Annotated in this window: 51 protein-coding genes (2 of these 51 only partly in view); 37 read left to right on the top strand and 14 right to left on the bottom strand. The window is 63.4% G+C overall.

Going from position 1 to position 57,183, the window contains the following annotated elements; all coding sequences use genetic code 11:
- The 5 genes from A7X77_RS20520 to A7X77_RS20500 all read left to right on the top strand — a co-directional run.
- Window positions 1–99: the end of an ABC transporter ATP-binding protein gene (locus tag A7X77_RS20520; protein WP_064684721.1), read on the top strand. 1,710 nt of this gene lie to the left of the window's left edge; the window shows 99 of its 1,809 coding nt (coding positions 1,711–1,809); its start codon lies beyond the left edge, outside the window; the stop codon is at window positions 97–99.
- Between the two features lie 256 nt (window positions 100–355).
- On the top strand, window positions 356–2,254 hold the full coding sequence (locus tag A7X77_RS20515) for an ABC transporter ATP-binding protein (RefSeq protein WP_064684678.1): 1,899 nt from the start codon (window positions 356–358) through the stop codon (window positions 2,252–2,254).
- 94 nt (window positions 2,255–2,348) lie between these two features.
- Complete coding sequence (locus A7X77_RS20510) at window positions 2,349–2,663, top strand: hypothetical protein (protein WP_064684677.1); 315 nt, start codon at window positions 2,349–2,351, stop codon at window positions 2,661–2,663.
- Between the two features lie 334 nt (window positions 2,664–2,997).
- A complete protein-coding gene (locus tag A7X77_RS20505; RefSeq protein ID WP_064684676.1) occupies window positions 2,998–4,038 on the top strand; it encodes a LacI family DNA-binding transcriptional regulator in 1,041 nt (346 codons plus the stop codon).
- Window positions 4,039–4,126: 88 nt separating this feature from the next.
- Window positions 4,127–5,164, top strand: coding sequence for a LacI family DNA-binding transcriptional regulator (locus A7X77_RS20500; RefSeq protein ID WP_064684675.1), 1,038 nt, complete (start codon window positions 4,127–4,129; stop codon window positions 5,162–5,164).
- 5 nt (window positions 5,165–5,169) lie between these two features.
- Here A7X77_RS20500 and A7X77_RS20495 read toward each other — a convergent pair whose 3' ends face one another.
- Both A7X77_RS20495 and A7X77_RS20490 read right to left on the bottom strand, forming a co-directional pair.
- Window positions 5,170–6,462: an MFS transporter gene (locus tag A7X77_RS20495; RefSeq protein ID WP_064684674.1), complete on the bottom strand. Its 1,293-nt coding sequence runs from the start codon at window positions 6,460–6,462 to the stop codon at window positions 5,170–5,172.
- A gap of 141 nt (window positions 6,463–6,603) precedes the next feature.
- Window positions 6,604–7,803, bottom strand: a complete 1,200-nt coding sequence (locus A7X77_RS20490; protein ID WP_064684673.1) for a multidrug effflux MFS transporter — start codon at window positions 7,801–7,803, stop codon at window positions 6,604–6,606.
- Between the two features lie 172 nt (window positions 7,804–7,975).
- On the opposite strand from A7X77_RS20490, the gene A7X77_RS20485 reads away from it, so the two are divergent.
- Window positions 7,976–8,716: a TetR/AcrR family transcriptional regulator gene (locus tag A7X77_RS20485; protein ID WP_064684672.1), complete on the top strand. Its 741-nt coding sequence runs from the start codon at window positions 7,976–7,978 to the stop codon at window positions 8,714–8,716.
- 14 nt (window positions 8,717–8,730) lie between these two features.
- Here the strand turns inward: A7X77_RS20485 and A7X77_RS20480 are convergent, their stop codons facing one another.
- The gene (locus tag A7X77_RS20480; protein WP_064684671.1) at window positions 8,731–9,171 is read right to left on the bottom strand and encodes a response regulator; all 441 of its coding nucleotides are present in this window, start codon (window positions 9,169–9,171) and stop codon (window positions 8,731–8,733) included.
- Window positions 9,172–9,433: 262 nt separating this feature from the next.
- Here A7X77_RS20480 and A7X77_RS20475 point away from each other — a divergent pair, with 262 nt between their 5' ends.
- The gene (locus A7X77_RS20475; protein ID WP_432431345.1) at window positions 9,434–9,979 is read left to right on the top strand and encodes a L,D-transpeptidase family protein; all 546 of its coding nucleotides are present in this window, start codon (window positions 9,434–9,436) and stop codon (window positions 9,977–9,979) included.
- 8 nt (window positions 9,980–9,987) lie between these two features.
- On the opposite strand, the gene msrA is transcribed toward A7X77_RS20475, so the two are convergent.
- Window positions 9,988–10,692 carry a peptide-methionine (S)-S-oxide reductase MsrA gene (msrA, locus tag A7X77_RS20470; RefSeq protein ID WP_064684669.1) on the bottom strand — a complete coding sequence of 235 codons (705 nt, stop codon included), beginning with the start codon at window positions 10,690–10,692 and terminating at the stop codon, window positions 9,988–9,990.
- Between the two features lie 209 nt (window positions 10,693–10,901).
- Between msrA and A7X77_RS20465 the strand changes: the two genes are divergently transcribed.
- From A7X77_RS20465 to cueR, 6 genes are all read left to right on the top strand, one after another.
- A complete protein-coding gene (locus A7X77_RS20465; RefSeq protein ID WP_064684668.1) occupies window positions 10,902–16,373 on the top strand; it encodes an alpha-2-macroglobulin family protein in 5,472 nt (1,823 codons plus the stop codon).
- The gene (gene pbpC / locus A7X77_RS20460) at window positions 16,370–18,451 is read left to right on the top strand and encodes a penicillin-binding protein 1C (protein WP_064684667.1); all 2,082 of its coding nucleotides are present in this window, start codon (window positions 16,370–16,372) and stop codon (window positions 18,449–18,451) included. Before A7X77_RS20465 ends, pbpC begins: the two co-directional genes overlap by 4 nt.
- A 190-nt stretch (window positions 18,452–18,641) precedes the next feature.
- Window positions 18,642–21,248, top strand: a complete 2,607-nt coding sequence (treY, locus tag A7X77_RS20455; RefSeq protein ID WP_064684666.1) for a malto-oligosyltrehalose synthase — start codon at window positions 18,642–18,644, stop codon at window positions 21,246–21,248.
- A 315-nt stretch (window positions 21,249–21,563) separates the two neighbouring features.
- Window positions 21,564–22,070, top strand: coding sequence for a hypothetical protein (locus A7X77_RS20450; protein ID WP_156668136.1), 507 nt, complete (start codon window positions 21,564–21,566; stop codon window positions 22,068–22,070).
- Between the two features lie 349 nt (window positions 22,071–22,419).
- The gene (locus A7X77_RS20445) at window positions 22,420–24,942 is read left to right on the top strand and encodes a heavy metal translocating P-type ATPase (protein ID WP_064684664.1); all 2,523 of its coding nucleotides are present in this window, start codon (window positions 22,420–22,422) and stop codon (window positions 24,940–24,942) included.
- A gap of 9 nt (window positions 24,943–24,951) precedes the next feature.
- Window positions 24,952–25,341, top strand: a complete 390-nt coding sequence (gene cueR, locus A7X77_RS20440) for a Cu(I)-responsive transcriptional regulator (RefSeq protein WP_064684720.1) — start codon at window positions 24,952–24,954, stop codon at window positions 25,339–25,341.
- 5 nt (window positions 25,342–25,346) lie between these two features.
- Here the strand turns inward: cueR and A7X77_RS20435 are convergent, their stop codons facing one another.
- The gene (locus A7X77_RS20435; protein WP_064684663.1) at window positions 25,347–25,655 is read right to left on the bottom strand and encodes a hypothetical protein; all 309 of its coding nucleotides are present in this window, start codon (window positions 25,653–25,655) and stop codon (window positions 25,347–25,349) included.
- A gap of 177 nt (window positions 25,656–25,832) precedes the next feature.
- Here A7X77_RS20435 and A7X77_RS20430 point away from each other — a divergent pair, with 177 nt between their 5' ends.
- The 3 genes from A7X77_RS20430 to A7X77_RS20420 are packed head-to-tail and all read left to right on the top strand — an operon-like array spanning window position 25,833 to window position 27,857.
- Entirely contained in the window at window positions 25,833–26,372 is a 540-nt protein-coding gene (locus A7X77_RS20430; protein ID WP_064684662.1) for a sigma-70 family RNA polymerase sigma factor, read from the top strand.
- Window positions 26,359–27,126: an anti-sigma factor family protein gene (locus A7X77_RS20425; protein ID WP_064684661.1), complete on the top strand. Its 768-nt coding sequence runs from the start codon at window positions 26,359–26,361 to the stop codon at window positions 27,124–27,126. Before A7X77_RS20430 ends, A7X77_RS20425 begins: the two co-directional genes overlap by 14 nt.
- A gap of 20 nt (window positions 27,127–27,146) precedes the next feature.
- Window positions 27,147–27,857: a Bax inhibitor-1/YccA family protein gene (locus tag A7X77_RS20420; RefSeq protein ID WP_064684660.1), complete on the top strand. Its 711-nt coding sequence runs from the start codon at window positions 27,147–27,149 to the stop codon at window positions 27,855–27,857.
- Window positions 27,858–27,979: 122 nt separating this feature from the next.
- Here the strand turns inward: A7X77_RS20420 and A7X77_RS20415 are convergent, their stop codons facing one another.
- The 4 genes from A7X77_RS20415 to repA form a co-directional block, all read right to left on the bottom strand.
- Window positions 27,980–29,110 carry an RHE_PE00001 family protein gene (locus tag A7X77_RS20415; RefSeq protein ID WP_064684659.1) on the bottom strand — a complete coding sequence of 377 codons (1,131 nt, stop codon included), beginning with the start codon at window positions 29,108–29,110 and terminating at the stop codon, window positions 27,980–27,982.
- A gap of 179 nt (window positions 29,111–29,289) precedes the next feature.
- On the bottom strand, window positions 29,290–30,504 hold the full coding sequence (gene repC / locus A7X77_RS20410) for a plasmid replication protein RepC (RefSeq protein WP_064684658.1): 1,215 nt from the start codon (window positions 30,502–30,504) through the stop codon (window positions 29,290–29,292).
- A gap of 155 nt (window positions 30,505–30,659) precedes the next feature.
- Complete coding sequence (repB, locus tag A7X77_RS20405; protein WP_064684657.1) at window positions 30,660–31,655, bottom strand: plasmid partitioning protein RepB; 996 nt, start codon at window positions 31,653–31,655, stop codon at window positions 30,660–30,662.
- A complete protein-coding gene (repA, locus tag A7X77_RS20400; protein WP_064684656.1) occupies window positions 31,652–32,848 on the bottom strand; it encodes a plasmid partitioning protein RepA in 1,197 nt (398 codons plus the stop codon). The genes repB and repA overlap by 4 nt, the downstream gene beginning before the upstream one ends.
- A 202-nt stretch (window positions 32,849–33,050) precedes the next feature.
- Here repA and cobF point away from each other — a divergent pair, with 202 nt between their 5' ends.
- The 5 genes from cobF (at window position 33,051) to A7X77_RS20375 (ending at window position 37,381) form a co-directional block, all read left to right on the top strand.
- Complete coding sequence (cobF, locus tag A7X77_RS20395) at window positions 33,051–33,812, top strand: precorrin-6A synthase (deacetylating) (RefSeq protein WP_064684719.1); 762 nt, start codon at window positions 33,051–33,053, stop codon at window positions 33,810–33,812.
- A gap of 71 nt (window positions 33,813–33,883) precedes the next feature.
- Complete coding sequence (gene cobG / locus A7X77_RS20390) at window positions 33,884–35,257, top strand: precorrin-3B synthase (RefSeq protein WP_064684655.1); 1,374 nt, start codon at window positions 33,884–33,886, stop codon at window positions 35,255–35,257.
- Between the two features lie 2 nt (window positions 35,258–35,259).
- The gene (locus A7X77_RS20385; protein WP_064684654.1) at window positions 35,260–35,892 is read left to right on the top strand and encodes a precorrin-8X methylmutase; all 633 of its coding nucleotides are present in this window, start codon (window positions 35,260–35,262) and stop codon (window positions 35,890–35,892) included.
- On the top strand, window positions 35,889–36,620 hold the full coding sequence (locus A7X77_RS20380; RefSeq protein WP_064684653.1) for a precorrin-2 C(20)-methyltransferase: 732 nt from the start codon (window positions 35,889–35,891) through the stop codon (window positions 36,618–36,620). The genes A7X77_RS20385 and A7X77_RS20380 overlap by 4 nt, the downstream gene beginning before the upstream one ends.
- Window positions 36,617–37,381 (top strand): precorrin-3B C(17)-methyltransferase, encoded by a 765-nt coding sequence (locus A7X77_RS20375; protein WP_064684652.1) that lies wholly within the window; start codon window positions 36,617–36,619, stop codon window positions 37,379–37,381. The genes A7X77_RS20380 and A7X77_RS20375 overlap by 4 nt, the downstream gene beginning before the upstream one ends.
- Here A7X77_RS20375 and A7X77_RS20370 read toward each other — a convergent pair.
- Complete coding sequence (locus tag A7X77_RS20370) at window positions 37,345–38,115, bottom strand: cobalt-precorrin-6A reductase (RefSeq protein WP_064684651.1); 771 nt, start codon at window positions 38,113–38,115, stop codon at window positions 37,345–37,347. The genes A7X77_RS20375 and A7X77_RS20370 overlap by 37 nt on opposite strands.
- On the opposite strand from A7X77_RS20370, the gene A7X77_RS20365 reads away from it, so the two are divergent.
- Together A7X77_RS20365 and cobM are read left to right on the top strand one after the other, a co-directional pair.
- Entirely contained in the window at window positions 38,114–39,346 is a 1,233-nt protein-coding gene (locus A7X77_RS20365; protein WP_064684650.1) for a bifunctional cobalt-precorrin-7 (C(5))-methyltransferase/cobalt-precorrin-6B (C(15))-methyltransferase, read from the top strand. The two genes, A7X77_RS20370 and A7X77_RS20365, sit on opposite strands and share 2 nt — an antisense overlap.
- Before the next feature lie 4 nt (window positions 39,347–39,350).
- The gene (cobM, locus tag A7X77_RS20360) at window positions 39,351–40,109 is read left to right on the top strand and encodes a precorrin-4 C(11)-methyltransferase (protein ID WP_064684649.1); all 759 of its coding nucleotides are present in this window, start codon (window positions 39,351–39,353) and stop codon (window positions 40,107–40,109) included.
- A gap of 73 nt (window positions 40,110–40,182) precedes the next feature.
- Here the strand turns inward: cobM and A7X77_RS20355 are convergent, their stop codons facing one another.
- Together A7X77_RS20355 and A7X77_RS20350 are read right to left on the bottom strand one after the other, a co-directional pair.
- The gene (locus A7X77_RS20355; RefSeq protein ID WP_064684648.1) at window positions 40,183–40,995 is read right to left on the bottom strand and encodes a TIM barrel protein; all 813 of its coding nucleotides are present in this window, start codon (window positions 40,993–40,995) and stop codon (window positions 40,183–40,185) included.
- 161 nt (window positions 40,996–41,156) lie between these two features.
- Entirely contained in the window at window positions 41,157–42,185 is a 1,029-nt protein-coding gene (locus A7X77_RS20350) for a LacI family DNA-binding transcriptional regulator (protein WP_064684647.1), read from the bottom strand.
- 131 nt (window positions 42,186–42,316) lie between these two features.
- On the opposite strand from A7X77_RS20350, the gene A7X77_RS20345 reads away from it, so the two are divergent.
- From A7X77_RS20345 to A7X77_RS20290, 13 genes are all read left to right on the top strand, one after another.
- A complete protein-coding gene (locus A7X77_RS20345) occupies window positions 42,317–43,405 on the top strand; it encodes a fatty acid desaturase family protein (protein ID WP_064684646.1) in 1,089 nt (362 codons plus the stop codon).
- A 22-nt stretch (window positions 43,406–43,427) separates the two neighbouring features.
- Window positions 43,428–43,742, top strand: a complete 315-nt coding sequence (locus A7X77_RS20340; RefSeq protein ID WP_010028639.1) for a MocE family 2Fe-2S type ferredoxin — start codon at window positions 43,428–43,430, stop codon at window positions 43,740–43,742.
- 10 nt (window positions 43,743–43,752) lie between these two features.
- Window positions 43,753–44,976 carry an NAD(P)/FAD-dependent oxidoreductase gene (locus A7X77_RS20335; RefSeq protein WP_064684645.1) on the top strand — a complete coding sequence of 408 codons (1,224 nt, stop codon included), beginning with the start codon at window positions 43,753–43,755 and terminating at the stop codon, window positions 44,974–44,976.
- 26 nt (window positions 44,977–45,002) lie between these two features.
- Complete coding sequence (locus A7X77_RS20330) at window positions 45,003–45,818, top strand: 3-methyl-2-oxobutanoate hydroxymethyltransferase (RefSeq protein WP_197486863.1); 816 nt, start codon at window positions 45,003–45,005, stop codon at window positions 45,816–45,818.
- A gap of 371 nt (window positions 45,819–46,189) precedes the next feature.
- The gene (locus tag A7X77_RS20325) at window positions 46,190–47,086 is read left to right on the top strand and encodes an NUDIX hydrolase (protein ID WP_064684643.1); all 897 of its coding nucleotides are present in this window, start codon (window positions 46,190–46,192) and stop codon (window positions 47,084–47,086) included.
- A 69-nt stretch (window positions 47,087–47,155) separates the two neighbouring features.
- Entirely contained in the window at window positions 47,156–48,127 is a 972-nt protein-coding gene (gene nadA, locus A7X77_RS20320; protein WP_064684642.1) for a quinolinate synthase NadA, read from the top strand.
- On the top strand, window positions 48,124–49,665 hold the full coding sequence (locus A7X77_RS20315; RefSeq protein ID WP_064684641.1) for an L-aspartate oxidase: 1,542 nt from the start codon (window positions 48,124–48,126) through the stop codon (window positions 49,663–49,665). Before nadA ends, A7X77_RS20315 begins: the two co-directional genes overlap by 4 nt.
- A complete protein-coding gene (nadC, locus tag A7X77_RS20310; RefSeq protein ID WP_197486862.1) occupies window positions 49,643–50,566 on the top strand; it encodes a carboxylating nicotinate-nucleotide diphosphorylase in 924 nt (307 codons plus the stop codon). The genes A7X77_RS20315 and nadC overlap by 23 nt, the downstream gene beginning before the upstream one ends.
- 248 nt (window positions 50,567–50,814) lie before the next feature.
- The gene (locus A7X77_RS20305) at window positions 50,815–52,767 is read left to right on the top strand and encodes a BTAD domain-containing putative transcriptional regulator (protein ID WP_064684639.1); all 1,953 of its coding nucleotides are present in this window, start codon (window positions 50,815–50,817) and stop codon (window positions 52,765–52,767) included.
- Window positions 52,768–52,870: 103 nt separating this feature from the next.
- Window positions 52,871–53,014 carry a hypothetical protein gene (locus A7X77_RS33565; protein ID WP_010029296.1) on the top strand — a complete coding sequence of 48 codons (144 nt, stop codon included), beginning with the start codon at window positions 52,871–52,873 and terminating at the stop codon, window positions 53,012–53,014.
- Between the two features lie 12 nt (window positions 53,015–53,026).
- Window positions 53,027–54,292 carry a YcaO-like family protein gene (locus tag A7X77_RS20300; RefSeq protein ID WP_064684638.1) on the top strand — a complete coding sequence of 422 codons (1,266 nt, stop codon included), beginning with the start codon at window positions 53,027–53,029 and terminating at the stop codon, window positions 54,290–54,292.
- On the top strand, window positions 54,289–55,032 hold the full coding sequence (locus A7X77_RS20295; protein WP_064684637.1) for a TfuA-like protein: 744 nt from the start codon (window positions 54,289–54,291) through the stop codon (window positions 55,030–55,032). The genes A7X77_RS20300 and A7X77_RS20295 overlap by 4 nt, the downstream gene beginning before the upstream one ends.
- 65 nt (window positions 55,033–55,097) lie before the next feature.
- Window positions 55,098–55,364: a hypothetical protein gene (locus tag A7X77_RS20290; RefSeq protein ID WP_004668299.1), complete on the top strand. Its 267-nt coding sequence runs from the start codon at window positions 55,098–55,100 to the stop codon at window positions 55,362–55,364.
- A gap of 41 nt (window positions 55,365–55,405) precedes the next feature.
- Here the strand turns inward: A7X77_RS20290 and A7X77_RS20285 are convergent, their stop codons facing one another.
- Window positions 55,406–55,810 (bottom strand): helix-turn-helix domain-containing protein, encoded by a 405-nt coding sequence (locus A7X77_RS20285; RefSeq protein WP_064684636.1) that lies wholly within the window; start codon window positions 55,808–55,810, stop codon window positions 55,406–55,408.
- Between the two features lie 537 nt (window positions 55,811–56,347).
- On the opposite strand from A7X77_RS20285, the gene A7X77_RS20280 reads away from it, so the two are divergent.
- On the top strand, window positions 56,348–56,581 hold the full coding sequence (locus A7X77_RS20280) for a hypothetical protein (protein ID WP_064684635.1): 234 nt from the start codon (window positions 56,348–56,350) through the stop codon (window positions 56,579–56,581).
- Here A7X77_RS20280 and A7X77_RS20275 read toward each other — a convergent pair.
- Window positions 56,560–57,183, bottom strand: partial view of an amidohydrolase family protein gene (locus A7X77_RS20275; protein ID WP_064684634.1) — the 3' portion only. Its footprint extends 213 nt past the window's final position; only the last 624 of its 837 coding nucleotides appear in the window; the start codon falls outside the window, past its right edge; the stop codon is at window positions 56,560–56,562. The two genes, A7X77_RS20280 and A7X77_RS20275, sit on opposite strands and share 22 nt — an antisense overlap.

The following is a 57,183-nucleotide window of genomic DNA, read 5'->3' as shown; positions in this document are numbered from 1 at the left end:
GAGCGCGGCACGCATCCGGCGCTGCTTGCGCTCGGTGGGCGCTACAAGGCGCTCTACGACCTGCAGGTGCGGCCGGGCGACGAGGTGCTGAGTGCGTGACGCTTGGGTGGCGGCGTTTCCTCTTGCGCCCTCATCCCTGTGCTCGTCACAGGGATCCAGTGCGCCAAGTCCTTGGCGCGGGAAACCGTTTTAAGAATCATTCACCGCGCAGACACGCGGTGGCTGGATTCCTGTGACGAGCACAGGAATGAGGGGAGGATAGGTTATTCCTCCACAACCACTCGCTGCGGATCGAGGCTATTCGCGGTCAGCGGCCGCCAAACCAGAATAAGGCCGTGGTGCTAGGGAGATTGTGATGGCCGAGGAACTGGAAACTGAGCGTCCCGACGTGCGCGAGGATGGGCGCCGGCCGCCGCGGGCGGTGGTCGGCTCGCATCGCGTCGAGGAGGAAATGTTCGGCAAGGCCTTCGACGGCAACATCGTCAAGCGCATCTGGGCTTTCGTCCACCCCTACCGCACCCAGGTGCTCTGGGCGATCGCTGCTGTCCTGACCTTCACGACAATGCAGTTGCTGATCCCGCTGATCATCCGTTACGCCATCGACCACGGCATGTCGCCGGGCGGCAATCCTTCGGCTCTGATTTGGGCGATCGTCGCCTTCGCCATCGCCATCCTTATCAATTATGCGGCAAGCTATGCCCAAGAGACGCTGGTCGGCAATGTCGCGGAAGAGGTGCTCTTCGACATCCGCAAGGCGATGTTCTCGCATCTCCAGCGCGTCTCGCTCTCCTTCATGGACAAGACCGAAGTGGGGCGGCTGATGTCGCGCCTGCAGGGCGACGTCAACTCGATGCAGGAATTCCTCGAAACCTCGGTGCTCTCGGTCGGCGACATCGTGCTGCTCTTCGGCATCGTTTTCGTGATGCTCTATCTCGATTTCAAGCTGGGGCTGCTGACGCTCTCGGTGCTGCCGGTGCTCTTCGTCGTCCGGCTGTTCTGGCTGCCCCTCGCCCGCAAATCCTTCATGGCCGCGCATGAGACCAATTCGGTCGCCAACGGTGCACTTGCCGAAGCGATCCATGGCGTGCGCGCCGTCCAGAGCATGGACCGGCAGGGCGTCAACTTCACGCTCTACGACGACAAGGCGCATGCCAACCTCAAAACGCATCTGACGGCAGCGCGCTATGCGCAGGTGATGGTGCCGATCGTCGACAGCCTGACCGGCGTGGCGATGGCGCTCGTCATCGTCGTCGGCGGCGCCCGCGTTCTCAACCAGGCGCTCGATGTCGGCGTGCTCGTCGCCTTCCTGTTCTACATCCAGCGCTTCTTCGACCCGATCCGGTCGCTGACCCTGCAATATTCGGTGATGCAGCGCGCCATGGCGTCCGGCCAGCGGCTGACCGAAGTGCTCGACGTGCCCGTCGACATCAAGGACGCCCCCGACGCCAAGACCCTGTCGCGCGACATGGACGGTTCGGTCGAATTCAAGGACGTCGTCTTCGGCTACAATCCGAAGCACCCGGTGCTGAAACATGTGAGCTTCAAGGTCAATCCCGGCGAGACGGTGGCGCTGGTCGGGCCGACGGGTTCCGGCAAATCAAGCTGCATGTCGCTGATCCACCGCTTCTACGACGTGCAGCAGGGGGAGGTGCTGGTCGGCGGCCACGATGTGCGTGACCTGACGCAGGATTCGCTGGGGGCGCAGATCGCCATGGTGCTGCAGGAACCCTTCCTCTTCACCGGCACCGTCTTCGAAAACATCCGCTACCACAAGCTGGAAGCGACGCGCGAGCAGGTGATCGAGGCGGCGAAGGCGGTCGGCGCCCATGATTTCATCATGCGCCTGCCCGATGGCTACGACAGCATTCTCGGCGAGCGCGGCGGCAATCTTTCGCTCGGCCAGCGCCAGCTTTTGAGCTTTGCTCGTGCGCTGGTGGCAGACGCGAAAATCCTGGTGCTCGACGAGGCGACCGCCAATATCGACAGCTATACCGAGATGCTAATCCAGAAGGCGCTGGTGAAGCTGCTCGAAAACCGTACCGGCCTGGTCATCGCCCACCGCCTGGCGACGATCCGCGAGGCCGACCGCATCATCGTGCTGCAGAACGGCGAGATCATCGAATGCGGTGATCATCGCCAGCTGATGAAGAACGGCAAGCTGTACTCCAGGCTCTATAACCTCAATTACGCCTCTTTCGACGATATACCCGAAGATGTGCTGGAGGAGACGACGGCGACGCAATCGGCGACCTGACTGCATTAACGCCTGTCGCAAAGTTTGAACGAACAAACGCCTTGCTGCCGTATTTTCCTCTTATCCGGGGCGAGTGCCCACTGAGGAGAATGTTATGAAGAGAATTATTAGCAGCCTGTTGATCGCGACGGCCCTTGTTGGATCGGCTATTCAGCCCGCTGCCGCACGCGACCGTCATCACGACAATACCGGCCGCATCATCGCCGGCGGCGTAGCCGCAGGTGTCGTCGGCGGCCTGATCGGCGGCGCAATCGCCAATGGTGGCCCACGCTACGTCGATGAAGGCCCTCGTTATGTGGAGAGCCCCCGCTATATCGAACCCCAGCCGAGATGCTGGTATGAGGACCGCGACGTCCGCAACCGCTATGACGGCGGCTACCACGTCGAAACCGTGCAGGTCTGCGAGTAGACCTGAAGTTATTTGAAGCGGCGTTGAACTGGTCAGCGCCGCTCGGCTCTCAGCCGAGGTTGCGTTCCGCAGCCTCGGCTTTTTTAGTTTAATATCAACGGCATGCCGGCAGGAGAGCAGCCCCTCATCCGGCTGCCGCCACCAACCGGGGTCGAGCCGCGGGTCTCGACCTGTCCGTCGGACCGTAAGTGTGGGGCCAAGGGAATATGCCGCGACCTCTCCGTTCCTCGCCAACGTCTCCCCGGGGCATGCTCACAACAGTATCTTCGCAAAAAATCCACCCGCCCCGCCGCCTGTCATCTGCCTGTCAGAGACACGCAATAGCTGAGGGCCGATGAATGATGGTCCCGTGAATGCCGGCAAAACGCCGAAAAAGGAGCGCATGCGCTTCGTCAGCGCCGAGCAGGTGGCGCATCTGGCGGGCGTTTCGCGCTCGGCTGTCTCGCGCACCTTCACGCCGGGCGCAAGCGTCGCCCCGGCAACGCGCGAAAAGGTGCTGCGGGCGGCTGAAGAGCTCGGCTACCATGTCAATGATCTGGCGCGCGGCGTGCTTGCCAATCAGAGCCGCCTCGTCGGCATCGTCGCAACGCGGCCGGAGGTCGGCTTTCGCGCGCATCTCGCCGCAGCCCTTGCCAAATCCCTGATCCGCCGCGGCAGCATTCCGATCCTCATCGACACCGGTCAGACGGAAGAGGAACTGCTCGCCGCCCAGAAGATGCTGATCGGCCACCGCGCCGAGGCGATCATCATTCTCTCCGGCTCGCCGCCGGCAAGTTTCCTCGAGCTCGCGCAGCGAAACGGCCAGCCGCTCGTCGTCATCGGCCGGTCGGAGCCCGACGCCGACCACGTGCGCGCCGGCAACTCCGAAGCCTCACGCAAGGCGGCGACGGCTTTTTACGACAGCGGCCGGCGTCGGCTGGCGGCCATCGGCTCCAATACGGGAACGCCTGCGATCGTCGAACGCGAAAGCGCCTTCCTTTCGGCGGCGGAGGCGCTTGGCGCATCCGTCACCCTCGCCCGCGGCGGCGATTCCGATTATGACGGCGGCGTCACCGCCGGGCGCGCGCTTCTCGCGGAAAAAACAAAGCCCGACGCCGTCTTCTGCGCCAATGACCAGATCGCCTTCGGGCTGATGGATGTCCTGCGCCTGGAAGCGCAGCTGCGCGTCCCCGAGGATGTCGCCGTCATCGGCTTCGACGACGTGCCGGAATCCGCGTGGCTGAGCTATCAGTTGACCACCTTCCGGCAGGACCCGCTGACCATGGCGCAACGCGCCGTCGCGCTGTTGGAGCGGCGGCTGGAAAACCCGGATTCGCCGCCGGCTTACGAACGCGTCATTCCCGAACTCGTCATCCGCCTGAGCTTCAGACCGTAACCTCTTCCCCCATGGCTTTTCGCAGACGCCGTCCTGTGGCAAGAAGGGCGACGACGCGCGGCGCTGCAAGGGAGGAAGATCGCCAGAGATGAAGGGAATTCGCCAGCTCGCCGAGCATCTCGACATTTCGATCGGCACCGTGTCCCGCGCGCTGAACGGCAAGCCCGACGTCAATGACGAAACGCGCCGGCGCGTACTCGCCGCCGCCGAAGAGCTTGGTTATGTCGCCAACCAGTCGGGCCGCAGCCTGCGCCAGGGCATGACCAATGTCATCGGGCTGATGCTCGAGGTCAGCCGCGAGACGGTCGAAAACAGCGACGACTTCTTCCTCGGCGTCACCGACGGGCTGCAGAGCGTCTTTTCTCGCCACAAGCTCGATCTGGTCATGCTGCCCTGCCCCGATGATGAGGATCCGCACGAATATCTGAAGCGGATGGTGGCGCGCCGCCTCGTCGATGCGCTGATCATCTCGGCAACACGGCGCACCGACCGGCGCATCGAGCTTCTGGAAAAGGCGCGCATCCCCTTTGTGGCGCTCGGCCGCAGCGCGTCGGGCGGCAGCTATACCTGGATGGACCTCGATTTCGAAGGCGTGGCGGCGCGCGGCGTCGACCGGCTCGTCGCCAAGGGCCACAGGCGGATTGCGGTGGCTGCCCCCTCCTCCGACATCAATCTCGGCTACATCTTCCTCGACAGCTACCGTCAGGCGCTGCAACGCCACGGCCTTGCCTTCGACCCGGCGCTGGTCATCCGCGTCAAGTCGAGCGAACAGGGCGGCTATCAGGCCGGCCACGAATTGCTGATGATCGAAGACCGGCCGACCGCGATCATCCTGATCCACGAGCTGATGGCGATCGGGCTTTACCGCAGGCTGGCCGAGGCCGGCATCGTGCCCGGCCGCGACCTTGCCGTCGTCGGTTTCCGCGAGGAGCCGCGCACGCATTTCCTGCAGCCGTCGCTGACCTCCTTCCGCATGTCGCTGCGCGATCTCGGCGCCCAGCTCGGCGAAACCCTGCTCGCCACCATGCCGGCCTATGCCGAGCATTATCCGCAGGGCGCCCGCAGCAGGATCTGGCCGATGGAGCTCGTTCCGGGCGAAAGCGACGCCTTCACGCTGACGCGCTGAAGCCTTCAGATCCGGCTCGGCGCCACCGCAGCTTCCCGGCTCGACAACTGACGCGTCACGAAGAAGACCAAGAGGGCGCCGGCGGCAAGGCAGGCGGCGAGGAAGAACATCGGTGCGATCGTGCTGCCGCTTTCATCCTTGATCCAGGGCACGACGTTCTGGGCGACGAAGCCGCCGAGATTGCCGACCGAATTGATGGCGGCAAGCCCGGCCGCCGCACCCGCCCCTTTCAGGAACCGCGAGGGCAGGCTCCAGAACACCGGCTGCGGCGCGAAGATGCCGGCGGCGGCGATGCAGAGGAAGGAAAATTGCAGCGTGTGGTTCGGAATCAGTGCCGATAGCAGCAGGCAGGCCGCGCCGATGAACGCCGGAATGACGATATAGGGCGTCTTCGATTGCGCCTTGTCGGCCATGGCCGGGACGGCATAGAGCGAGACCGCGACCAGCAGCCAGGGAATGACGTTGAGAAAACCGTTGACGGTGTTGCTGACGCCGAAGGCCTTGACGATGGTCGGCAGCCAATAGCTGAGACCATAGGCCGACAGCGGAAAAGCGATATAGCAGAGCGCCATCAAAAGGACGCGCGGGTCGACGAGCGCCTTGAAGCCGTCCGACGCATGTTCGCCCATGCCGGCATTTTCCGAGGCCAGCCGCCGTTCGAGCCAGGCCTTTTCCTCGCTGCTCAGGAAGCTCGCATTTTCCGGCCGGCCGGGAAGATAGAAGAAGGTGACGATGCCGGCGATGACGGCGGGAATACCGGTCGCCAGGAAAACCCATTCCCAGCCGGCAAAGCCGTAGAGGCCGTCGAGATCGAGCAGCGCGCCGCCGAGCGGTGCGCCGACGGCATTGGCGATCGCGCTGAAGATCATGAACAGGCCGACCATCCGGCCGCGATAGGCTGACGGGAACCACAACGTCAGGAGATAGAGAACGCCGGGAAAGAAGCCGGCTTCGCAGACGCCGAGCAGGAAGCGCAGGATATAGAACATCGCCGCGTTCTGGGTGAAGGCGAGCCCGATGGTGACGAGGCCCCAGGAGGCCAGGATGCGGGCGAACCAGACACGTGCGCCGAGCCTGTCGAGGAAGAGATTGCTCGGCACCTCGAAGAGAAAATAGCCGATGAAGAAGAGCGAAGCGCCAAGGCCATAGGCATATTCGCTCAGGCCAAGGGCATCGACCATTTGCAGCTTGGCGAAGCTGACATTCTGCCGGTCGATATAGGCGATCAGATAGAGGATGCCGAGAAACGGCATCAGCCTCCAGGTGATTTTCGAGATCAGCCGCTTCTCATCGACCATGCGTTTTCTCCAAAATGATCATGTTGCGTCGGAGGACCGTAGATAGTGCCGCCCGGCAATATTCAATTGGACGAGGTATTTCCCCGATGCCGCAACCCAGATTGGTGGCCGCATCCGGGGATCGGGTGCGGCCGGTTTTGACTATTCAGCAGCGGCGACGGCGGCGCGGCGGCCGATCGTTGCCTGGGTCAGCACGAAGGCTGCGAAGGCGCAGACGGCGATGCCGGCTGCCATCGGGACGGCGGTGCCGTCGAAGAACAGGCTCGAGATCACCATGGCGACGGCGGCGATGACGAAATGCAGCGTACCCATCAGCGACGAAGCGGTGCCGGCGATTGCGCCGTGATCCTCAAGCGCCAGCACCGCGCTCGTCGGGATGACGAGTCCGAGGAAGCCGTAACCGATGAACAGGAAGCTTGCCATGACAGGCAGCGCGTTGAAGCCCGAAGCCATCACCACCGCCATGACGACCATGGCAAGCGCGAAGGCGCTGACGGCGATCCGCATGACGCGCACCAGCCCGAAACGCTCGCCGAGCCAGCCCGTCGCCTGCGATACCGCGAAGAAGGAGACGGCGTTGATCGAGAAGGCGAAGCTGTACTGCGTCGGCGTCAGCCCATAATGCTCAATCAGCACGAAGGGCGAGTTGGCGAGATAGACGAGGAAGCTCGAAATGCCGAGGCCGCCGATGAAGGTCAGCGTCAGAAAGTTGCGGTCGGAAAGCAGCAGCCGGTAGGCGGCCATGGCGCTCCCGAGGCCGCTGCCGCTGCGCTCGGTGGCCGGGCGCGTCTCGTCAAGCTGAGTGGCAAGCAGGACGAGGCCGATCAAGGCAGCTGCTGTCACCGCCCAGAACACGCCGCGCCAGCCGTAGAATTCGATGACGGCGCTGCCGGTCAGCGGCGCCAGGATCGGCGAGATCGAGAAGACCAGCATCAGCAGCGACATCAGGCGCGCGGCCTGCACGCCGGTATGCATGTCGCGGACGATGGCGCGCGGAATGACCATGCCGGCGGCGCCGCCGAAGCCTTGGACGAAACGGAAGGCGATCAGGGTTTCGATATCGGTCGCAAGCGCGCAGCCGACCGAGGCGAGCGCGAAGAGGCCGATGCCGAGATAGAGCGGCAGCTTGCGGCCCCACATATCGGACAGCGGACCGTAGAAGAGCTGGGCGAGCGCGAAGGAGATGAAGAAGGCGAGCAGGGTCAGCTGCGTGACATTATTATTGGCATGCAGGTCCTGGCCGATCGAAGGCAGCGCCGGCAGATACATATCGATAGCAAAGGGGCCGATGGCCGACAGAAGGCCGAGAATGAGCGCAATGCGAAAGAAGGAAGCCGTCATAATGGTGATCTTTCATAAAAGCGAAGCGGAGCGCCGGGTCGTCACTCCGCCGCATTGCTCTTAGGGGTTCAATGATGATCGTTCGCGCGAAGACGAAGTTGGGAGCTCATATCTTCAGCGGCTGAACCAGGAGTGTCAATAAATTTGGACACAGATGTAAAACTAGGCGCCATTGTCTAAGAGGTCAAGACGTCTTATCTTCGCTCGCATGAAAGATCGCATGACACCGGCAAGCCGGATGACGGGACATACCCAGCGCGGGCAATGCGCCAAGCGCATGTCCATCCTCGATGCCGCCGCCGACGTCTTCTGCCGCCAGGGTTTCGCCGCCGCCAGCATCGACGAGATCGCCGCCGTCGCCTGTGTCTCCCGGCAGACGATCTACAACCATTATCGCGAGAAGGAAACGCTGTTCGTCGCCGTCGTCGAGGACGTCATGAACCGCGCCAACGCCATGCTCTTCTCCGTGCTGTCGGCCTTCCCTGACAATGCCGTCAATCTCGAGGACGACCTGACGGCCTTCGTCGTGCGCCTCAACAAGAATTGCCTCTGCAACCATGACGGAAAATTCCTGCGCAAGCTGGTGCAGACGGAGGGCGAGCGCTATCCGCACCTCTTCGAAAGCTGGCGCCAGCACGGACCCGGCAAGCTGACCACCGCGCTTGCCGCGCTTCTCGCGCGGCTGGCGCAAAAGGGAGCGCTGGTCATCGACGATTTCGACGTCGCCGCCCGGCAGTTCGTCGCGCTCGCCAATGCCGACCTGCAGATGATGACCCTTTTCGGGGGAACTCCGACCGACGCGGAACTGGAAAAGGCGGCCCGCAATGCCGTTCGTACCTTTCTCAGGGCCTATGGCCAACCGCCGGCGGAAAATGCCGGCGCTCAGCCGCAGCTGGCAGCCGTATCCGGCTGATCAGGCGCTTCCGATCACGCAAAAACCGTCATCTGCGCCGGCACGACCGCGAACATGCCGACGCGGCGCGCGGCAAGATATTTCACCAGCTGTTCGACAACCGAAGGCATGACCGGCTTCTGGACGACGCCGACCGCTCCCTTGACGCCGTCGGCGACGCTCTCGGGATTGCCGGTCATGAAGACGACGGCGATGCCGTGCTCTTCCGCCAGCCGCCGGCCGAGCTCGGGCCCGGTCGGGCCATCAGCGAGATTGACATCGACGAAGGCGATATCGGCCGACGGCGCCAGCCGCAACGCCTGTTCGCGATCATTCGCCAGGCCGGCGACCTGCATGCCCATGCCTTCCACTGTCGCGCCGAGATCGAGTGCGATGAGGAATTCATCTTCGACGATCAATACCCGCTGGTTCATGAGATCATCTCGTTGCCAGCGCCGCACGACATTGGTGGCCATGATACGTCCCCTTGTTACGCCATACTTCGAAAGAAGGATCCGGCAGTCTGTGCTGCACGAAACTCGTTGTCGTAACGGGCAACTTGACGATATGTTCCGCAGTGGAACTGCGATTTCCAGGATTTAAGATATTGTTAACGTTGATAAAATCTTAACCGAAAGCCGGCGAAGAAAAACCGGTGCTCGATCATGCTCAATCCCGGGCCCGCGCTTCTTGATGCGGGCGCAATGATACGATTTGATTATTCCATGCTTTTGGAGGATGCCGTTGAGAACCAAGCTTATCGTCCTGGCCCTCGTGGCCGTCGGCCTTTTCGCCTATACCAAGGTGATGGCCAGGATCGGATCGGGCTCGCCGCCTCCGGATGCGCCGCTGGAGCAACGCGCCGACCTCATCCGTGTTTATAAGTCCGAACGCCGCATGGTTCTTCTCAGAGCGGACGCTCCCATCGCGACATATCGGATTTCGCTCGGGAGGGCGGCCGATGCCGGCCCCAAGCAGCGCGAAGGCGACGAAAAAACACCGGAAGGGCGCTATGAAATAGACTGGCGCAATCCGAAATCCATGGCGCATCTGAGCTTGCACATCTCCTATCCGAAGCCGGAAGAGCAGCGCGCAGCTCACGTGAACGGCTTTCCGCCCGGCGGCAACATCATGATCCACGGGCTGCCCAATGGCTGGGGCCTGCTCGGAGACTTTCACCGCCTGGTGGATTGGACCGATGGCTGCATCGCCGTCACCAACGCGGAGATGCGCGAGATCTGGGCCCGCGTTCCCGACCATACGCCGATCGACATCATGCCCTGACGGGTTAATCAGCCCTTGGTCTTCCCGACGAGGACCGGCTCGCTGCGGTAGTCGGCCGGAAACAGCGACTTCAGGTTCTCGATTTTCGGCAGGTCGTTGTAGACGATGTAGGGATAGGTCGGGTTGAGCGTCAGGAAATCCTGATGATAGGCCTCAGCCGGATAGAAGCCGGCGGCGTCCGACACTTTGGTAACGATCGGCCGTGGGAAAACATGCGCCTTGTCGAGCTGGTCGATATAGCGCTCGGCGACCTTGCGCTGCTGCGGATCGAGGACGAACAGCGCCGAGCGATATTGGGTGCCGCGGTCAGGTCCCTGGTAATTCAGCTGCGTCGGGTTATGCGCTACCGAGAAGAAAATCTGCAGCAACCTGCCGTAGCTGACCTGTTTCCGGTCGAACTTCACCTCGACGGCTTCCGCATGGCCTGTCGAGCCGGTGCTGACGATTTCGTACTGCGCCGTTTTGGCCGTGCCGCCGGCATAACCGGAGACGGCACTTTCGACACCCCTCACATGCTGGAAGACGCCCTGGACGCCCCAGAAGCAGCCGCCGGCGAAAATGGCGGTCTCCGTGCCCGAGCCGGCAGCTTCGTCGATAACAGGCGGCGGGATGACGACCGCCTCTTCGGCAGCGGCGGCTACATCCGCACCGAGCAAGACGGCCGCGACGGCAAGGAACGTGGCGAGGCGCCGGCGGTTGGAAGAGTTGGACATCGGGCTACCTCCAAAGGGTCGTCCAAATCCTTGCTCACCCTTGCAAATGCGGCAAATCACAAAGCGGTTGCTCACGCCGATGTGACAGCCCGAAGAATGCGTCTGTGCGAAGGTGAAACAACCCTCAAGTTGAGTTGACAATCTCGTGAGGAGTGAGGAGAGTGCGGCCAGTCAGAGCCAGCATCGCCTGTATCCTTTGGGGGGAACCTATGTCCGTGCGCTCGTTCTTCGCGTTCGCCAGCATCGCATTTTTGTCCGTGATCACCGTCAGCTTTCCAGCCGCAGCTGCGGAAACGAAGCGTGACATCCAGACGATCAAGGACGCCGATTTCTTCGGCTTCGATCTTCGCACCGAGCAGAACGTCTCGCTCGATCAGTGCAAGACTTCCTGCATCGGCGACAAGAGCTGCAAGGCCTTCACTTACAATCCCAAGGTGAAATGGTGTTTCCTGAAATCCGATTTCAAGACGATGAACGCCTTCCCCGGCGCCATCGCCGGCAAGATCGTCGAAACGGCCGCCCAGAAGGAGCCGGATATCGGCGCGGCGCCGCGCCTGACCTTCCTGACCAACGACCTGATCCAGCAGGCCCACGACTTCAGGGACAATCTTGCCCTGACCGACGCCCAGCAGGGCCAGAGCGTCGACAGCTTGACGGCCAGCGCCCGTCTCGACATGACTGCCAACAATCTGACCGACGCGCTGATCGCGTTCCACGGTGCGCTGTCGATCACCCCCGGTGATGCCGATCTCTGGCTCGAAACCGCCCGCGCCGCCGCTTCGCTCGGCAGCGCCCAGACCGGCACGAGCGGCCAGGCCGTGCTCGACGCGCTGAACGGCTACGAGCTGACCCGCACCAAGGCCAAGCGCGCCGAGGCGCTCGCCGTGCTCGCCGACGCCCTGGACCGAAACGCCAATTACCGCGCGGCCCTCCACGCCTACAAGGCGAGCCTGGCACTGGTTGCCTCCGACGATGTGCAGGCGGCCTATCTGCAGCTGAAGGCGACGCAGGGCTTCCGCATCACCGAACACACGGTCGACGCCGACAGCGCCACACCGCGGGCCTGCGCCACCTTCTCCGAGTCGCTCGTCAAGACCACCGACTACACGCCCTTCGTGACGCTGAACGGCGCCGCGCCCAAGGCGGTGGAAACCAAGGACAAGCAGATCTGCGTCGAGGGACTGACGCACGGCGAGACCTATAAGATCGCCTTCCGCACCGGCCTGCCGTCGTCCGTCGACGAGACCCTGGAAGCGCCCGTCAGCATCGACGTCTACATCAAGGACCGCAGCCAGATGGTGCGGTTTACCGGCGACAGCTTCGTGCTGCCCTCGACGGCGCGCCGCGGCATTCCGATCGTCTCGGTCAACCTGACCTCGGCCAACCTCAAGCTCTACCGCATCGGCGATCGCGCCATCGCACCGCTGTTGGCAAACTCGCAGTTCCTCAGCCAGCTCGACGGCTACAGCGCCCAGAACATCCAGGACCAGAACGGCGAACTGGTCTGGCAGGGCTCGATCGACATCGCCAACGATCTCAACAAGGACATCGTCACCAGCTTCCCGGTCGACGAGGCGCTGCCCGAGCGCAAGCCCGGCATTTACGTGATGACCGCGACGGCGCCGAACGCCCCGTCGCAGGAGTGGGAATCGCAGGCGACGCAATGGTTCCTGGTCTCCGATATCGGCATCACCACCTATGCCGGCACCGACGGGCTCAACGTCTTCGCCCGCTCGCTCGCCTCGGCCAAGCCGATGTCAGGCGTCGAACTGCAGCTGCTCGCCAAGAACAATGAAGTGCTCGGCACCGCGACGACCGACGAAAACGGCCGCGCCACCTTCACCGCCGGCCTGATCCGCGGCACGGCGGCGCTGACGCCCGCCGTCATCGCCGCCAAGAACGGCACGTCGGACTATGTCTTCCTCGACATGACCCGGGCCGGCTTCGATCTCTCCGACCGCGGCGTCACCGGCCGCGCAGCACCCGGCGCGATCGATGTGCTGACCTTCACCGAACGCGGCATCTACCGCGCCGGCGAGACAGTGCATGCCCAGGCGCTTGCCCGCGACACCGACGGCAACGCCATCGAGAACCTGCCGCTCACCTTCATCTTCAGCCGGCCGGACGGCGTCGAAGACCGGCGGATCGTCAGCCAGACCAGCAATCTCGGCGGTTATTCCGTCGATTTCGCCACCCAGGAAAACGCCATGCGCGGCACCTGGACGATGAACATCTATACCGATCCCAAGGGCAGCGCGATCGCCAGCAAAAGTTTCCTCGTCGATGATTTCGTGCCCGATCGCACCGACATGGAGATCAAGACCGAGGCCAAGGAAATCGGCCCGGATACGCCGGCGAATATCACGATTTCGGGCAAGTATCTCTACGGCGCCCCGGCCGTCGGTCTGACGCTTGAAGGCGACGTCGTCGTTAAGCCGACGCGTGAGAGCGCCGCCTATAAGGGCTTCCAGTTCGGGCTTGCCGACGAGGACGCGAGCGAAGATTCCCGCCTGCCGATCGACGGCCTGCCGGAGCTCGACGAGAACGGGCAAGCCTCGACCGACCTCACCGTCGGCGACCTGCCGGCAACGACCCAGCTGCTCAACGCCACCGTCTATATCAGGATGCAGGAAGCGGGCGGGCGCGCCATCGAACGCTCGCTTGTCATCCCGGTGAAGAGCGAGCGCGCTTCGATCGGCATCAAACCGGAATTTTCCGATGAGCTGCCTGAGAATTCGATCGCCAACTTCACGGTGATCGGCGTCAGCGCCGACGGCAAGAAGCAGGAGAGCAAGGGGCTGCGCTGGAAATTCTACAGCCTCAACCGCCAATACCAATGGTACCGTGAGGGAACCACGTGGAAATATGAGCCGGTCTATACCGCCGAGCAGATTTCCAACGGCAGCGTCGACGCGACGGTGGACGGCGGCAAGATCTCCGTGCCGGTGACATGGGGCCGCTATCGCCTCGAGGTGGAAAGTCCGGATGCCGACGGTCCGACCTCCAGCGTCGAATTCGATGCCGGCTGGTTCGTGAGCTCGACCTCGACCGAAACGCCGGACGGCCTGGAAATCGCCCTAGACAAGGACAGCTACAAGATTGGCGAGACGGCCAAGCTGAAAGTCACCTCGCGCTACGGCGGCGAGCTGATGGTGACATCAGGAACCGAAAAGCTGGTCGCCGTGCAGAATGCGACGATCGGCGAGACCGGCGGCGAGATCGACATCCCCGTCACGGCCGACTGGGGCGCCGGCGCCTATGTGACCGCGACCCTCTTCCGTCCCGGCGACGCCCAGGACAGCCACATGCCGATGCGCTCGATCGGCATCCAATGGCTCAAGGTCGATCCCGAACAGCGCGCCCTGCAGGTCAAACTCGACACGCCGGAAAAGATGCTGCCGCGCGGACCGTTGAACATCGGCCTGCAGGTGGCCGGTGCGGGCGCCAATGAGGACGCCTATGTCACGGTTGCCGCCGTCGATGTTGGCATTCTCAACCTGACGCGCTACGAACCGCCGAATCCGGAGGACTGGTATTTCGGTCAGCGCCAGCTCGGCCTCGAAATCCGCGACCTCTATGGCCGCCTGATCGACGGTTCGCTAGGCGCCACCGGCAAGCTCAGGACCGGCGGCGACGGCGGCGCCATAGCGCTACAGGCAAGCCCGCCGACGCAGAAGCTCGTTGCCTTTTTCTCCGGTCCGGTGAAGCTTGACGCCGAAGGCAAGGCCAACGTCTCCTTCGACATTCCGCAATTCAACGGCACGGCGCGCGTCATGGCGGTCGCCTGGTCGAAATCAGGTGTCGGCCACGGCGTGAAGGATGTCATCATCCGTGATCCCGTCGTCGTGACCGCGAGCCTGCCGAAATTCCTCGCCCCCGGCGACAAGGCCGATCTGCGCCTCGACATCGCCAATACCGATGCACCGGCCGGCGATTTCAAACTGCAGCTGACCGGCAACGAGGCGGTCGGCATCGAGCAGGCCTCGGCCGCGCAGACGATCCGCCTCGAAGCCGGCGCAAAGACGGAACTGACGCTTTCGCTGATCGGCAGGCAGCCGGGCACCGGCAGCGTCTCGATCAACCTCTCCGACGCCTCCGGCCTTTCGCTCGACCAGACCGTCGACGTGCCGGTGCGCCCGGCATCCCTGCCGATCACCCAGCGCAGGGTGCTGGCGCTGAAGCCGGGGGCAAAACTCACGGTCGACAAGAACTTGCTTGCAGACAGCGTGCTGCCCGGGGCCGCAATCAGCGTCAACGTCACCCGTTCGGCCGCCTTCGATATTCCGGCCCTGCTGATGACGCTCGACCGCTATCCCTTCGGCTGCGCCGAGCAGACTACCAGCCGGGCGCTGCCGCTGCTCTACTTCGCCGAAGTGGCGAAGCAGGCCGGCATCGAAAACGACGCCGACGTGCACAAGCGCGTGCAGGACGCGATCTACCGCGTCCTCTCCTATCAGGCCTCGGCCGGCAGCTTCGGCCTCTGGGGGCCGGATTCGGGCGACGTCTGGCTCGATTCCTACGTCACCGATTTCCTGACGCGAGCCCGCGAAATGAAATATGACGTGCCGGAACGGGCCTTCGTGCAGGCGCTCGAAAACCTGCAGAATACCCTCTCCTACACCACCGACATCAAGGGTCAGGGCGACCAGATCGCCTATGCCGTCTATGTGCTTGCCCGCAACAAGAAGGCCGCGATCAGCGATCTGCGTTACTACGCCGATACGATGATCAACGACTTCCCGACGCCGCTCGCCAAGGCGCATATCGCCGCCGCATTGGCGCTGTATGGCGACGCCCAGCGCTCGAAAAACATCTTCCTCGACGCGCTGCAGATGTCGCAGCAGTCGATGGTGTCGCGCGTGAACCTGTCGCGTACCGATTACGGCACGATCCTGCGCGACGGCGCGGCGATCCTGGCGCTCGCCGCCGAAAGCCGGCCGGTGCCGCCCGTCATCCCGGATCTTGCCAAGGCGGTCGCCAAGGAATGGGGTCGCAGCAAATACAAGAGCACCCAGGAAGAAACCTGGATGCTGCTTGCCGCCCGCGCCATCCAGGGCGGTGATGACGGCCTGAAGATCGACGTCAACGGCGCGGCGCACACCGGCGCCTATATGGCCCGGATGGCCGGCGAGGCGCTCGCCGACCATCCGCTTACCTTGACCAACCAGACGAAAGACGCGGTCTCGGCCATCGTTACGACCGTTGCCGCCCCGACCGTGCCGCTGCCGGCCGGCGGCGACGGCTTCCTCATCGAGCGTAGCTATTACACCCTCGACGGCGAGCAGGCGAATGTCAGCGAGGCCAAGCAGAACGAGCGTTACGTCGTCGTCATCCATGTGCGCGAGACCAACGACTGGCCGTCGCGCATTGTCATCACCGATCTTCTGCCCGCCGGTTTCGAGATCGACAATCCCAACCTCGTCGACAGCGCTCAGATGACGAATTTCGACTGGATCGGCGAGATCTCCGCCGCCCATACCGAATTCCGCTACGACCGCTTCGTCGCCGCCTTCAACCGTGCGGCGGGCGACAATCGTGAATTCAACGTCGCCTATGTGGTGCGTGCCGTCACTCCCGGCACCTACGACCATCCGGCCGCGAGCGTCGATGACATGTACCGGCCGGAGTTTTCGGCCCGCACGGCGACCGGCAAGATGGAGGTCGTGGCGGCGCAACAATGAGGCTGTGGCGCAAGTTTGCGATCGGATCTGCCGCCGGCATCGTCCTTGTCGGCGGGGCCCTCCTTGCGCTCGACGCCGCCGACAAGGCCTTTCCGCCGCCGCTCGACAAGGCGGATATGGTTTCCCCGGAGGTGCTGGATGCCGACGGGCAGCTGCTGCGCGCCTTCGCGACGGCCGAAGGCCGCTGGCGGCTGAAGACTGGAGTCGCCGATGTCGATCCGCAATTCCTGCGCATGCTTGTCGCCTATGAGGATCAGCGTTTCTACGATCACGGCGGCGTCGACATCTGGGCTCTCGGGCGGGCCAGCCTGCAATTCGTCCGCAATGGCCGCATCGTCTCGGGCGCCTCGACGCTGTCGATGCAGGTGGCGCGGCTGATCGAGCCGCGCGCGGAACGTTCGTTTGCGGCAAAACTCCTGCAGCTCGCCCGCGCCGTGCAGATCGAACGGCGGCTGTCGAAGGAAGAGATTCTCGATCTCTATCTCACCCATGCGCCCTATGGCGGTAATTTGGAAGGCGTGCGCGCCGCAAGCCTCGCCTATTTCGGCAAGGAGCCGCGCCGCCTGACCGTCGCCGAAGCCGCCCTGCTTGTCGCCCTGCCGCAATTGCCGGAACGGCGCCGGCCGGACCGCAATCTCCAGGCGGCGCAAGAGGCGCGCGAGCGCGTGCTCGAGCGGGCCGCGGTGGCCGAGGCCGTCGGCGACGGCGAGGCGGACCGGGCCGAGGCTGTGGCGATCCCCATGCGGCGCATGCAGCTGCCGGCATTGGCCGCCCATGTCGCCGAAGCCGCGCTGCGCAAGCAGCCGGCGGTGCTCAAGCATCAGACGACCCTGAAGAAGCCGGTGCAGCAGGGGCTGGAAGCGGTCGCCCGGGCCGCAGCCATGAAGCTAGGGCCGAAGCTTTCGCTCGCCATGGTGATGGCGGATGCCCAGTCCGGCGCGATCGTCGGCGAGGTCGGCTCGGCCGATTATTTCGACGCCAGCCGCTCCGGCTGGATCGATATGACACGCGTCGACCGTTCGCCCGGCTCGACGCTGAAGCCCTTCATCTACGGACTTGCCTTCGAGCAGGGCCTCGTCTCACAGGAGACGATCATCGAGGATCGGCCGGCCGATTTCTTCGGTTACCGGCCGCGCAATTTCGACATGAGCTACCAAGGCGACGTCACCGTGCGCGAGGCCTTGCAACTCTCCTTGAATGTGCCGGCCGTCAAGTTGCTCGACGCCGTCGGGCCGTCGCGGCTGCTGGTGCGCTTCCGCCGCGCCGAAGTGCGTCCGGCCCTGCCGCCGAACGAGACGCCGGGGCTTGCGATCGGCCTTGGCGGCGTCGGCATCTCACTGAAGGATCTCGTGCAGCTCTATACGGCGCTCGCCAATCGCGGTCAGCCGGCAAGGCTTGGCGACGGCATCACCGGCACACCTGGCAAGCTCGACGGTGAACCGCTGCTCGAGCCGGTGGCGGTCTGGAATGTCGCCGATATTCTCTCCGGCGTCATTCCCCCCGCCGGCGCGCCGCAGCGCGGCATCGCCTACAAGACCGGCACGAGCTACGGCTATCGCGACGCCTGGTCGGTCGGTTATGACGGACGCTATGTGCTCGGCGTCTGGGTCGGGCGGCCCGACAACAGCGCCGTGCCCGGCCTGACCGGCTATGGCACCGCAGCACCAATCCTGTTCGAGGCTTTCGCCAAGTCAGGCATCGCCACAACGCCCTTGCCGCGACCCCCGGCCGGAGCCGTGCGCATCGCCCAATCGGAGCTTCCGATCAGCCAGCGGCGTTTTGCACTGAATGCCAGCGGCCTGCTCGTCGCCTCCGGGCGCGAGCCCGCGCCGCAGATCGTCTATCCGCCCGAAGGCGCCCATATCGATCTCGGCGCCGGCGCAGGCGACCTGTCGCCGTTGATGCTGAAGCTGCAAGGCGGCCGCGCGCCCTTCCGCTGGCTTGCCAACGGCAAGCCGCTGCCCGACCTTTCACGTCGGCGCACGCAGCAATGGCAGCCCGACGGCGGCGGCTATTCGAAGCTCACCGTCATCGACTCCGCCGGACGAGCCGCAAGCGTCGGCGTTTTCATCGACTAAAGCGCGTCGCGTCAAATAAGATTCATGCGACGCGCTTTAGCCCTTTTGTTTTGATGCATGTTGGTGTCCCGGAACCGCTGCACATTTCCGGGCGACATGCATTAGCCGCACAAGATGCGCGGCGCCATGAAGGAACAAAAACCCGGCCACAACCGTTGAAAAGGGTCTCCCTCCAACGTCAGACGGCCTCATGACATTTCCGACAGCGACCTACCGGATACAGTTCCGCAACGGCATGACCTTCGATCGCGCCTGCGGCCTCATTCCCTATCTCAAGACGCTCGGCATCAGCCACCTTTACGCCTCACCCATCTTCACCGCCGTCACCGGTTCGACCCATGGCTATGACGTCACCGACGCCAATGACATCGACCCCGCACTTGGCGGCCGGGCAGGCTTCGACCGGCTGACGGAACGCCTCGCCTCGGCGGGCATGGGCCTCATCCTCGACATCGTTCCCAACCATATGGCCGCCTCGCCGGAAACCGCCTGGTGGCGCGACGTGCTGACATTCGGTCGGCAAAGCGCCTATGCAGGCCACTTCGACATCGATTGGAGCGAGCCGCTGACCCTGCCGCAGCTCGGCCGGGACTTCGAAGAGGCTCTGGCTGCAGGCGAACTGCGTCTTGTGCTCGACGAGACGCACGGCAACTTCGCCTTGGCGTACTTCCAGACCTTGTTGCCGCTGAACCCCAGCAGCTACGGCGCGCTCGCCAACCGCCTCGACGATCCGGTCGCCATGCGAATGGCCGAGGCGGCCGTGACATCGGGCGAGGATTTTGCCCGCGCGCTGCGCGATATTCTCTTCGAAGGTGGCGATCGGGCGATCCTCCGGCAAAAACTCGAGGACGTCTCGTCCGATCATGATTTTCTCCGAAGCCTGCATGAAGAACAGCATTGGCGCCTGACCCATTGGAAGGAGGCCGCGCGACATCTGAGCTATCGCCGTTTTTTCGAGGTGACCGGACTGGTCGGCACCCGCGTCGAATATCCCCCGGTGTTCGAAGACCTGCATCGGCTGGTGCTCGAGCTGGTGCGCCAGGGCAAGGTGCAGGGGCTGCGCATCGACCATGTCGACGGCCTCGCCGAACCCAAGGCCTATCTCGACAGGCTGAGGGCAGCGGTCGGAGCCGATATCTATATCGTCGTGGAAAAGATCCTCGGGGCGGGCGAGGTGCTGCCGGAGAGCTGGCCGGTCGCCGGAACCACAGGATATGAATTCATCGCCGCGCTGAGCGAACTCTTCATCGACGCCGGCGGACTGCGCATATTGGATGATGCCTATCGTGGCCTCGCCGGCGAAATGGCTGATCCCGAAGAGGGCCGGCGGCTTGCCAGGCGACAGATGGTGGCGCGCAATTTCGCCGGCGAGTCCGGCGGGCTGGTAACGATCGCAGCGGGCATCTTTCCCGAACTCGACAGAGCGGAGATCGCCACCGCGCTCGGCGCGCTGCTGGTCGCCTTTCCCGTCTACCGCACCTATGGCGACGGCGGTCCGCTTTCCTGGCAGGATTCGGCCGTCCTTGCCGCGACCGCATCACAGGTCATGGCTGAGCTCGACGACCGGCGAGCGCTCGATCATGTGCTGAAGCTTCTCGAAGGCAGGATCGAAGGCGATGCGGCTCACGAATTCCGGATTCGCTTCCAGCAGTTAAGCGGGCCGGTCATGGCGAAAGCGACGGAGGATACGCAGTTCTACCGCTATAACAGGCTGCTGGCCGCAAACGAGGTCGGCAGCGAACCGGGCAAGCCGCCCGAGGGCCCGGACGGCTTTCATCGCCGCATGGCAGAGCGGGCGCGGCTACAGCCGCATGGGCTTTCGGCAACGGCCACCCACGACACCAAGCGCGGCGAAGATGCGCGCGCGAGGCTTTACGCGTTGAGCGAGGGGGCGGATGTTTTTGCCCAGGCGGTGGCACGTTGGCGTGACATGAACCGGCCGTGGCTGAAGGATCTCGCGGATGGCGCGGCGCCGGAGCCCAATATCGAATGGATGCTGTATCAGGCGCTTGCCGGCGTCTGGCCGGAGGATTTCGACAGAGGACAGATGGAAGAGCTGCGTGCCCGCTTTACCGACTACGCGGTCAAGGCGGTGCGCGAGGCGAAATTGCGCACCGCCTGGACCGAACAGAATGACGCTTATGAGGAGGCAGTCACGAGTTATGCCGCGGCGCTGGTGTCGCCGGACAATGACGGCTTTCTCGAAGATTTCGAAAGAGTATTGCAGCCCTTCATTGCGGCCGGCTACGTCAACAGCCTGTCGCAGACACTGCTCAAGCTGACGGCGCCGGGCGTTCCCGACATTTACCAGGGCTCGGAAGGTTTCGATTTCAGTCTCGTTGATCCCGACAATCGCCGACCTGTCGACCACGAACAGCTGGCTGCCTGGCTTGCTGAAGCCGGACCGATCGCCAAGCTTCAGGCGGCGGCGTTGAAGCAGCGTATCGTCAGCATTGGCCTGCAGCTGCGCCAACGGCATCCGGCTCTGTTTTCGAAAGGTGATTATCTGCCGTTGAAGGCGACGGGCAGCCGCCGGGATCATCTGCTCGCCTTTGCCCGGGTGCATAAAGGCGATTTCGCACTCGTCGCGGTGCCTAGGATGATGTTCGGCTGGCTCGATCCCGGCGTGCTTTTTGCCGGCCCGGAGTTCTGGGAGGACACGGCGATCGCCGTGCCCTCCCCTCTTCACGGGTTGAAGGCGGATCTGCTGACCGGAAAAACCATCGAGCCCGGCGGCAGCATTGCGGTTGCCGCCTTGCTCGGAAGCCAGCCCCTCGGGCTGATCAGCCCGACCTGAAGATGGCGCCACGCCACCCGGGTCCGTCACATAAAATAGGCACAGATATACGCTAAGGATGGCGGGTGTCTAAAAACACCTGTTTGTCGCACATTGGAGCAGGAATAGCCGCTTGCCACCTTCGACGCGTCCGATCCTCCGTCGGAATCTGCCGTAGGTTCGACGGCAAGGTTGCCGCGTCCGGACAGAGTCCGCTAACGGTGTGGGTGTGTGAAAAAGAGACGTTCGGACTGGCGTCAAACATGGGGAAATCGGCGCAACAAGCTTTTGCAAGGATTATCATTGAACAACGAGTTGGACGTTGGGGAAGCAAGCATGACTGAAGCCCGAACTAAAATTATTCGCCTTTTCGAGAAGCACCGCGCGACGCCGGGCGCACCCTACGACGAAGACCACTTTCTCGACTTTTTGTTGGCCGATCCCAAAAGGAAGGGTGCGCTCTACGACAGCTTTCGAGGGCTTCGTAGGTTCCGCGCTTTTCTGGATGACGTCCAGTACGAGTTGGAGGTGTGCTTTTCGATCAAGGATCGGGAAGCCAATTATCCGCTCAACGAGTTTATAGCCCGGGCGATGGAGCTTCAGCAATCTCGGCGCGGGTCGCTGCGGTCCCTGCAACGTCAAATTAACGCCGGACCAGGATGGCGAGTGCTGATCGTCGCAGATGTCTTGCTACTGACTATTGGCAGCTTCTTAAGCGGCAGTCTGTGGGCGCTTACGACCGTTGTCACCGTTGCAGTGGCTGTAAACATCAGCTTTGTGCTATTCGCTTGGAAGGCCAGGTCTTATCTCCTCAAGCTTCGGGCACGCATTGAAGGTAACTGAAGTCTCGAAAGCACGAATGTCCGCCACGGCTTTTCCGGACATTGGTCGCGCTGCAGTTCGTCGGAAAGCTGCCTGTCGGCAAAAACATGTTTTTTGACAGGGGCCCGCGCTCTCGGATCGCGCCTCCACGACGGCCGGAAGGCTGCGGCGGTTGCGCCAAAAGATCGGAGTTCCGATGTCCAAAGCGCTTAGCGTATGTCCGTGCCCATTTTATGTGAAGCCCCCCACCCGCTGCGGAAGCGAGCGGCGGCCGTCGAAAAATCGATCTCGCCGAAATTAGCGCTTGACCTTCCAGTTGCTGGAAGGTCGATAAGTCTCTCCAACTGCCCTGCGGGCATAGGAGACAAGCATGAACATGAAACACGACCACCATCACGGCCCCTCCGATGGCGATGATGATCATGGCCACTGCAGCCATGATCGGGCGAAGGTCGCGGACGCCGTCATTCGTGATCCCGTCTGCGGCATGACCGTCGATCCGGAGGCCGGCAAGCCATCGCTTACCCATGCTGGCCGCATTCATCATTTCTGCTCCGAGAGCTGCCGGACGAAATTTGCGGCGGCACCCCAGGATTACCTGACAGCCAAGGACCCGGTCTGCGGCATGGCTGTCGATCGTTCGACGGCAAAACATTTCTTGAAGGTCGCGGGCGAGAAATTCTACTTCTGCTCGGCCGCTTGCCAGGCGAAATTCGAAGCCGACCCCACGGCCTATCGCGACGGCAACCGCCCGGCTGCAAAGCCGGCGCCGAAGGGTACGCTCTATACCTGCCCGATGCATCCGGAGGTCGTCAGCGACCGTCCCGGCGACTGCCCGAAATGCGGCATGGCGCTGGAACCGATGGGCATTCCTCCTGATGACGAAGGCCCGAACCCGGAACTTGTGGATTTCACCAGACGGCTTTGGATCAGCGCCATCCTTGCCCTGCCGCTGCTGGCGCTCGGCATGGGGCCGATGCTCGGCCTGCCGCTCCGCGAATCAATCGGCGAACCGCAGGCGAGTTACGTCGAGCTGTTGCTGGCAACGCCCGTGGTGCTGTGGGCGGCCCTGCCCTTCTTCCGCCGCGCATGGGCGTCCCTCGTCAATCGCAGCCCGAACATGTGGACGCTGATCGGTCTCGGGGTCGGCACCGCCTATCTCTACAGCCTCGTCGCCACGCTTGCGCCCGGGATCTTCCCGATGAGCTTTCGCGGCCATGGCGCCGCCGTGCCGGTCTATTTCGAGGCCGCCGCCGTCATCGTAGCGCTCGTCTTCGTCGGCCAGGTGCTGGAATTGAAAGCGCGTGAACGCACCGGCTCGGCGATCCGCGCCCTACTTGATCTCGCGCCGAAGACGGCGCGGCGCATTGATGCCGACGGCGGCGAAAGCGACGTGCCGGTGGACGACATCCAGGCCGGCGACCGGCTGCGCGTGCGTCCCGGCGAACGCATTCCGGTGGATGGTTCCGTCCTCGAGGGCCAGTCGACCGTCGACGAATCGATGATTACGGGCGAGCCCTTGCCCCTGGAGAAAGCGAAGGGCGATGCTGTGACCGGCGGCACGATCAACAAGAATGGATCGCTCGTCATGGCGGCCGAGAAGGTCGGCGCCGACATGGTGCTGTCGCGCATCATCGACATGGTCGCCGCGGCGCAACGCTCGCGGGCGCCAATCCAGGGCGCGGTCGATCGGGTGTCGGCCGTCTTCGTGCCGGCCGTCGTCGTCGTGGCCATCCTTGCCTTCATCGTCTGGGCCGCGATCGGGCCGGAACCGAGCCTGGCCAATGCACTGCTGGCCGCCGTCGCCGTTCTGATCATCGCCTGCCCCTGCGCGCTCGGTCTTGCGACGCCGATGTCGATCATGATTGCGACCGGGCGCGGCGCTCAGGAAGGCGTGCTGATCAAGGATGCCGAAGCGCTGGAACGCTTTTCCAAGGTCGACATGCTGATCGTCGACAAAACAGGCACGCTGACCGAAGGCAAACCAGTTCTCACCGACATCGTCGCCTTCGGCGGCATCGAGGAGAACCGGCTGATGTCGCTGGCGGCAAGCCTGGAGCGCGGCTCTGAACATCCGCTGGCCGAAGCGATCGTTTCCGGCGCCGAAGAGCGCGATGCCACCTTCGTCGAGGTCACCGGCTTCGAGGCAAAGACGGGCAAGGGTGTCATGGGCCTTGCCGGCGGCATGACGGTGGCGCTCGGCAATGCGGCGATGCTCGCCGATCTCGGCGTCGATCCCGCGGCGCTGTCGGAAAAGGCCGAAGCCCTGCGCGGCGATGGCAAGACGGTGATGTTCGTCACGCTCGACGGCAAGCTTGCCGGCCTCGTCGCCGTCGCCGACCGGATCAAGCCGACGACTTCAGCCGCCATCAAGGCGCTGCACGACAGCGGGCTGAAGATCATCATGGCGACCGGCGACAACGAGCGCACGGCGCGGGCGGTGGCAAAAAGCCTCGGCATCGATGAGGTCCGCGCCGACGTGCTGCCGGAAGGCAAGAAGGCGCTGATCGAGGAATTGCGCGCCAAGGGCGCCGTCATCGCCATGGCCGGCGACGGCGTCAACGATGCGCCGGCACTTGCTTCGGCCGATGTCGGTATCGCCATGGGCACCGGCGCCGATGTTGCGATGGAAAGTGCCGGCATTACATTGGTGAAGGGCGACCTCAATGGCATCGTCAGGGCGCGGCGGCTGGCGGAGGCGACGATGCGCAATATCCGCCAGAATCTCGGTTTCGCCTTCGGCTATAATGCTCTCGGCGTCCCGGTCGCCGCCGGTGTGCTCTATCCGGTCTTCGGCCTGCTGCTGTCGCCGATGATCGCAGCGGCGGCAATGAGCCTGTCCTCGGTGTCGGTGATCGCCAATGCGCTGAGGCTGCGCTTTGCAAAATTATAGGGGATGACGATGAATATCGGCGAAGCATCTGAGCGGTCCGGTCTGCCTTCGAAGACGATCCGCTATTACGAGGATATTGGCCTGATCCGCCCCGAAAGGGGCGGAAACGGCTATCGCGACTACGCTGCGAGCGACGTTCACAAACTGCGTTTCCTGCAGCGCTCGCGCGGTCTCGGCTTTTCGGTCGACGAATGCCGGCAATTGCTGGCGCTCTATGAGGACAAGGCTCGGGCGAGCGCCGACGTCAAGGATATAGCCGAGAGCAAACTAGGTGAGATCGACCGCAAGATCCGTGAGCTGACGGAACTTCGCCGCACGCTGGAGCACCTCGTGCATGCCTGCCACGGCAATGACCGGCCGGACTGTCCGATCCTCGAAGAGCTTTCAGATGGCCGCTGAGCATTTCAGGAAGGTCGAGATGTGTCCTGGATGATCGCGTGAGAGAACGGCGCTGGCTCTGCAGCATCATCCTCCTCGCCGTCATCGAGTACACCGTCGTCGAGGCGGTGCTTGATCGCTAGCGCGTAGATCACGTCGAGAATATTGCGGTCGTTGAGATGCGGATCGGTCAGGGCGAGAAGCGAGGCCCGGACGATCTTCTTGCTGGTGGCCTTTGGACAACGCATCTTGACGAAATCATAAAGCGCCTCACCCGTCAGCCCTTCCATGGCGCCGTCTACGAGAGCTTCGTAGACCCGCTTCTTTTCCTTCATTGTGTATCTTCCCCTCCAAATCAGCGGCGTGATGATCTGTCATGTAATTGTCATAAACAATCGCCGATTTAGGGCGCTCATCGTATCGTGGCCGAATATTCAGCAACGATGTTCCGTCCGGATGTTTTTTTTTGCTCAGCCGGGAATAAATTCCGGCGTGCTTGCGTATACTCAATCATGGAACGCAAAGACCGTCCCTTTGACGTCATCGGACAACTGGCAGCGCTGAGGCGCTACGCGCGCGCGCTGGTGCGCAATTCGGACGAGGCAGAGGATCTGGTGCATGATGCGCTGGTGCGCGCCTTCGAGAAGCGAAAGAGCTTCCGCAGCGGCGGCAACCTGCGCACCTGGCTGCTGTCCATCCTGCACAATGCCCATATCGATCGCCTTCGCCAGAACCGGTCGCTGACACGGCGCCACGACGAAGCGGCTGTCGAAGCCGAGCAGTCCTTGCCGGCCGGCCAGGAACACGCCGTGCGCCTGCAGCAGGTGCGCGATGCCTTCTTCGACCTGCCGGAGGAACAGCGCGAGGCGCTGCATCTCGTTGCGATCGAAGACCTTTCCTATCAGGAAGCCGCCAATGCGCTTGGCATTCCGATCGGCACGCTGATGTCGCGCATCTCCCGCGCCCGCACGCAGCTGCGCGAATTCGAGGAGAAGACACCGCGCGCTTCGCACCTGAGATTAATCGGAGGGAACGGCCATGAAAGCAGTTGATCCGATCGTCGACGCCGATCTCGACTCCTATGTGGATGGCGAGCTCGATGTCGCCCGCCGCATCCAGGTGGAGTCCTATCTTTCCGAGAATCCGGCGATTGCCGCCAAAGTGATGGCCGATCTCAGCATGAAGGGTGAACTGCGGCTGGCGCTTGCCGGCGAAAGCGCCTTCGGCCGTCCCGAGACCCGCGATGCCGCCCGCCGGCTGGAACGCGGCCTTTCGTACGGACGCATTTTCCATTCGATGCAGCGCATTGCCGCCGTCGGTATTCTGGTGACCGCCGGCTGGGTGGCGCACAATTCCTTCGGTGCATTCTCGGCGACCGAGGTGGCGGCCTCCGTTCCAGCGCCTGCCTATGTCGAGGATGCCGTCCGCGCCTATCAGACCGCGGTCCTGCGCGAAACCATGCCTTCGCAGCCACCGACCGCATACAGCGCCGACGAAATCCGCGCTGCGACCGCGATCGTGATGCCCGAACTGCCTAGGGATTGGAAGATCGCCGACGTGCAGATCTTCCCATCCGAATTCGGCCCGAGCGTCGAGATGGCGATCGAGCAGTCGGATGGAAAACGGCTGTCGCTTTTCGCCGTCCGTCCGGGCGCTTTCGAGGTCAAACCGGTCAGCCATCTCACGCTCGAAAAAGCAGAAGCCGCCTATTGGCAGATCGGCGAGGTCGCTTACGCGCTGATCGCCGATGATAGCGGTCTCAATCTCGATCAGGCGGCCGAACGGCTCGCCCGCTCGCTCTATTAGTTCTAACCGAGGAGATCAGCATGAACCCGATCAATCCCCGCTATGGCGCCGTTGCCGGCTCCCAGGCTATCTTCGACGAGGGTCTGCGCCAGCACATGCTGCGCGTCTACAATTATATGGCTCTCGGCCTCGTCATCACCGGCCTCGTCGCCTTCATCGTCGGCTCGACGCCGGCGCTTTACGTGCCTATCTTCGGCTCGCCGCTGAAGTGGGTGGTGATGCTGGCGCCGCTCGCCTTCGTCTTCTTCTTCTCGTTCCGAATCCAGACGATGTCGGCGAGCACTGCGCAGATCACCTTCTGGGCCTTCTGCGCCGTGATGGGCCTGTCGCTCGCCTCCGTCTTCCTGGTCTTCACCGGGATGAGCATCGCGCGGACCTTCTTCATCACCGCCACGATGTTCGGCGCCACCAGCCTTTACGGCTATGTGACGAAGCGAGACCTGTCGCGCATGGGCTCGTTCCTGATGATGGGCCTCTTCGGCGTCATCATCGCCAGCATCGTCAACATCTTCCTGGGTTCGAGCGCGCTGCAGTTCGCGATCTCGGTGATCGGCATCGTCGTCTTCGTCGGCCTCACCGCCTACGACACGCAGAACATCAAGGAACAATATTCGGAAAACTACGATCAGGAATCGAACCATAAGCTCGCCGTCTTCGGTGCGCTCTCGCTCTACCTGAACTTCGTCAACATCTTCACGCTTCTGCTCAACTTCACGGGCGAGCGGGAATAGGACCGCGCTTCCGGGGGCAATGGAAGCGCAGGAGCGCCCGGTCTGCAATCTGTGACAGGATGGCAGATCGGGTGCTCATCTCAAAACGAAGCGGCCGGGTCTACGACCCGGCTGCTTTCGTTTCAGATGATACCCCAGGCACGATAGCGGCCGCGGCCGGTGATTTCGCGGATGCCGATCTCATTGACGAGGTTCAGTGCGCCGCGCGGCGTAATCCTGAGATGGCGGGCGATCATCGCCGCCGAGACCATCGGCCGCGACAGGATGAAATCGGCAAGGTCCGGCAGGCTGCTGTTCGAGCGTCGGCCGCGGAAGCGCAGCTCCATCTGCGTGCGTGCCAGCGACAACCGGTCAACTTCCTTGAGACCGGCTGCGGCACCCAGATGCATCGCCTCCAGAAAGGCTTGCAACCGTGTGGCCCGGTCGCGGGCCCGACGCCGCTCATGGCGCACCAGCTTCAGCCCGCCGTAGAAGGAGAAGAGATGCGAGGCGACCTTGCCGCGGGCGCGCAGATAACTTGCGACAAGAAGACCACCGAGCCAATGCTGGCGCCGTAGCGGCTCAATCCTGTCCCAGGCTTCGAACAGAATGACAGCGCCGAGAACCGGCGGCAGGCTGTCGGCCAACGGCAGCACGCTTCGCCACTCCGCGAGCCGCTGTTCCTCGTCCCATTCCTCGTCACCGAGCAGCCCGAGCGGGTCGTCGGTGCGCTTGGCCGGGCTGACGGTCGTCTCACCAGCCGGCACCTTGCCGGTATGGACGTCGATCAGCTTCTGAGAGCGGGCAAGAAGCGCATCGATCTCCGCCATCTCGGCAGCGAGCGGCCCGTCTTCACCCTCCTCCTCGTCGTCGGGCTCGACCACGACCGCCGGGCTTTTGCTTTCCTGGGCCGTGCCCTCCCCTTCCCCCATGGTCGCGGTCAGCGTTGCAAGGCCCGACCCGCTGAGAGCCCAGGAAGGTTCCCCGGTCCAGATGCGCCGACGCGTCCGCAGCACCGAATGGGCGATCGTCAGCTCGTGGCTGGGCGCGCGGCTATCCATATGCGCGTCATGCAAAACGAGGTCCTCGACATGCACGAGTTCGCCGGCGACCCAGAGTGCACCGGCGGCATCGAAGAAATGACTGCGTTCGGCAAATCCCTCGCCGACCGGCGAGCGCAACACCCGCTCGTCCAGCCGCGCCAGTCCATCCTCTGCGACGGCAAGGAGTGGAAGCAGGTTTTGCAGCATCGCACCGTCTATATCGTAGCGCATTGTTAAGCTTTACGGTTTTTCACAAATGGAAGCAAAAGACATGTTTTCTTCCGTCACTATGACATGGTTAACGGCGTATTTCAATAAAAGCGGTAGGGGAGAAGGCGGTTAGGGGTCTCATCGACAGGCCGCATTTCCTTCTAACCCTCGCAGCTGGCGCGAGGCTTTTTTGGCGCCGGTCACCCGGTTTTCCTCGCCAGCGGACCATTTGCCCGCATCAATGCCATCAGCATCGGCCCGAGCGAGAATTCGCCGCGCTCCGCCCGCCGAGTCAGGTCGCGCAGATAGCCGCCGGCCGAGTTGATATGGCCGCCTCGTTCCAGAATGCAGGCGATCACCGTCGCGGCGTTTTCCGGTCCCATGATATCGCAGGCCAGCTGATAGGCGCTCGGGCTGACGCCCAGCGTCGAGCGGACGATGACGGCCGCGGCCATCAGATCCCGCCAGCTGCCGATCCCGCCGCCCGGCCCATAAGCGGCGATCTCGGGGCAGGCCTGCAACACCATGGCAAGCGGGAAGGACTTTGGCGGCTCCCGCCACGCCCGCGGTTCTTCCTCTGGCTTTGCGCCCTGCTTCGTTTCGAAGCTTGGTTCAAGTTCAGATGTTAGGTGTGGGTTTGAATTATGTATGTGCCGACCGTTTTGGCTGTCATTGGCGTCTGTTTTTTCTGTTTTCGTTTTCGATTCCAGCGTCTTGATGATCATTCCGCGGAACGCTTCGAGATCCGCCAGCAGGCTTCTCATCTCCGCAGCCGACGGCCGACGCGGCAGGCTGGCCGACAGCAGATTGAAATGCTTCTGCATCTCGATCCATTCGCCTGCAACTTCCTCTTCCAGCGCGATCTCGATCAGCTTGGCGATGTCACGCCGGCAGAGCGTCAGGCGCTCCCTCAGGCGCTTCCATTCGAGCCTATCGGCCATCACCTGAGCCGCCTGCGCTTCGATCTCGCCGGCGCGGGCAAGAAGCGGCGCCAGGCTGAAGCCGAAGGCCTCGCCAAGCCCGCCCTCACCGTTGCGGCGGGCAAACCGTTTGCCGTTCGGGCTATCGCGCCGGATAATCAGGCCGGCTTCTACCAGCATCGCCAGGTTCCGTCGCAGCGTCGTGCCGGCCATGCCATGCGTGCGCAACGAGAGCTGCTCATTCGAAGGAAAAACGACGAAGCCGTTGGCCTCGGCAATCTCGTTCTTCGGATAGAAGGTCAACAACGCGTTAAGAACGGCAAGCGCACGATCGGATACGCCAATCATGTCCTTTGCCTCGCAGAGCGAGCGAAAGATCTTCCACTTGTCGACCGATGCATCCGGGTCGACCTTGCTGGCGCTTTCCTGGCTTGCCAGCATGCCAAGCGTCATCGATCGCCGCCCAAAGGGCGTCGATACATATTGAGGCTCCATGTCCCTCACCTTTTTTCAAGGCAAAAGAAATCTTACCACCCAAAAGGATGCCGAAGATGCTTGACAGTGATTCGAGGAAGTGCGATTCTCAGATTGTCCAGATATGAGAAAGGCTTCCGCGACGGCAACGTTCGGAGGCTTTTTTCTTTTGCGGCCTACTCTCCTGCTTGCAACTTGCCGGCCCGATAGGCTTCGTAAAGCTCATCGAGACGGCGTGAAATGTAAGCGCCGAAATCCGGCGCATCGCCTGTTTTCAACGCGATCGTGAAAGAATTGCCGGCGCTTCTGATTCGGCCGGCAATCTTGCCGCCGCTCTTCGGCTTCCAGTCATATTCCGTGGGCTCCGGCTTGGCCTCTTTCCGGGCGAGCTCGGCAACCAAAAGCTCGAAACGGCGGTCGCTCTCTTCCGCCATGAACGGTTCCGAGGCGATAAGCTTCGCAAGCCGCGCCGCCGTCATCCCGTTCCAGTCCTGGGCCAGCGCCATCCACTTACGCCGTCCAATGCCGGGGGCAGCTCCCACGGAGCGGACGATCTCGGCCGGGATGGCTTTTGCGACCGACAGCAGCTTCGACAGCTCCGTCTTGTCTGTTGACAGCGCCTTCATGATAACAGGACGCTCAAACCCTTTGAGCTCGAGATTAAAGGCGAAGACGGCGCGTTCGATATAGGAAAGGTTCCGGCGCGCCGAGTTCTCGATACCCTGCGCGATGACGACATCGGTATCGTCGAGCTGACGGACGATCGCCTGCACTTTGCGTCCGAGCAGCCTGACGGCCTGCAGGCGGCGATGGCCGTAGGCGATCTGGTAGCGGGCTTCGTCATCAGGATGGCGACGAACCAGAACCGGCACTTCCTGGCCGTTCTCGGCAATCGACTGCACCAGCTCGTCTTCCATATCGAGCGGCTGGTCGGCAAGCCGGTCGCGCACGAAGGAGGAATCGATCAGATCGGGATCGAGCTCGACGATACGTTCGCCGGAGAGCAAGGCCTCCTGCATCGCCCTGCTCTCTTCCTCCATGCGCCCGAGGGTCAGCGCCATCGTCCGGACCGGCCCAGCCGATCCGCGCGAAGAAGACTCTTCGTAGTTGGCCGCGGCCAACTCCTGCGCGGTATCGTCGAAAAGACCTTTGAGGCGATCGCGTCTGCTCATGTCCTGCCCCAGGCTTTGTGAATGCCGGCAAGAACCTCGCTGTTGGCGGCATTGACCGATTCCAACGCCCGATCGTAAGTCGAGCGGCGCACCTGCCCCTTCTCGATTTCGAAGAGCGTCTGCTTGGTCAGGCCGGCATCGGCAATCGCCGTCGACTTGAGAATGGTTGCCGTCAACACGTCATTGCCGAACAGGCTGCGCAACAGCGCAACGATCTGCGACTGCGGTGCATCGAAAGGTTCGTGGCGGGTGACGACATATTTGATGAAGTCGTGCTGCAGATCGCCGCCGGCCTTGCGAACGACGGAGAGCAGATCCGAGGTCATCAGCAGGAACTGCGACATGGACGCAACGTCGACCATCTGCGGATGGATGGTGATGAGCAGCGATGTGGCGGCGCAGACGGCTCCGAGGGTAAGATAGCCGAGCTGTGGCGGGCAATCGATCACCACCACATCGTAATCCGCTTCGACCTCGGCAATCGCCACGCCGACCCGGCGGAAGAACAGCTCGGCCGGCTTTTGGCGATCGTTGAGCGCCCGCGGTGTCTCGTGCTCGAACTCCATCAGCTCGAGATTGCCCGGCACCAGATCGAGCCCGTCGAAATAGGTCTTGCGGACAATCTCCTTCAGCGGCTTGCGGGCCGCATCGTAGCGAATTGCTCCATAGAGCGTATCGCCGTCGGAGAGATCGAATTCGGGCTGCACGCCCAGCATGGAGGAGAGTGAGGCCTGCGGATCGAGATCGATGGCAAGCACCCGGTAACCCGCCAGCGCCAGATACTGCGCCAGATAGAGTGTCGTCGTCGTCTTGGCCGAACCGCCCTTGAAATTGGTCACGGCGACCGTCTGCAGCTTCTCGCCGGGACGCCGCCAGGGAAGATAGTTTAGCGCATCCTTCGGCTTCAGCTTCGCCATATAATGGCGCAATTCATTGATCTGGCCCAGCGTATAGGAGCGCCTGCCATTCGGCGAAAGTTCCGGCTGCGGTCCCTTGCCATCCAGCGAGAGCTGCCGAAGATAGCCGTCGGAAACGCCGATCATCTGAGCGGCCTCGCCGGAGGAGAATGTACGCAGCGTCTTCTGCGAAAGCGGAGGAAACAGCTTGTCACGCAACAGCTTCAACTGCCGCGATAGCTGGTTCGCGTGTCGCTCGATCCGCACATCTGTCGTCGATACGCTAATGTTGTCCAAAACACCCAATCCTTTTCGATGCGCTTTTCTGTCAACTTAGCGTCAAAAAGCGTATCGAAAATGACACGATTCGGGATTTGCGGCAACAATAGGGGCCAGGGCCTCATCGTCGACCCAGTTGGCCGCGGCCAACTCCCTGCCCTGCCCTTGCGGTGGGCCGGCTTTTTCGGCAAGACCGCCAGGAATCATGGGAGTTATCGGCGTGAAGCACATCCATATCATCGGCATCGGCACGGGCAACCCGGAGCACGTCACTATACAGGCAATCAATGCGATGAACGCCGCCGACGTGATCTTTCTGCCGCTCAAGGGCGCGGCCAAGGAAGAGCTTGCCGAGGTCCGCCGCGAGATCTGCGAGCGATATGTTACACGGCCGGTCCGGATTTCAGAATTCGCGGTGCCACAGCGACAGACGGCCCCCAAAAGCTACGCGCAAAGCGTTGACAGCTGGCATGGCGAGATCGCCCATATCTATGCAGAGCTGATCGCCGGCCTGCCCGAGAATGGCAACGGCGCCTTTCTGGTCTGGGGCGATCCCAGTCTCTACGACAGCACGATCCGCATCATCGAACGGGTGCGGCAGCAAGCCGACCTGGATATCGATTACAGTGTCGTTCCCGGCATCACCAGCATCCAGGCCCTGGCGGCCAGCCACAAAATCCCGATCAATCTCGTTGGCAAGCCGATCGAAATTACCACCGGGCGTCGGTTGGCGCGGAAGGGGCTTCAGGCGCCCGCGACGGTCGTCATGCTCGACGGCGAACAGGCCTTTGCCAAGATCGACGACCCCGGTGCGGAGATCTTCTGGGGCGCCTATCTCGGTACCGAGGACGAGATCGTCCGATCAGGGCGGCTCGGCGATGTCGCGGCCGATATCCTGACACTCAGGAGCGAGGCCCGGCAACGGCATGGCTGGATCATGGACATTTATCTCCTGCGCAAGGGACGGGATTTCGAGGAATAGCCGGCCGACCGTTTCCATCATGTTTTGCCGCTTCTGCCGCGATCATGTAAGACACGGACAGAGGATCAAGAATGACCGCCAAGGCGATCGACAAAAGAGACGCGACGGACGGCCGTGATCGCGCGGCGGCGAAGAAGCGCACGCGCGGCGCCTGCCCCGCCCTTGCCGCGCCGATGCCGACCGGTGACGGCCTGCTCGTGCGGCTGCGCCCGGCAGGCGGCGCGTTGACGCTCTCGCAATTCTCCGCCCTTGCTCGCTCAGCAGCGGCGCATGGAAATGGTATTCTCGAGATCACCGCGCGCGGCAATCTGCAGATCCGCGGACTGCGGGCCGAGACGGTCGCACAGTTCGCTTCCGATATCGATGCCGCCGGGATCGCCATGCCGGACGGGCCGGCGATCGAGATCTCGCCGCTGCATGGCATCGACCCGGAAGAGGTGAGCGATCCGGCCGCAATGGAAATGGCCCTGCGCGGCAAGCTTCAGGAACTGCTCGCCTCTCCGCGGTTTGCGCCGAAATTGTCGATCGTCATCGACGGCGGTGGAACCTTCGGCTTGTCGGCGCTTTCGGCCGATATTCGTGTCGTCGCACTGTCCCAAGCGCATTGGCTTGTCGCCATCAACGGCAATGATGCGACCGCAACCCCGGTCGCGGCCGGTCCTGCGGAGGCAGCCGTCTCGGCCGTTGGCGAAATCCTGAGCCTGCTGGCAATGCTCGGGCAGGGCAGTCGGGCACGGGATATCGATCCGCTGCTTCTGCAAACACATTTTCCCGCAATGACCGCTATCCGATCCACTCAGTCGTGCTCGGCAAAGATGCCGCTACCGGGCCTGCATAGGCTGGCGGACGGCAAAACCGTACTTGGCGTGCGCCCGGAATTCGGCCAGACGAGAGCGTCCGACCTGACCGCCGTGCTCGATCTCGCCAAAGCCTCTGGCGCAACGTCCATCCGGCTGGCGCCGGGTCGCGGTTTCTTCTTCCTCGGCCTGTCCGCCGAGAGAGTGCCGGCGATCGAGGCCGCGGCGGCCCAATATGGCTTCAGCGCACAACCTGGCGAGAAAGCCGAGCATATCGCCGCTTGCGCCGGCGCCGGTGCCTGCGGCTCAGGCTTCTACGAGACACGAAGGCTGGCCCGCCGCATCCTGGCAGCCGCACCGGACCTGTTCGACGGGTCGCTGACGCTGCATCTCTCCGGCTGTGCCAAAGGCTGCGCGCATGCGCGCCCGGCGCTGACGCTGACCGGGACGGTTGAAGGTTACGATCTCATCCTCAACGGGTTGGCAATGGATCGGCCGGATGAACGGATCGCTGGCGGACGGATCGATTTCGCTATAGAGAGGCTCGCCCGCTCCATCGAAGATAACAGAGGCGCTGGCGAATCGACCGCCGCCTGCCTTACACGGCTTGGCGCAACCGGCGTTTCGAAGGCGCTGCGACAGGAATAGGAATGCCAGACTACGATTATATCCGCAGCGGCGACGCGATCTACGAGCGCTCCTTTGCGATCATCCGCGCCGAGGCCGATCTTTCGCGCTTCACCGAAGATCAGGCCGAGATCGCCGTGCGCATGATCCATGCCTGCGGGCTGGTCGAAGCGGCGGAGCATTTTGTGTTTTCCGCCGATGTCGTCAGCGCCGCGCGCGAGGCGCTGAAAGGTGGGGCACCGATCTTCTGCGACGCGGAAATGGTCGCTCAGGGCATTACCCGGGCACGGCTGCCGGCGATGAACGAGGTGATCTGCACCCTGCGCGATCCCGCCACGCCGGAGCTTGCGGTTAAGACCGGCAATACGCGCTCGGCCGCCGCCATGCATCTGTGGCTCGACCGGCTCGGCGGAAGCATCGTCGCGATCGGCAATGCGCCGACGGCGCTGTTCCACCTGCTCGAACTCTTGCGCGACGGCGCCCCGAAACCCGCTGCTATCCTCGGCATGCCCGTTGGTTTCGTCGGCGCGGCGGAATCGAAGGATGCGCTGGCGGAAAATTCCTATGGCGTCCCCTTTGCCATCGTGCGCGGCCGGCTCGGCGGCAGCGCCATGACGGCGGCCGCCATTAATGCGCTGGCGAGGCCGGGCCTATGACAAAACAAGGCCGCCTGATCGGCGTCGGCACGGGTCCCGGCGACCCGGAGCTCCTGACCCTTAAAGCCGTCCGCGCCATCGAAGATGCCGACGTCATCGCCTATTTCGCCAAAGAGGGCAGGGGCGGCAACGGCAAGGCGATCGTCGAACCGCTGCTGAGATCCGGCGTGACGCTGATGCCGCTCTATTATCCGGTCACCACCGAGATCGACAAGAACGACGAGCGTTACAGGAGCCTGATCACCCAGTTCTATGATCGGTCCGCCGAGGCGATTGCCGGCCATCTCGATGCCGGGCGGACCGTCGCCGTGCTCAGCGAGGGCGATCCGCTGTTCTACGGCTCCTACATGCACCTGCATGTCAGACTTTCCCAGCGCTACCCGACGGAAGTGATCCCCGGAATCAGCGCCATGTCGGGCTGCTGGTCCTTGGCCGGCATGCCGATCGTCCAGGGGGATGACGTGCTTTCCGTACTGCCCGGTACGATGGCCGAGGCCGAGCTGACGCGTCGCCTGGCCGATACGCAAGCCGCCGTCATCATGAAGGTCGGCCGCAATCTGCCGAAAATCCGCCGGGCGCTGGAAACTGCCGGACGACTCGGCGAAGCCGTCTATGTCGAACGCGGCACCATGGCGAATGCGGCCATGGCAAAGCTTGCCGACAGGGCCGACGGCGATGCGCCGTATTTTTCGCTCGTCCTGGTGCCGGGCTGGGAGGGCAGCCGATGAGCGGCGCGCTTTTCGTGATCGGCACCGGCCCCGGCAATCCCGAACAGATGACGCCGGAAGCGTTGGCCGCCGTCGACGCAGCGACGGATTTCTTCGGTTATGGACCCTATCTCGACAGGCTGCAGCTCCGCGACGATCAGCTGCGCCATGCCTCGGACAATCGCGAAGAGCTCGATAGGGCAGGGGCGGCACTTTCGATGGCAGCGCGGGGCGCCAAGGTCTGCGTCGTCTCCGGCGGCGACCCCGGTGTCTTCGCCATGGCTGCCGCCGTCTGCGAGGCGATCGAGAACGGGCCGGCAGCTTGGCGCGCGGTCGATCTCACCATCCTGCCCGGCATCACCGCGATGCTGGCGGTGGCCGCGAGAGCCGGGGCACCGCTTGGCCACGATTTCTGCGCCATCTCGCTGTCCGACAATCTAAAGCCTTGGAACATAATAGAAAACCGTCTCGAATTGGCGGCCAGGGCCGGCTTCGTCATCGCCCTTTATAATCCGATTAGCCGGGCACGGCCCTGGCAGCTCGGCGAGGCCTTCAAGCTGTTGCGCGACCATCTGCCCGCAACGACACCGGTCATTTTCGGGCGCGCGGCCGGGCGGCCGGACGAACGTATCGCGGTACAGCCGCTGTCGCAGGCGGATGCCTCGATGGCCGATATGGCGACCTGCATCATCATCGGCTCGGCCGAAACGCGGATCGTCACGCGGCCCGCCAGGCCGGACCTCGTCTACACCCCGCGTTTCATGGCGGAGGGGAAGAGGTGAGCGACCGCCGCCAGCACCGCCTCGACAGTTTCGACCGTCTTGACCATGGACGCCTGCGCACGCGTGACCATCATCACCTCGATGCCGAGCAGGCGGGCTGCCTCGATCTTCGCATAGGTGGCGCCGCCACCGCTGTTCTTGGCGATGATGACATCGATATGATGCCGACTCAGCAGGGCCAATTCGCCTTCCAGCGTGAACGGACCACGATCGAGGATATAATCGACATTTGCGAGCGCAAGCGGCGGCTCGACGGGATCGACGCTGCGAACGAGATAGTGATGCTGTGCTGCTGCTTCGGCATAATGCGCACCCTGCCGGCCCGTTGCCAGGAAGACTTGGCGGGGGGAGGGGCCAAGCGCCTCAATGGCCGCCGGAATGCTCCGCACGTCCCGCCAATGATCGCCCGGCAGGCGCTGCCATTCGGGACGACGCAGAGCGATCGCGGCCATGCCAGTGGCCTCGGCAGCACGGGCGGCATTGACAGAGATGCGCTCGGCGAAGGGATGCGTGGCGTTGATCAGCAGATCATATCCGCCCCCCTTCAGGAAATCGGCCAGCGCCGCAGCGCCGCCGAAACCACCGATTCGAACCGGAACCGGCTGCGCAGCCGGTTTTTCCGTACGCCCGGCCAGCGACAGAAGAATATCGCAATCGTCACGCGCCGCGAGCGCTTCGGCCAGCAGGCGCGCCTCGCTCGTGCCGCCAAGGATCAGAATGCGAGGTCGTCCCATGTCTGATCTCTCTCCTTTCGGCAATCAGCCCTGGCTGACTATTATCGGCATCGGTGAAGATGGTCCAGAAGGGCTGGGCGCGGAGGCGAAAAGGCTGATCGCCAGCGCACCGGCCGTCTTTGGCGGCGCACGGCATCATGCGCTTGCCGCGTCGCTGATCAAGGGCGAAAGGTTTTCCTGGCAGAGCCCGTTCGAGCGCTCGGTCGACGCGATCATTCAAAGACGCGGCACGCCTGTCGTCGTGCTCGCCTCCGGCGATCCGTTTCTCTATGGCGTCGGCGCAACGCTTTCCCGCCACGTGGCGGCGGACGAGATGCGCACCATCTCGGCGCCTTCGGCCTTCAGCCTTGCCGCCTCGCGGCTCGGCTGGCCACTGCAGGACGTCGCGACGATTTCGCTGCATGGCCGGCCGATCGACCTGATCCGGCCGCATCTGCACCCTGGACGGCGCATCATCGCGCTGACGTCGGACGAGAAGGGGCCTCGCGAGCTGGCAAACCTGCTTACCGCCAACGGTTTCGGTCAGTCACAGCTTACCGTTCTGGAGGCGCTGGGCGGCTCGCGGGAACGGCACAGAAGGGCGATCGCCGCGGATTTCGATCTTGCGGACATCGATCCCCTCAATGTCTGCGCCCTCCATGTCTGGGCAGGGGAGGGGGCGCGCATTCTGCCTTTCGTCGCCGGGCTCGAGGACGAACTGTTCGAGCATGACGGACAGATCAGCAAACGCGAAATCCGGGCGATGACGGTGTCGGCGCTCGCGCCGCGGCACGGCGAACTGCTCTGGGATATCGGCGCGGGTTCGGGATCGATCGGAATCGAATGGATGCTTGCCGACCCGTCGCTGAAGACGATTGCCGTCGAGCAATCGCCGGAACGGACGGCGCGGATCGTCCGCAACGCATCTGCCTTGGGCGTGCCGCGTCTCGCAGTCGTCGAAGGCGCAGCACCCGGCGCGCTTGTGGGCCTGCCGGAACCGGATGCGATCTTCCTCGGCGGCGGCGGCAGCGAGGCTGGCGTCATCGATGCCGCGATTGCGGCGCTGAAGCGGGGAGGGCGGCTGGTCGCCAATGCCGTAACGCTGGAAATGGAGGCCGTGCTGCTCTGCGAACATGCAAAGCGCGGCGGCTCGCTGACGCGCATCGAAATAGCGCGTGCAGGCGCGTTAGGCGGCATGAGCGGCTGGCGGCCGGCCATGCCGGTGACGCAGTGGCGCTGGACGAAAGGATGACGGAATGACGGTGCATTTCATCGGCGCGGGGCCAGGGGCTGCGGATCTGATCACTGTGCGTGGCCGCGATCTCCTCGCCCAGTGCCCGGTGTGTCTCTATGCCGGTTCGATCGTCTCTCCCGACTTGCTGCAATATTGCCCACCGGGCGCGCGTATCGTCGATACCGCCCCGCTGTCGCTTGACGAGATCGAGGCGGAATATCTCGCCGCCGCGGCTGCCGGGGAGGATGTCGCAAGGCTGCATTCCGGCGATCTCTCGGTCTGGAGCGCGGTGGCCGAGCAGGTGCGCCGGCTACAAAAACACGGCATCTCATATACGATGACGCCGGGTGTTCCGGCCTTTGCCGCCGCTGCCTCCGTGCTCGGCCGCGAACTGACGATCCCGGCCGTGGCCCAGAGCCTGGTGCTCACCCGCGTTTCCGGCCGCGCTTCGCCGATGCCGAATGACGAGACGCTGGCGAAATTCGGCGCCACCGGCGCCACGCTGGCGATCCATCTGGCAATCCATGCGCTGAAGCAGGTGGTGGCGGAATTGACGCCGCTCTACGGCGCCGAGTGCCCGGCCGCGATCGTCGTCAAGGCCTCCTGGCCGGACGAGCGCGTGCTGCGCGGCACACTCTGCGATATCGAGGCAAAGGTTGCGGCCGAACCGATCGAACGCACGGCGATCATCTTCGTCGGCCCATCGCTTGCCGCAGAGGATTTTCGCGAGAGCTCGCTCTACGACCCCGCCTATCAGCGCCGGTTCAGGGGCCGCGAGTAGAGTGATACAGTCGGCCACTCGCCAGCGGCCGACCTTATCGACAATCGCGGCTGCGCCGCAGGTGTTTGCAGTCTCAAACTCGTGCGGTGAGATGATCCATGCTGGTGCGTAGCGCTACAGCCGGGTCCTTGACGGCATGAACTTCGGCTGCGAAGGGCTCGAAGGAGAACGGCCCCTTGTAGCCCGCCTGCAGCAGCGCCTTGATCTGCCCGGTATTGTCGAGCCGGTCGTCGCCGTCGACGAGGACACGGTGGGAATCGCGCATATCGGCAACCGACACAGAGGCGTCGCTGACGCCGGAAATGTGGACGAGCCCGGCAAGCTCCGGGAAGGTCGCCGCTTCGCCGGCAAGGTGATGGTGGAAGGTGTCGTGAACGAGCTTGAAGGTCGATTGCGCGCCGAGTTCCTTGATCCCCTCGGCCGCCTCGGTCTTCGAGCGCAGCGAGCAAATCTCAAAACCGAGGGGCTCGACGAGGCCGATGATGCCCGCTTCATCGAGCATCGGCTTCAACGCCGTCAGGGACTGACGCAGATTGGCCTGCCGTTCGCCATCGGCGCAGCCGGTGCCGTCGTTCTTCGGAACGAGGACGAGCGCCTTGGCGCCGCAGGCGCTGGCATAGTCGATCAGTTCCTGCGCTTCGGCAGCCCGGATTGCATTCCATTCGTTGAAGCGCTGCAGCGCATTGATCGAGATGATCGTCAGTCCGTGGCTCTCGGCGGCTTGCTTGATCGCCTCGGGTTTGGTGCCGTCGAGAATAGCGTTGCCGGAAAGGTCGTTGCGGATCTCGACCTCTCCGATGCCGAGCGACTTTGCCAGCGCGAAGAAATCATCGATGGCAAGCGACGGCGCGGCCATATGGTTGAGCGCAAAGCGGATGGAAGTCATGACGGAATATATCCTCCTCGTCTCCGCATCGCGGCGGAGCAATCCTGTGAATGGGCGAGCGAATCTCTATCGGAATTCGTGTGGCAATCCATCCGCCATCGCCTGCTCCCGCTTTCATTGCTGAAAGAATTTCGAGAGCAATGATGGAATTCCATCACTCCTTAGATGTTCTCTGAAATGTAGATGTCGAATGGCAGGAAGGACTGGCCGGGAATGGCGGCCTCGCCGCGCTCGATGGCGCCGAGCATCAGCGACACCAGCTCCTTGCAAAGGGCGGGCAGGGGGGTTGCGATCACCATTGTGACGATATCGTCGGCGAGACCGGCCTTGCTGTCCGGCGTCAGTTCGTTGACCACCAGCGCGACCCTGCCGCCGACGCCCTCTTCGCGGAATGCCGAGATCGCCCCCTCCATGCCGCCGCCGCAGATATAGAGGCCGACGAGATCGGAATGCTTCTGCAGCAGCGTCAGCGTCGCCTCGTGGGTGATTTCGGCGGTTTCGAGATTGATCAGCGTGTCGACGACATCGAATTCAGGCGCGTTCTCGCGAAAATAGGAACGGAAGCCGATCTCCCTGAGTTCATGGCCGTGAAAGCGGTGACTGCCAACGAAACAGGCAACCTTGCCGGGTTTGTGCGCCGTGCGGGCGATCGTCCAAGCGGCGGTCCGCCCGACCTTGCGGTTGTTGACGCCGACATAGGCGTCGCGCACGCCCGTGGCGAGATCGGAGAGCACCGAGAACACCGGGATGCCCCGCTCCTTCAACTCCTCGACCGCCGTCGTCACCGCGGGATAATCCGGCCCGACGACGGCAACCGCCTGGTTCCGGGCGGCAAAGCCTTTGATCTTCTCGACGATGGCGGCTGGGGTCGCCGCTGCGGGATAATCGATCTGGATCTGCAGGCGGGCGGTGGTCACGTTGCGCGCCGCCGTCTCGATTTCGCGAGCGAAGGCCTGATAGAAGGGCTGCATCGGCTTCTGCAGCAGGAAGGCCAGTCTGTATTGCGGAAGATCCTCGAAGACACGCTGCCGGATGAGGCCGACGGCATGGTAGCCGATCGCCTCGGCCGCGTCATAAACGCGCCGCGCCGTTTCCTCCCGCACGCGGTGGCGGCCGTTGAGAACCCGGTCGACGGTGGCAACACTGACGCCCGAGGCGCGGGCGAGATCGGAGATGGTGGGACGGCGCATAGACGTTCCTGATAGATTCAATCACGGATGCAAGCCATTTGTGATGGCTTTTGATAGATAGTATCAAGCCTGCATTGAGGGCTCGCCAAAGTCAACCTATTCTGATCGGCAAGGGCAACGGGAGGCAGATAATGGCGACCCAGACAAAGAAACGCGACTACGACCTTCTCGGCGAAAGCGGCCGCGCCGCCGTCGAGGTGGGGCTGGCGGCAGCGCAATGGTACCACACCGATATTCCGCGCAAGGAGATGAAGGCGCTGATGCAGCGCTCCGATGCGCCGGCGATCCGTGACACGGTCATCTGGCTCGGCAGCATGGCGGTTCTTGCCGGGCTCGGCATCTATTTCTGGGGTTCGTGGATCGCCGCGCCCTTCTTCCTCGCCTATGGCGTGCTTTACGGCTCGGCATCCGACAGCCGCTGGCACGAATGCGGTCACGGCACCGCTTTCAAGACGCGCTGGATGAACGACGTCGTCTACCAGATCGCCTGCTTCATGATCATGCGCAATCCGGTGACTTGGCGCTGGAGCCATGCGCGCCATCACACCGATACCGTCATCGTCGGCCGCGATCCGGAAATCGCGGTCATGCGGCCGCCGGACCTCCTCCGGCTGGTTCTCAATTTCTTCGGCATCCTCGACGTCTGGCACGCGATGATCGACATGCTGCGCAACGCATTCGGTGTCGTCAGCGCGGCCGAGAAAAGCTTCATTCCCGAAATGGAACAGCCTAAAGCGATCCGCATCGCCCGCATCTGGCTGGCGACCTATCTTGCGACCGTCGCCGTCGCGGTCGCCACGGGCTCCATCCTGCCGCTGATGCTGATCGGCCTGCCGCGTCTCTACGGCGCCTGGCACCATGTGCTGACCGGGCTCCTGCAGCATGGCGGGCTTGCCGACAACGTCATCGATCACCGGCTGAACAGCCGTACCGTCTATATGAACCCCATCAGCCGTTTCATCTACTGGAACATGAATTACCACGTCGAACATCACATGTTCCCGATGGTGCCCTACCACGCGCTGCCGAAGCTGCACGCGATGATCAAGCACGACCTGCCGGCGCCGAACCCGTCGATCCTCTCCGGCTATCGCGAGATGATCCCGGCCTTCCTGCGCCAGCTGCGCAACGAGGATTATTTTCTGAGGCGGGAACTGCCCGCCACCGCGCGGCCCTATCGCGAGGAATTCCACAACGAACTGGCGCCGGCCGCGCAATAATCGAAAATCGAGGAGGACAAAGATGAGCGGAAACTGGATCGAAGTCTGCGGCAAGGACGAGATCGATGAGGAGGATGTCATCCGCTTCGATCATGGCGGGCGCACCTTTGCGGTCTACCGTAGCCCCGACGACGAGTTCTTCGCGACCGACGGGCTCTGCACACATGAACATATCCATCTCGCCGACGGGCTCGTCATGGATGAGATCATCGAATGTCCGAAACATAACGGCCGCTTCAACTACAAGACCGGCGAAGCGAAGGGCGCCCCGGTCTGCGTCAATCTGAAGACCTATCCGGTCAAGGTCGAAGGCGACACCGTCTTCATAGCTGTGTAAGGAGGCGGACGTGGCTCATTTCGTCATCCTGGGTGCGGGCGAATGCGGTGCCCGCGCCGCTTTCGCCTTGCGGGAAAAGGGATTTGACGGCGAAATAACGCTTGTCGGAGCCGAACCCCTGCACCCCTATGAGCGGCCGCCGCTTTCGAAAGCGGGTTCCGATGCGAGCGATCCGAAATTCATCGTTGCGGCGGAAAAATACGCCGAAAACCGCATCCGGCTCCTGACCGGCCTGGAAGCTACGGATTTCGATCCGGCCTCCAGGACCGTTACGCTTTCGAATGGCACGGCGCTTCTCTACGACAAGCTGCTGCTGGCGACGGGCGCAGCCGCGCGGTCGTTCCCCGGCGCTCCGGAGGACAGTCCGCATATCCGCGCGCTTCGGACCCATGACGATGCGGCAGCGTTGCGCGAGGCCATGAAACCAGGACGGCATATTGCCATCATCGGCGGCGGCTTCATCGGCCTCGAGCTTGCGGCGACGGCGCGCCTCCTCGGCGCGAAAGTCACCGTCATCGAAGGGCTGGAACGGGTGCTGAAGCGCGGCGTGCCGGAGGCGATCGCTCATCTGCTCACCGAGCGCCACCGCGCCGAAGGCGTCGATATCCGCTGTGGCGTCTCCATCGAGGCGCTGACGGCGGAAGGCGGGAGAGCCCGCATCCGATTGTCGAGCGGCGAGGTGATCGAAGCCGATCTTGCTCTCGTCGGCATCGGCGCGCGGCCGAATGTCGAGATCGCGCAAAGGGCGGGGCTGACGATCGAAAACGGCATTGCCGTCGACACCTACCTCCGGACTTCGGCGCCTGACGTCTTTGCGGCCGGCGACTGCTGCTCCTTCCCGCTGCCGATCTATGGCGACCGGCGGGTGCGGCTCGAATCCTGGCGTAGTGCCCAGGAGCAGGGCACATTGGCCGCGGCCAACATGCTCGGCCTCGACGAGGCCGTTTCATCAGTGCCGTGGTTCTGGTCGGATCAATACGACATGACGCTGCAAATTGCTGGCCTTGCCGAAGGGGCGGCCACGCATTACCGCCGCGACCTTGGCGCCGGCGCTTTCATTCTTTTTCATCTCGACGCCGACGGACGGCTGATCGCCGCCAGCGGCATCGGCCCGGGCAATGCGGTGGCGCGCGACATCAGGCTTGCGGAAATGCTGATCGCCGCACGCGCCCACCCCGCCCCGTCGGCGCTGACAGCCGTCGACGTCAAGCTGAAATCCCTTCTGGCCGCCTGAGCCGTCCGACATTTTCAAAGGAATTGATGATGAAAAAACATAAGCGTGCAACCGTCGCCGATCTGCTTTCGGAAAAAGGCAAGCGCCAGCTGACCATGCTGCGCGTCACCTCGCTGGAAGAGGCGGAAGCTGCCGAAAAGGCGGGAATCGACATCGTCTCGGTGCCGCCGTCGCTGCTTGGTCCGGTCTTTCGCGAGATCGCCCCGACGCCCTTTGCCATTCCGGGGCTCGAATATGGCGACCATGTTTCGGCCGAAGATTATCTGCGCGCCGCCTTTGCGGCGCTGAAGGCCGGCGGCGACGCGGTCTATTGCGCCGCCAGCCTGCAGATTGTCCGGCGCCTGCGCGAGGAGGGCATTCCCGTCTGCGGCCATCTCGGGCTGATCCCGTCGAAGGCGACCTGGACGGGCGGCTTCCGCGCCGTCGGCAAGACAGCGGCGAGTGCGGCCGAAATCTGGCGGCAGACCAAGGCGCTGGAAGAGGCCGGCGCCTTCGCTGCCGAGATCGAAGTCGTACCGGGCGACGTCGCTGCCGCCATCAGCAGCAATACTTCGATGCTGATGATCTCGATGGGGGCGGGGAGCGGCTGCGACGCCCAATATCTCTTCGCCGACGACGTGCTCGGCGCCAACCGCGACCACTATCCCCGCCATGCCAAGGTCTACCGCAACTTCGCCGCCGAACACGACCGGCTGCAGCGCGAACGCATCGCCGCCTTCACCGAATTCGCCGATGATGTCCGAACCGGCGCCTACCCGGAAAAGCGCCATCTCGTCGGGATCGAGGAAAGCGAATTGAAGGCTTTCCTGGATCGGCTGGTGAGCGAGACGGGGAATAGCTGAGCGTTTGTTCTTGCCTTCGCTTGTGCTCAGCGCATTCGCTCCTATCGTCGCTCGCCCCTCATCTGCCTGCCGGCATCTTCTCCCCGCTGAGGAGACGGGGGGTTGTGGCGCCGTCTCGCGCCTCTTGATACCTTTGCTGTAGGAATGGCCACCGTGCGGCTTGCTCCCCTTCTCCCCCAGCGGGCAGAAAATGCCAGCCATGGGGGTGAGGAGCGCCCGCGACGAACGCCTTGAGCGCAAGCGAAAGGCATCTTTCGCCCAGCATCGTCTCGAAGATGTGGGCCGCACCCCGAACTCATCGGCACGCCATTGGCTTCCACTCCCGCCTGTGTCAGGAATGACCCATTCGGAACGGAGTATTCGGCCCCCCTGTGACGATCGGCTTTGCGCATGCGGAATTGATTGCGGTGCTCGTCGCGGTGACGGGGGACGAGCCGCGCGTGATGACCATCCGTTCCGGCGGCGCGCTGCCGTCGGGTCCCTTCGAAATGGGCCATCGCACCCTGCAATCAGGCCTGCGCGAGTGGATCCAGGAACAGACGGAGCACCCGGTCGGCTATCTCGAGCAGCTCTATACCTTCGCCGACCGCGACCGGAACAACGACATCCCGGGCGGCCGGACGATTTCGATCAGCTATCTCGGCCTTGTCAACGAGGAGGCGGGCGCCGGCCGGCCGGGATGGCATGGCTGGTACGACTATTTTCCCTGGGAAGACCATCGGCAGGGCCGCCCAGCCGTGCTCGGCGAGATCATGACGCGCCTGAAGAGCTGGGCGGATGCCGATCCGGCCCGGCGTGATCACCGCCATCGCCGCGCCGATTTCACCTTCGGCCTCGATGGCGGCGGCTGGAACGAGGATCTGGCGCTGCAACGCTACGAACTGCTCTATGAAGCCGGGCTCGTGGCCGAAGCCGGATGTGCTGGTGAAGCCAATCTCGGCCGGGCAATGTTTGCCGACCATCGCCGCATTCTCGCCACCGGGATCGCCAGGCTGCGCGCCAAGATCAAATACCGCCCGGTCGTCTTCGAGCTGATGCCGGAGAGCTTTACGCTCCTGCGGCTGCAGCGCACCATCGAGGCGCTCGCCGGACTGACATTGCATAAGCAGAACTTCCGCCGCCTGATCGAACAGCAGGAACTGGTCGAGGAGACCGGCGGCACGGAAAGCGAAACCGGCGGCCGGCCGGCCAAGCTTTTCCGCTTCCGCCACACCGTGCTCGAGGAACGGGCGCTCGCTGGAACGAAATTACCGCTCTCCCGCAATTGACATATACTCAGAACGAGAATATCTCTTTGCCCATGATATGCTCAAATCGAGCATAATTAGGAGCCGGCAATGAATCATCCTGTTTCAGCATCCTCGCTCTATGAGCGCGTCAGCCGCGTCATTCCCAAAGCCGAATGGATGGCGTTCGAAAATGATGTCGACGCGATCCTCGACCTCAAGCGTCGCCGCAACGCCGTCATTCTCGCGCATAATTACCAGACACCGGAGATCTTTCACGGCGTGGCCGATATCGTCGGCGACAGCCTGGCGCTCGCCCGCAAGGCGATCGAGGTCGATGCCGACGTGATCGTGCTCGCCGGCGTGCACTTCATGGCCGAGACGGCCAAGCTGTTGAACCCTGAGAAAACCGTGCTGATCCCGGATCTCGGCGCCGGCTGCTCGCTGGCGGATTCGATCACACCGGAGGATATCGCGCTGTTGCGGCAGGCCCATCCCGGCGTGCCCGTCGTCACCTATGTCAACACCTCGGCCGCGGTGAAGGCCGCCTCCGATATCTGCTGCACCTCGGGCAATGCCAAACAGGTGGTGGAATCGCTCGGCGTGCCGAAGGTGCTGATGATCCCGGACGAATATCTGGCGCGCAACGTCGCCCGCGAGACCGATGTCGAGATCATCGCCTGGCACGGCCATTGCGAGGTGCACGAACTCTTCACCGCCGACGATGTCCGCCAGCTGCGCGAAAACCACCCCGGCGTGACGGTGCTCGCCCATCCGGAATGCCCGCCCGACGTGGTGGCCGAGGCCGATTTCGCCGGCTCCACCGCCGTGATGTCCGATTATGTCGGCAGGCAGAAGCCGGCGCGCGTGGTGCTGCTGACAGAATGCTCGATGAGCGACAACGTCGCCGTGCACCATCCCGACGTCGAGTTCATTCGTCCCTGCAATCTCTGCCCGCATATGAAGCGCATCACCCTCGCCAATATCCGCGCCGCGCTTGAGGAAAACCGCCATGAAGTGACGGTCGATCCGGCAATCGCCGCAGCGGCGCGGCGCGCCGTCGAAAGGATGCTGGCGATATGAGCGCACGTCTCGATCATCTTGCCGGGCGCACCGTCATCGTCGGCAGCGGCCTGGCCGGGCTGATGACCGCACTGACGCTGGCGCCGGAGCCCTCCGTCATTGTCACCCGCGCCGCCCTCGGCACACAGACCTCGAGCGCCTGGGCGCAAGGCGGCATCGCCGCCGCCATCGGCGCCGACGACAGCGCGGCGCTGCATCTTTCCGATACGCTTGCGGCCGGCGACGGGCTCTGCGATCGGACCGTCGCGGCCGGCATCATTGCCGAGGCGCCGGCGGCGATTGCAGCGCTGGAACAGGCCGGCGTGCGCTTCGACCGCAATGCGGCAGGAGAATTCTCGCTCGGACTGGAGGCGGCCCATAATCGCCGCCGCATCGTCCATGCCGAAGGCGACGGCTCGGGTGCGGCAATCATCGCCGCCTTGGTGCGGGCCGTGGCGCGGACGCCCGCCATATCCGTGCTCGAAGGCTTCGAAGCGCGGCGGATTCTGATGGACGGCGGCGAGGTCGCCGGCCTGCTCTGCGCGACCGCGGGTGGAGCCGCCATCCTGCCGACCGGAAAGGTGGTGCTCGCCACCGGCGGCATCGGCGGTCTTTATGATGCGACCACCAATCCGCTCGGCAATTTCGGCCAAGGGATCGCGCTCGCGGCACGGGCAGGTGCCGATCTCGCCGACATGGAATTCGTCCAGTTCCATCCGACGGCGCTCGATTCACGCCGCAGGCCCTTAGCGCTGGTCAGCGAGGCGGTGCGCGGTGAGGGGGCCCTGCTCGTCAACGAACGCGGCGAGCGGTTCATGGCCCGCATCCCGGGCGCCGAGCTTGCGCCGCGCGATGTGGTGGCGCGCGCCATCAGCGCCGAGATCGCCCGCGGCGGCAGAGTCTTCCTCGACGCTCGCGACGCGCTCGGCAGCCGATTTGCCGCACGCTTCCCTGTTATCGCAGCTCTTTGCGGTGAAGCCGGAGTCGATCCGGCGAAAGACCTCATTCCGGTGCGCCCGGCCGTTCACTACCACATGGGCGGGATCGCGACCGATGCCAACGGCCGCAGCTCGGTTCCCGGCCTCTGGGTTGCCGGGGAGGCAGCCTCGACCGGCCTGCACGGCGCAAACCGGCTGGCCAGCAATTCACTGCTGGAGGCGGCGGTGATGGGCATGCGGGCGGCGCGCGACATAGCGGGCATGCCGGCACGCACCAGCAGTCCCTTCCAATCCGAAAGGCTGCCGGTTTCGGCCGACGCATCGCTTATCCGGCCGATCGTCTCGCGCCATCTCGGCGTGCTGCGCAATCGGGGTGCCGTGCAGGACGCGACCGCCGCTCTGCTGCCGCTGGCCGAAAGTGACGGCCCTGCCGCCGATCCGGCCATCGTCGCACTGTTGATCGCCGTCTTTGCCGGCCTGCGGATGGAATCGCGCGGCGCCCATGCCCGCACCGATTTTCCGCTGAAGCTCGCCGATGCGCAACGCCGCCGAATGCGCCTTTCCCAGGCGTTGGAGATCGCCCGCGCAACACCGCCTTATGCCCTTGCCAGGAGTGCCTGAGATGAGCCTCGTTCCCCTTCCACGCCTGATCGTCGAGCCGCTGGTGCGGGCGGCCTTGCTCGAAGATCTCGGCCTCGCCGGCGACATCACCTCGGCATCTGTCATCCCCAAGGACCACCGCTCGACAGTGGTGATGGCCGCCCGTCAGCCCGGGGTGATCGCCGGTCTCGACGCGGCCGAACTCGCTTTCACGCTCGTCGATCCCGAGATCGCCCTGCGACGCCATGTCGAAGATGGCGACGCGGTCAAACCAGGCGACGTGATCGCCACCATCGAAGGTCCGTCGCGCGGCCTGCTCACCGCCGAGCGCACCGCGCTGAATTTCCTCGGCCATCTCTCCGGCATCGCCACCGTGACGGCCGAGATTGCCGCCGCCATCAGCGGCAGCAAAGCTTCTGTCGCCTGCACGCGCAAGACAACGCCGGGGCTGAGGGCGCTGGAAAAATATGCGGTGCGGGCCGGCGGCGGCATGAATCACCGTTTCGCCCTCTATGACGCGGTGCTGATCAAGGACAATCACGTGGCCATCGCCGGCGGCGTTGCCGAGGCGATCCGCCGGGCCCGGGCCGGCGTCGGCCATCTGGTGAAGGTCGAGGTCGAAGTGGACAGGCTCGATCAACTGCATGAAGCCATGGAAACAGGCATCGATGCCGTCCTGCTCGACAACATGACGCCTGATCAGCTGCGTGAGGCCGTCGCCGTCGTCGCCGGCCGGGCGATCACCGAGGCATCCGGCCGGGTGACGCCGGCAACAGCCGCCGCAATTGCGGCATCCGGTGTCGACCTCATTTCCGTCGGCTGGCTGACGCACAGCGCGCCGGTGCTGGATATCGGCCTCGATTTCGTCGAGGCGGCCGCGACGGCGGAAACCCGCGCCAAACGCGTCGCGTCGATGCTATGATCCTCAGCTCTGCTTGCTGAAATTGCCGGCCATCGAACCTCGCCCGGCTGAAATAACGGAAGGCAATTCGTGTCGCCCGGAAAGTGTTGGCAAGCATTTCCTGTCGGAAGACGCGAAAAAATGCAAATATTCGACGAAAAATCCGCTTTTCGATAGCAAAGCCGCTATGCGCGGGCCGCATATAGCTCTAACATAGAGTTGACCGGCGAGTGCGTATGCGCGCTTGGCTTTCAGGGGTGAGAAGCGGGATGCAACGGACATCCGGACAGATGTCGACGAACAGGCTTTGCCTGCTCGGAAGGCCGCGACTGCTGGCAGCGGGGAGGGAACTCCCCTTGCCGGAGAAGTCTTATTTTCTCCTCGCCATGCTCGCCGCCGAGGCCAACCTCGAACTCGACCGCGAAACCGTCAGACGCCAGCTTTGGCAATCGGAACTGCCGGAAAAGCGGGCAGGCAGCCTGCGCCAGCTGCTGTCGCGCATCGAGCAGAGTATTCCCGCCGAGCTTCCGCCGCTGCTTGCCGCGACCCGAACCCATATCGGGCTTGCGGATGGCTGGGAAGTCGACGTTCATTTGCTGAAGCAGAAAGGGCCGCTCGCCGCTGAAGACGGGGATATCCTGAATGGCGAACTGCTCGAAGGCGCCAAATCGCCGACGCAGGGGGCCGAGGACTGGCTGACCTTCGAGCGCCAGCGTATTGACGAATTGCGCGCCGCCCATCTCACCCGGCTGGTCGAGGCTGGCGAAGACAGATCGGAGGAAGAGCAGGTCGCCTTTGCCCGGCGGCTGCTGGAACTCGACCCCGCCAATGAGACGGCCTATCGCGCCCTGATGCGCCTCTATGTCAATATGAATGATCCGGCCGCGGCCCGTCAGGCCTATCTGAAGTGCAAGAGCCAGCTGAAGGACGACTTTGATACCGAGCCGGAGGAATGCACCACCGCGCTTGCCCGCGAACTCGGCCTGGTCCCGGCAGCACAGGCCGCGGCCGAGCGCCCGTCTTCCGCGTTCGGCGGCTTCGCCGATCCGCTCGGCCAGCCGCGAATCATCATCCTCCCGCCTGAGAGTATTTTTACCGATCCGCTGATGGAGCGCGTCGGCCGGGCCCTTCTCGAAGACGTCACCATCGGCCTCAGCCAGCAGCGCGGCTTCAAGGTGATCGCAGCCCATACGAGCCTCGAGATCCTCAGCCGCTCGGTCGATCCGGCGCGCGCCGTCCCCGGCCCCCTCGACCTCAGCTTCGATTATGCGGTCTACGTGACCATCCAGGGCCGCGACGAGGATGTCTACGCGACCTGCCGGCTGACGCGGACGACGACGTCGGAGGTGATCTGGGCGCTGGAACTGCCGCTGGTCATGCAGAAGATCAGCGAATCCTTCGCGCATCTGACACGGCGGATCGTTTCCTCGCTCGCCGACACGATCGAGCGCCACGAACTGGTGATGCCGATCGGCGATGCGCCGCCATCCGCCTACCGTCTCTATCTGGAAGGCAAGCGGCTAATCGCCCAAACCGACCTGCAGCATCTGCGCCAGGCGCGCAAATGGTTCAAATCTTCGCTCAATCGTTACGAGAATTTCTCGGCCGCCCATGCCGGCGTGTCGCGCGCGCTCGGCATGGAATGGCTCATCCGCGGCATGCAGGACACCGACCTGCTCGACGAGGCGAATGGGGCCGCGCGGCTCGCCCAGCAGTCCGACCCAAACAGCGGCCGGGCCTACCGCGAACTCGGCTTCGTGGCGCTGTATCGCCGCCGTTTCGATGAAAGCCTGGAATATTTCCAGCAGGCTCAGGATCTCAATCCCAACGATGCCGACATCCTCGCCGATTATGCCGATGCCCTGTGCCACAACGGTGACTTTGACAAAGCGCTGGACCTGAACAAGGCTGCTTTCAAGCTCAATCCGCTGCCGCCGGATTACTACTACTGGAATCGTGGCGGCATTCACTTCGATCGCGGAGAATACCGACAGACGATCGAGGCGCTTGAGCCGGTGAAGTCCAAGCAGGCGACCGCTCGGCTGCTCGCAGCCGCCCACGCCATGGCGGGCGATATGAAAAAGGCCGGCAGCTACGCCAACGTCGTTCTGGAAAATTTCCCGGATTTCCGCAGCGAGGACATTCGCCATTTCGTCCCCGATCGCGATCCTCGCTACACGGAAACGCTGATTCATGGCCTGCAACTGGCCGGACTTCCATGATTATCCGGCCTTTTAACGAAGCCTGTAACGCTTAAATGACGCAGGCAGTGTTCTTTTCCAATGGTTAACGGCAGCCCGCTGCCTATCCCATTGGAGATGGACAATGAAAACCAGCGTTGAAACCAATGCCGCAATGCCCTTCCAGCCGCGTTTCTCGGCTGCAGCCAAGGCTGCGATGAAGCAGGACGAACTCAATGTCGCTGCGAATGCTCTCGAAAACCTGACACATGCCCTGAAGTTCCGCTAAGGACGAGATGGCATGTCCGCTTTCGCCGACCTTGAGACGCTAGCCGGTGACCTCAAACGATCATCGGCCGGCGTCAGCGACTATCATGACCGTGCGCTCACCCCGGCGCAGACATTGGCCGCCATCAGGCCGCATCTGCGCGAATTCGGTATTACGCGCGTCGGCCTGCTGACCGCCCTCGACGTGCTGAACATCCCCGTCGCCTTTGCGACGAGGCCGAACAGCCATACGCTTTCGGTCTTCCAGGGCAAAGGTATCGACAATGATGCCGCCATGGCATCGGCCGCCATGGAGGCGATCGAGACGCGGATCGCGGAAATTGCGCCAGCCGACCTGACACGGGCGACCGTCGAGAGCATGCGGGCGGAAGGCGCCGCCATGATCGATCTCGACAATGTTGCGCGCTGCGCGCCCGATGACATCGGCGGCGGCCCCATCCCCTGGTGCTCCGGCCTCGACATCCTCTCGGGCAGCAGCGTCTTTGTCCCCTGGTGGCTCGTCGGCCTCGACCATCGCGGCGAGCGGCCGTCGGGCTTCGAGCAGTCGAGCGACGGGCTCGCCTCCGGCAACACGCCGTCCGAAGCGGTCCTGCACGGGCTTTGCGAGCTGGTGGAGCGCGACGCCTGGGCCCTGACCCAGCTGAAATCGCCGCAGCGCCTCAAGGAGAGCCGCATCGACCCCGCCTCGTTCGGCGATGCGGTCATCGATGTCATGACCGACCGGATTTCGCGCGCCGGCATGCGTCTGCTGCTGCTCGACATGACCACGGATATCGGTGTCCCGGCTTTTCTGGCTGTCATCATGCCGGGCAATCTGTCCGACCGCGTCGATGCGCGCTGGGCCCATGTCTGCGGCGGCTGCGGCTGCCACCCCGATCCCGTGCGTGCCGCGCTGCGGGCTATCACCGAGGCGGCGCAGAGCCGGCTGACGGCGATCGCCGGCAGCCGCGACGATTTCTCGCCGCGCATCTATCAGCGGCTCGACAAGAGTGCGGCGATGCAGCAGGTGGTCGAACTCTGGGAGGGCGATAGCCGAATGCGCGCCTTCCAGCCCCGCCATCGCCGACCCGCGACCATCCAGGAGACCATCGGCCATATTGCCGACCGGCTGACGGCGACCGGCATCGAGCAGATCGTCGTCGTGCCGTTTCCGCATTATCAGGCTCTGCCGGTCTCCGTCGTCAGGGTGATCGTGCCGGGCCTGGAGGTCGATATTTCAGGTCAGTACATCCAACTCGGCCTGCGCGCCGTCAACACCATGAGGGTAGCCCAATCATGAAGGTTCTGTTCGTCGGTCCGAGCCTTGGTGGCGGTCTTGCCGCAGCGAGAAACATGTCTCCCTGCATCGATTTCCGGCCGCCTGCCGTCTGCGGCGACATTCTCAAAGCAGTGGAGGACGGGGCCACCGCGATCGGCCTCGTCGACGGCTATTTCGGCGATTTGCCTTCGGTCTGGCACAAGGAAATTCTCTATGCGCTCGAGCGCGATGTCGCCATTGCCGGCGGCGCCAGCATGGGCGCATTGCGGGCCGCCGAATGCGCTCCTTTCGGCATGGTCGGGCTCGGCTCGATCTTCGAAGATTACCAGTCCGGACGGCTGCTCGACGACGAGGCCGTCGCGCTGGTGCATGCGCCGCAGGCGCTCGGCTGGCTGCCGCTTTCGGTGCCCTGGGTCGATTTCGAGCCGACGATCGATGCGCTTCACGCCGGCGGTGAGATTTCGTCGGCCGAGCGCAAGAAACTGCTGCTCTCCGGCCGCTTCCTGCATTTCTCCGAACGCACCTATGCGCGGGTGGTGGACGAGTGCCATTTCCGCAAGGCGCGCCGCGACCATCTGCTCGCGGCCCTGCGCAAGAACCGGGTCGAACGCAAGCGGGACGACGCGCGGCTGGTGCTGGAATGGCTGCGCCGTGACGAATTCGTACCCATCAACCGTGACTGGCACTTTGCCGCGACCTCTCACTGGGAGCTTTTGCACGCCGAAGTCACGCGCAGTGTGACGCCTGTAACGCTTGTATAACGGTAATGGCGAAAAGATGCAGTGGTGATGGAATCTGAGGCCTCCACGGCCAAAGGGGCGGGACAATGTTTGAACAACATAACGAAGGTACAGGCAGTGAATACGCAAGGATCTTCCGGCTGCTGTCGGCAGCCAAGGAGGAGGCTGAAAAGCTTCAGCTGCGTAACCTGATGCACCTGACGAACATGGCGCTGCTGCAGGTCGTCATCGATTGGGACGGCATAGATCCGGACAGGGAGCTAGACGTCAACCTCGAGAAACTGCTCGGCAGCAAGGCCAAGATCGCAATGAAGGACGCCAGCGAGAATCTGATCCTGATCGATCGCCATTGACCTTCATGCAGTCCGTTCGGAACGGGTGAAGGAGATCCGGCCTATTCGGCCGCTTCACCGTCCATTTGCTCGGTGTGGGCGATTGCCTGGACGAGCTTCAGGATCTTCTTGCGAAGCGCTTCGTTCTTGATCGAGAAGAACGCGGCGTTGAGAAGGACGCCCTCGCGCGAAATAACGAATTCCTCGCTGGGAGCGGGGTTGTCGTTGGCCGTATCAGGAGTGGACAGGTCGTCGAAGAACGTCCTGACGTCGACGTTCAGCGCGCCGGCGATTTCAACCAGCATGCTGGCGGAAACGCGGTTGGAGCCTTTTTCGTATTTCTGGATCTGCTGGAATGTCACGCCGACGCGATCGCCCAATTCGGTCTGCGAGACTTTCCGCAGCAGACGCTGTATGCGGATGGTCTTCCCGACATGAACATCCACTGCGTGCGGTTCTTCTTTCATTTTATTTTCCCTCCTGAGGACACGGAGATGAGGTTATTCGCCATATCCGTGTCTGACAACTTTTACCTGAGTTACACAAAGCTAGCAATTACCCGACCGTAGGTGTCCCGAACCGAAACATCACCTCGCTTCATATTAGCAGCAGCAAAAAGCATGCCAAAGTAGTACTTTTGGACGATACGTCGCCTGATTTTGGGATGTGGCGTCACCTACGGGCGAAAGGGCGGGCTTCCCTTGATTCCAACCGACGGCATGTTCCGGGATTACCACGCTCCCGTGTCTGAGAACGCCGCGCAAAGGAGCTGCAATATTTTGAATTAATTATCCTTAAATCGACTGCGATTTGGCAGTTATGCCGTCGCATGCGCAAAGTGTCGATCGAAGCCTGCACTATTGTCGTCAGAGTGCAGATCCGATCCGTGTCGTAGCGGCTTCGACGGTCGACAAGTGCCATGGACCCGGAGGGGCCGGATGCAGCGAGCTTTGGCAAGTTCGAAATATTGTTCGTGCCTAGGTGGAGAACAATCATCAGCACGCGTGCTGGCTTTCGCAGACGGGCCGCTCGAACGCGCCGTCGAACACGATCCGGCCTATGCCCGGGCGCATGGCAACGCCGCAATGTGCCGTCATGGCCTGTCCCTGCGCGCCGGCTTGCAGAAAGCCAACCGTGCCACATCGATACACTATGCCCGCGCGGCCATCCTCCACGGCCACGATGATGCCACCGCCTGGCCCTTGCAGAAGCCGCGTCAGAGTGACCAGAGCCGTTGAGCATTGGCGAAGAGCAGCTTCGAACGTTCCGCCTCGCTGCTGCCGGAGAGCGCCGCATGGGTCGCCGCGACCCAGGTGGAAAGGCCGCCGCCAAGCGTGCAGACCGGCCAGTCGCTGCCCCAGACGACACGGTCCCAGCCGAAACTTGCGATGACATGTTCGATATAGGGCCGCAGCGTCTGCGCCGTCCACGTCTCGGCATCGGCATAGGCGACGACGCCCGAAACCTTGCAGATGACGTTCGGCCGCCGGGCGATCTCCGATATGCCGGCCTTCCACGGCTGAAAGGCATCCGAGCGGATATCGGGCACGCCGCAATGGTCGAGCACGAACTGCACATCCGGCGCAAGATCAATGAGGGCGGCGACGCGCACGGCCTGATGCGGCAATGTGCAGAGGTCGAAGGTCAGGCCGCTGCCGCCGATGCGCCTGATGTTTTCGCGAAACAGCGCGCCTTCCGAGACGTCGTCGGCCACGACATGCAGCACGCGACGAAATCCCTTGACGAAGGGATCGGCCTTCTGCCGCTCGAGATAGGCGGCAAAGCCTTCATCTTCCGGCCGGCAGGAGACGATGGCGCCGGCAATCAGGCTGCCGGGCTT

The organism is Rhizobium bangladeshense (assembly GCF_001662075.1).
In the GTDB taxonomy this organism is placed as follows: domain Bacteria; phylum Pseudomonadota; class Alphaproteobacteria; order Rhizobiales; family Rhizobiaceae; genus Rhizobium; species Rhizobium bangladeshense_B.
The sequence above is the reverse complement of the archived record's forward strand: the minus strand, read 5'-3'. Positions and strand labels throughout refer to the sequence as shown.

Excerpts from the sequence above, each read along its gene's own strand:
- A7X77_RS20490 (WP_064684673.1), bottom strand. The coding sequence starts at position 7,803 with ATGACGGCTTCCTTCTTTCGCATTGCGCTCATTCTCGGCCTTCTGTCG.
- A7X77_RS20465 (WP_064684668.1), top strand. The coding sequence starts at position 10,902 with ATGTCCGTGCGCTCGTTCTTCGCGTTCGCCAGCATCGCATTTTTGTCC.
- cueR (WP_064684720.1), top strand. The coding sequence starts at position 24,952 with ATGAATATCGGCGAAGCATCTGAGCGGTCCGGTCTGCCTTCGAAGACG.
- A7X77_RS20355 (WP_064684648.1), bottom strand. The coding sequence starts at position 40,995 with ATGACTTCCATCCGCTTTGCGCTCAACCATATGGCCGCGCCGTCGCTT.
- A7X77_RS20350 (WP_064684647.1), bottom strand. The coding sequence starts at position 42,185 with ATGCGCCGTCCCACCATCTCCGATCTCGCCCGCGCCTCGGGCGTCAGT.
- A7X77_RS20285 (WP_064684636.1), bottom strand. The coding sequence starts at position 55,810 with ATGAAAGAAGAACCGCACGCAGTGGATGTTCATGTCGGGAAGACCATC.
- A7X77_RS20510 (WP_064684677.1), top strand. The coding sequence starts at position 2,349 with ATGAAGAGAATTATTAGCAGCCTGTTGATCGCGACGGCCCTTGTTGGA.
- nadA (WP_064684642.1), top strand. The coding sequence starts at position 47,156 with ATGAATCATCCTGTTTCAGCATCCTCGCTCTATGAGCGCGTCAGCCGC.
- A7X77_RS20420 (WP_064684660.1), top strand. The coding sequence starts at position 27,147 with ATGAACCCGATCAATCCCCGCTATGGCGCCGTTGCCGGCTCCCAGGCT.
- A7X77_RS20505 (WP_064684676.1), top strand. The coding sequence starts at position 2,998 with ATGAATGATGGTCCCGTGAATGCCGGCAAAACGCCGAAAAAGGAGCGC.
- A7X77_RS20290 (WP_004668299.1), top strand. The coding sequence starts at position 55,098 with ATGTTTGAACAACATAACGAAGGTACAGGCAGTGAATACGCAAGGATC.
- repC (WP_064684658.1), bottom strand. The coding sequence starts at position 30,504 with ATGGAGCCTCAATATGTATCGACGCCCTTTGGGCGGCGATCGATGACG.
- A7X77_RS33565 (WP_010029296.1), top strand. The coding sequence starts at position 52,871 with ATGAAAACCAGCGTTGAAACCAATGCCGCAATGCCCTTCCAGCCGCGT.
- A7X77_RS20345 (WP_064684646.1), top strand. The coding sequence starts at position 42,317 with ATGGCGACCCAGACAAAGAAACGCGACTACGACCTTCTCGGCGAAAGC.
- A7X77_RS20425 (WP_064684661.1), top strand. The coding sequence starts at position 26,359 with ATGAAAGCAGTTGATCCGATCGTCGACGCCGATCTCGACTCCTATGTG.
- A7X77_RS20500 (WP_064684675.1), top strand. The coding sequence starts at position 4,127 with ATGAAGGGAATTCGCCAGCTCGCCGAGCATCTCGACATTTCGATCGGC.
- A7X77_RS20330 (WP_197486863.1), top strand. The coding sequence starts at position 45,003 with ATGATGAAAAAACATAAGCGTGCAACCGTCGCCGATCTGCTTTCGGAA.
- A7X77_RS20375 (WP_064684652.1), top strand. The coding sequence starts at position 36,617 with ATGAGCGGCGCGCTTTTCGTGATCGGCACCGGCCCCGGCAATCCCGAA.
- A7X77_RS20435 (WP_064684663.1), bottom strand. The coding sequence starts at position 25,655 with ATGAAGGAAAAGAAGCGGGTCTACGAAGCTCTCGTAGACGGCGCCATG.
- cobG (WP_064684655.1), top strand. The coding sequence starts at position 33,884 with ATGACCGCCAAGGCGATCGACAAAAGAGACGCGACGGACGGCCGTGAT.
- A7X77_RS20480 (WP_064684671.1), bottom strand. The coding sequence starts at position 9,171 with ATGGCCACCAATGTCGTGCGGCGCTGGCAACGAGATGATCTCATGAAC.
- treY (WP_064684666.1), top strand. The coding sequence starts at position 18,642 with ATGACATTTCCGACAGCGACCTACCGGATACAGTTCCGCAACGGCATG.
- A7X77_RS20300 (WP_064684638.1), top strand. The coding sequence starts at position 53,027 with ATGTCCGCTTTCGCCGACCTTGAGACGCTAGCCGGTGACCTCAAACGA.
- A7X77_RS20445 (WP_064684664.1), top strand. The coding sequence starts at position 22,420 with ATGAACATGAAACACGACCACCATCACGGCCCCTCCGATGGCGATGAT.
- A7X77_RS20475 (WP_432431345.1), top strand. The coding sequence starts at position 9,434 with ATGCCGTTGAGAACCAAGCTTATCGTCCTGGCCCTCGTGGCCGTCGGC.
- pbpC (WP_064684667.1), top strand. The coding sequence starts at position 16,370 with ATGAGGCTGTGGCGCAAGTTTGCGATCGGATCTGCCGCCGGCATCGTC.
- A7X77_RS20380 (WP_064684653.1), top strand. The coding sequence starts at position 35,889 with ATGACAAAACAAGGCCGCCTGATCGGCGTCGGCACGGGTCCCGGCGAC.
- A7X77_RS20495 (WP_064684674.1), bottom strand. The coding sequence starts at position 6,462 with ATGGTCGATGAGAAGCGGCTGATCTCGAAAATCACCTGGAGGCTGATG.
- msrA (WP_064684669.1), bottom strand. The coding sequence starts at position 10,692 with ATGTCCAACTCTTCCAACCGCCGGCGCCTCGCCACGTTCCTTGCCGTC.
- A7X77_RS20365 (WP_064684650.1), top strand. The coding sequence starts at position 38,114 with ATGTCTGATCTCTCTCCTTTCGGCAATCAGCCCTGGCTGACTATTATC.
- A7X77_RS20430 (WP_064684662.1), top strand. The coding sequence starts at position 25,833 with ATGGAACGCAAAGACCGTCCCTTTGACGTCATCGGACAACTGGCAGCG.
- cobM (WP_064684649.1), top strand. The coding sequence starts at position 39,351 with ATGACGGTGCATTTCATCGGCGCGGGGCCAGGGGCTGCGGATCTGATC.
- A7X77_RS20340 (WP_010028639.1), top strand. The coding sequence starts at position 43,428 with ATGAGCGGAAACTGGATCGAAGTCTGCGGCAAGGACGAGATCGATGAG.
- A7X77_RS20415 (WP_064684659.1), bottom strand. The coding sequence starts at position 29,110 with ATGCGCTACGATATAGACGGTGCGATGCTGCAAAACCTGCTTCCACTC.
- A7X77_RS20450 (WP_156668136.1), top strand. The coding sequence starts at position 21,564 with ATGACTGAAGCCCGAACTAAAATTATTCGCCTTTTCGAGAAGCACCGC.
- A7X77_RS20305 (WP_064684639.1), top strand. The coding sequence starts at position 50,815 with ATGCAACGGACATCCGGACAGATGTCGACGAACAGGCTTTGCCTGCTC.
- A7X77_RS20370 (WP_064684651.1), bottom strand. The coding sequence starts at position 38,115 with ATGGGACGACCTCGCATTCTGATCCTTGGCGGCACGAGCGAGGCGCGC.
- A7X77_RS20295 (WP_064684637.1), top strand. The coding sequence starts at position 54,289 with ATGAAGGTTCTGTTCGTCGGTCCGAGCCTTGGTGGCGGTCTTGCCGCA.
- A7X77_RS20315 (WP_064684641.1), top strand. The coding sequence starts at position 48,124 with ATGAGCGCACGTCTCGATCATCTTGCCGGGCGCACCGTCATCGTCGGC.
- A7X77_RS20515 (WP_064684678.1), top strand. The coding sequence starts at position 356 with ATGGCCGAGGAACTGGAAACTGAGCGTCCCGACGTGCGCGAGGATGGG.
- repB (WP_064684657.1), bottom strand. The coding sequence starts at position 31,655 with ATGAGCAGACGCGATCGCCTCAAAGGTCTTTTCGACGATACCGCGCAG.
- nadC (WP_197486862.1), top strand. The coding sequence starts at position 49,643 with ATGCCCTTGCCAGGAGTGCCTGAGATGAGCCTCGTTCCCCTTCCACGC.
- A7X77_RS20385 (WP_064684654.1), top strand. The coding sequence starts at position 35,260 with ATGCCAGACTACGATTATATCCGCAGCGGCGACGCGATCTACGAGCGC.